This window comes from Ruegeria sp. G5 (assembly GCF_056533365.1).
Genome location: NZ_JBQFOK010000006.1, coordinates 1 through 54029 on the forward strand (window position 1 = coordinate 1; position 54029 = coordinate 54029).

59 protein-coding genes (1 of these 59 running past the window's edge) are annotated in these 54029 nt (G+C 57.3%); 38 read left to right on the plus strand and 21 right to left on the minus strand.

Annotated elements, in window-relative coordinates; translation table 11 throughout:
• On the plus strand, positions 1-503 hold a 503-nt coding region (locus tag ACR0BD_RS11845), incomplete at its 5' end, for a hypothetical protein (RefSeq protein ID WP_480830662.1).
• A gap of 72 nt (positions 504-575) precedes the next feature.
• On the opposite strand, the gene tyrS is transcribed toward ACR0BD_RS11845, so the two are convergent.
• On the minus strand, positions 576-1820 hold the full coding sequence (tyrS, locus tag ACR0BD_RS11850; RefSeq protein ID WP_480830664.1) for a tyrosine--tRNA ligase: 1245 nt from the start codon (positions 1818-1820) through the stop codon (positions 576-578).
• 183 nt (positions 1821-2003) lie between these two features.
• On the opposite strand from tyrS, the gene ACR0BD_RS11855 reads away from it, so the two are divergent.
• Genes ACR0BD_RS11855 through ACR0BD_RS11865 form a run of 3 tightly spaced genes read left to right on the plus strand, consistent with a single transcriptional unit; the run spans position 2004 to position 4552 of the window.
• Positions 2004-3116 (plus strand): anhydro-N-acetylmuramic acid kinase, encoded by a 1113-nt coding sequence (locus tag ACR0BD_RS11855; RefSeq protein WP_480830666.1) that lies wholly within the window; start codon positions 2004-2006, stop codon positions 3114-3116.
• Positions 3117-3156: 40 nt separating this feature from the next.
• The gene (locus ACR0BD_RS11860) at positions 3157-3924 is read left to right on the plus strand and encodes a hypothetical protein (protein ID WP_480830669.1); all 768 of its coding nucleotides are present in this window, start codon (positions 3157-3159) and stop codon (positions 3922-3924) included.
• Positions 3917-4552, plus strand: coding sequence for a hypothetical protein (locus ACR0BD_RS11865; RefSeq protein ID WP_480830671.1), 636 nt, complete (start codon positions 3917-3919; stop codon positions 4550-4552). The genes ACR0BD_RS11860 and ACR0BD_RS11865 overlap by 8 nt, the downstream gene beginning before the upstream one ends.
• 4 nt (positions 4553-4556) lie before the next feature.
• Here the strand turns inward: ACR0BD_RS11865 and ACR0BD_RS11870 are convergent, their stop codons facing one another.
• Positions 4557-5450 carry a fatty acid desaturase gene (locus ACR0BD_RS11870; protein ID WP_480830674.1) on the minus strand — a complete coding sequence of 298 codons (894 nt, stop codon included), beginning with the start codon at positions 5448-5450 and terminating at the stop codon, positions 4557-4559.
• A complete protein-coding gene (locus ACR0BD_RS11875; protein ID WP_480693864.1) occupies positions 5451-5870 on the minus strand; it encodes a cupin domain-containing protein in 420 nt (139 codons plus the stop codon).
• Positions 5871-5956: 86 nt separating this feature from the next.
• Between ACR0BD_RS11875 and ACR0BD_RS11880 the strand changes: the two genes are divergently transcribed.
• Complete coding sequence (locus ACR0BD_RS11880) at positions 5957-7375, plus strand: protein adenylyltransferase SelO (RefSeq protein WP_480830676.1); 1419 nt, start codon at positions 5957-5959, stop codon at positions 7373-7375.
• Between the two features lie 12 nt (positions 7376-7387).
• Here the strand turns inward: ACR0BD_RS11880 and ACR0BD_RS11885 are convergent, their stop codons facing one another.
• On the minus strand, positions 7388-8275 hold the full coding sequence (locus ACR0BD_RS11885) for a DMT family transporter (RefSeq protein ID WP_480830678.1): 888 nt from the start codon (positions 8273-8275) through the stop codon (positions 7388-7390).
• A 215-nt stretch (positions 8276-8490) separates the two neighbouring features.
• Here ACR0BD_RS11885 and ACR0BD_RS11890 point away from each other — a divergent pair, with 215 nt between their 5' ends.
• The 5 genes from ACR0BD_RS11890 (at position 8491) to ACR0BD_RS11910 (ending at position 12599) form a co-directional block, all read left to right on the plus strand.
• Positions 8491-9189, plus strand: a complete 699-nt coding sequence (locus ACR0BD_RS11890; protein ID WP_480830680.1) for an endonuclease/exonuclease/phosphatase family protein — start codon at positions 8491-8493, stop codon at positions 9187-9189.
• 73 nt (positions 9190-9262) lie between these two features.
• On the plus strand, positions 9263-9676 hold the full coding sequence (locus tag ACR0BD_RS11895) for a Fur family transcriptional regulator (RefSeq protein WP_480830682.1): 414 nt from the start codon (positions 9263-9265) through the stop codon (positions 9674-9676).
• Between the two features lie 142 nt (positions 9677-9818).
• Positions 9819-10700: a DMT family transporter gene (locus tag ACR0BD_RS11900; protein WP_480830684.1), complete on the plus strand. Its 882-nt coding sequence runs from the start codon at positions 9819-9821 to the stop codon at positions 10698-10700.
• Between the two features lie 124 nt (positions 10701-10824).
• Positions 10825-12102 (plus strand): phosphopyruvate hydratase, encoded by a 1278-nt coding sequence (gene eno, locus ACR0BD_RS11905; protein ID WP_480830686.1) that lies wholly within the window; start codon positions 10825-10827, stop codon positions 12100-12102.
• A gap of 329 nt (positions 12103-12431) precedes the next feature.
• The gene (locus ACR0BD_RS11910; RefSeq protein ID WP_480693852.1) at positions 12432-12599 is read left to right on the plus strand and encodes a hypothetical protein; all 168 of its coding nucleotides are present in this window, start codon (positions 12432-12434) and stop codon (positions 12597-12599) included.
• A gap of 36 nt (positions 12600-12635) precedes the next feature.
• Here ACR0BD_RS11910 and ACR0BD_RS11915 read toward each other — a convergent pair whose 3' ends face one another.
• The 3 genes from ACR0BD_RS11915 to mazG all read right to left on the minus strand — a co-directional run bounded on the left by ACR0BD_RS11915 (position 12636) and on the right by mazG (position 14944).
• A complete protein-coding gene (locus ACR0BD_RS11915; protein WP_480830688.1) occupies positions 12636-13085 on the minus strand; it encodes a GNAT family N-acetyltransferase in 450 nt (149 codons plus the stop codon).
• Positions 13082-14023: a nucleoside hydrolase gene (locus ACR0BD_RS11920; RefSeq protein WP_480830690.1), complete on the minus strand. Its 942-nt coding sequence runs from the start codon at positions 14021-14023 to the stop codon at positions 13082-13084. Before ACR0BD_RS11920 ends, ACR0BD_RS11915 begins: the two co-directional genes overlap by 4 nt.
• 63 nt (positions 14024-14086) lie before the next feature.
• Complete coding sequence (mazG, locus tag ACR0BD_RS11925) at positions 14087-14944, minus strand: nucleoside triphosphate pyrophosphohydrolase (RefSeq protein WP_480830692.1); 858 nt, start codon at positions 14942-14944, stop codon at positions 14087-14089.
• 66 nt (positions 14945-15010) lie between these two features.
• Between mazG and ACR0BD_RS11930 the strand changes: the two genes are divergently transcribed.
• The 4 genes from ACR0BD_RS11930 (at position 15011) to ACR0BD_RS11945 (ending at position 18631) form a co-directional block, all read left to right on the plus strand.
• Positions 15011-16174 (plus strand): M20 aminoacylase family protein, encoded by a 1164-nt coding sequence (locus ACR0BD_RS11930; RefSeq protein WP_480830695.1) that lies wholly within the window; start codon positions 15011-15013, stop codon positions 16172-16174.
• 12 nt (positions 16175-16186) lie between these two features.
• Positions 16187-17152, plus strand: coding sequence for an agmatinase (speB, locus tag ACR0BD_RS11935; protein WP_480693844.1), 966 nt, complete (start codon positions 16187-16189; stop codon positions 17150-17152).
• Between the two features lie 63 nt (positions 17153-17215).
• Positions 17216-18163 carry an agmatinase gene (gene speB / locus ACR0BD_RS11940; RefSeq protein WP_480830698.1) on the plus strand — a complete coding sequence of 316 codons (948 nt, stop codon included), beginning with the start codon at positions 17216-17218 and terminating at the stop codon, positions 18161-18163.
• Positions 18164-18229: 66 nt separating this feature from the next.
• Positions 18230-18631, plus strand: a complete 402-nt coding sequence (locus ACR0BD_RS11945; protein WP_480830699.1) for a DUF1499 domain-containing protein — start codon at positions 18230-18232, stop codon at positions 18629-18631.
• Here the strand turns inward: ACR0BD_RS11945 and ACR0BD_RS11950 are convergent.
• The gene (locus ACR0BD_RS11950; protein ID WP_480693838.1) at positions 18578-18865 is read right to left on the minus strand and encodes a hypothetical protein; all 288 of its coding nucleotides are present in this window, start codon (positions 18863-18865) and stop codon (positions 18578-18580) included. The genes ACR0BD_RS11945 and ACR0BD_RS11950 overlap by 54 nt on opposite strands.
• 63 nt (positions 18866-18928) lie before the next feature.
• Here ACR0BD_RS11950 and prfA point away from each other — a divergent pair, with 63 nt between their 5' ends.
• The 3 genes from prfA to ACR0BD_RS11965 all read left to right on the plus strand — a co-directional run bounded on the left by prfA (position 18929) and on the right by ACR0BD_RS11965 (position 21637).
• Positions 18929-19984, plus strand: coding sequence for a peptide chain release factor 1 (gene prfA / locus ACR0BD_RS11955; RefSeq protein WP_480830702.1), 1056 nt, complete (start codon positions 18929-18931; stop codon positions 19982-19984).
• Positions 19981-20826: a peptide chain release factor N(5)-glutamine methyltransferase gene (gene prmC / locus ACR0BD_RS11960; RefSeq protein WP_480830703.1), complete on the plus strand. Its 846-nt coding sequence runs from the start codon at positions 19981-19983 to the stop codon at positions 20824-20826. Before prfA ends, prmC begins: the two co-directional genes overlap by 4 nt.
• Before the next feature lie 238 nt (positions 20827-21064).
• The gene (locus ACR0BD_RS11965; protein ID WP_480830706.1) at positions 21065-21637 is read left to right on the plus strand and encodes a DUF4167 domain-containing protein; all 573 of its coding nucleotides are present in this window, start codon (positions 21065-21067) and stop codon (positions 21635-21637) included.
• A gap of 57 nt (positions 21638-21694) precedes the next feature.
• Here ACR0BD_RS11965 and rsmA read toward each other — a convergent pair whose 3' ends face one another.
• The 5 genes from rsmA to lptG all read right to left on the minus strand — a co-directional run bounded on the left by rsmA (position 21695) and on the right by lptG (position 28087).
• A complete protein-coding gene (rsmA, locus tag ACR0BD_RS11970; protein ID WP_480830708.1) occupies positions 21695-22537 on the minus strand; it encodes a 16S rRNA (adenine(1518)-N(6)/adenine(1519)-N(6))-dimethyltransferase RsmA in 843 nt (280 codons plus the stop codon).
• 84 nt (positions 22538-22621) lie between these two features.
• Positions 22622-23587: a 4-hydroxythreonine-4-phosphate dehydrogenase PdxA gene (gene pdxA / locus ACR0BD_RS11975; protein ID WP_480830710.1), complete on the minus strand. Its 966-nt coding sequence runs from the start codon at positions 23585-23587 to the stop codon at positions 22622-22624.
• On the minus strand, positions 23584-24834 hold the full coding sequence (locus tag ACR0BD_RS11980; protein ID WP_480830712.1) for a peptidylprolyl isomerase: 1251 nt from the start codon (positions 24832-24834) through the stop codon (positions 23584-23586). The genes pdxA and ACR0BD_RS11980 overlap by 4 nt, the downstream gene beginning before the upstream one ends.
• Positions 24825-26987: an LPS-assembly protein LptD gene (locus ACR0BD_RS11985; RefSeq protein WP_480830714.1), complete on the minus strand. Its 2163-nt coding sequence runs from the start codon at positions 26985-26987 to the stop codon at positions 24825-24827. The genes ACR0BD_RS11980 and ACR0BD_RS11985 overlap by 10 nt, the downstream gene beginning before the upstream one ends.
• Positions 26987-28087, minus strand: coding sequence for an LPS export ABC transporter permease LptG (lptG, locus tag ACR0BD_RS11990; protein WP_480830715.1), 1101 nt, complete (start codon positions 28085-28087; stop codon positions 26987-26989). The genes ACR0BD_RS11985 and lptG overlap by 1 nt, the downstream gene beginning before the upstream one ends.
• A gap of 239 nt (positions 28088-28326) precedes the next feature.
• Between lptG and ACR0BD_RS11995 the strand changes: the two genes are divergently transcribed.
• From ACR0BD_RS11995 to ACR0BD_RS12005, 3 genes are read left to right on the plus strand one after another with little or no spacing between them, the layout of a single operon-like run.
• On the plus strand, positions 28327-29793 hold the full coding sequence (locus ACR0BD_RS11995; protein ID WP_480830717.1) for a leucyl aminopeptidase: 1467 nt from the start codon (positions 28327-28329) through the stop codon (positions 29791-29793).
• 4 nt (positions 29794-29797) lie between these two features.
• Positions 29798-30256: a DNA polymerase III subunit chi gene (locus tag ACR0BD_RS12000; RefSeq protein WP_480830719.1), complete on the plus strand. Its 459-nt coding sequence runs from the start codon at positions 29798-29800 to the stop codon at positions 30254-30256.
• Positions 30257-30293: 37 nt separating this feature from the next.
• Complete coding sequence (locus ACR0BD_RS12005) at positions 30294-31340, plus strand: aldo/keto reductase (RefSeq protein ID WP_480830721.1); 1047 nt, start codon at positions 30294-30296, stop codon at positions 31338-31340.
• Positions 31341-31409: 69 nt separating this feature from the next.
• On the opposite strand, the gene ACR0BD_RS12010 is transcribed toward ACR0BD_RS12005, so the two are convergent.
• The gene (locus ACR0BD_RS12010) at positions 31410-32396 is read right to left on the minus strand and encodes a GlxA family transcriptional regulator (protein ID WP_480830723.1); all 987 of its coding nucleotides are present in this window, start codon (positions 32394-32396) and stop codon (positions 31410-31412) included.
• Positions 32397-32528: 132 nt separating this feature from the next.
• Between ACR0BD_RS12010 and bcoG the strand changes: the two genes are divergently transcribed.
• Genes bcoG through ACR0BD_RS12025 form a run of 3 tightly spaced genes read left to right on the plus strand, consistent with a single transcriptional unit; the run spans position 32529 to position 35731 of the window.
• Positions 32529-33446 carry a 3-dehydrocarnitine:acetyl-CoA trimethylamine transferase BcoG gene (bcoG, locus tag ACR0BD_RS12015; protein ID WP_480830725.1) on the plus strand — a complete coding sequence of 306 codons (918 nt, stop codon included), beginning with the start codon at positions 32529-32531 and terminating at the stop codon, positions 33444-33446.
• A 48-nt stretch (positions 33447-33494) separates the two neighbouring features.
• Positions 33495-34976: a carnitine 3-dehydrogenase gene (locus ACR0BD_RS12020; protein ID WP_480830727.1), complete on the plus strand. Its 1482-nt coding sequence runs from the start codon at positions 33495-33497 to the stop codon at positions 34974-34976.
• Positions 34973-35731 carry an SDR family oxidoreductase gene (locus ACR0BD_RS12025; protein ID WP_480830731.1) on the plus strand — a complete coding sequence of 253 codons (759 nt, stop codon included), beginning with the start codon at positions 34973-34975 and terminating at the stop codon, positions 35729-35731. The genes ACR0BD_RS12020 and ACR0BD_RS12025 overlap by 4 nt, the downstream gene beginning before the upstream one ends.
• Here the strand turns inward: ACR0BD_RS12025 and ACR0BD_RS12030 are convergent, their stop codons facing one another.
• Entirely contained in the window at positions 35732-35914 is a 183-nt protein-coding gene (locus tag ACR0BD_RS12030; protein WP_480693808.1) for a hypothetical protein, read from the minus strand. It abuts the gene before it with no gap.
• Between the two features lie 71 nt (positions 35915-35985).
• Complete coding sequence (locus ACR0BD_RS12035) at positions 35986-36846, minus strand: helix-turn-helix domain-containing protein (protein WP_480830733.1); 861 nt, start codon at positions 36844-36846, stop codon at positions 35986-35988.
• A gap of 107 nt (positions 36847-36953) precedes the next feature.
• Here ACR0BD_RS12035 and ACR0BD_RS12040 point away from each other — a divergent pair, with 107 nt between their 5' ends.
• The 3 genes from ACR0BD_RS12040 to ACR0BD_RS12050 are packed head-to-tail and all read left to right on the plus strand — an operon-like array spanning position 36954 to position 38952.
• A complete protein-coding gene (locus ACR0BD_RS12040; protein WP_480830736.1) occupies positions 36954-37157 on the plus strand; it encodes a DUF2061 domain-containing protein in 204 nt (67 codons plus the stop codon).
• Positions 37150-38028: a fatty acid desaturase gene (locus ACR0BD_RS12045; protein WP_480830737.1), complete on the plus strand. Its 879-nt coding sequence runs from the start codon at positions 37150-37152 to the stop codon at positions 38026-38028. The genes ACR0BD_RS12040 and ACR0BD_RS12045 overlap by 8 nt, the downstream gene beginning before the upstream one ends.
• A 21-nt stretch (positions 38029-38049) precedes the next feature.
• A complete protein-coding gene (locus ACR0BD_RS12050; protein WP_480693800.1) occupies positions 38050-38952 on the plus strand; it encodes an EamA family transporter in 903 nt (300 codons plus the stop codon).
• Here the strand turns inward: ACR0BD_RS12050 and ACR0BD_RS12055 are convergent.
• The 3 genes from ACR0BD_RS12055 to ACR0BD_RS12065 form a co-directional block, all read right to left on the minus strand.
• A complete protein-coding gene (locus ACR0BD_RS12055) occupies positions 38949-40307 on the minus strand; it encodes a DEAD/DEAH box helicase (RefSeq protein ID WP_480830740.1) in 1359 nt (452 codons plus the stop codon). The genes ACR0BD_RS12050 and ACR0BD_RS12055 overlap by 4 nt on opposite strands.
• Before the next feature lie 184 nt (positions 40308-40491).
• Positions 40492-41433 (minus strand): glycosyltransferase family 2 protein, encoded by a 942-nt coding sequence (locus ACR0BD_RS12060; protein WP_480830742.1) that lies wholly within the window; start codon positions 41431-41433, stop codon positions 40492-40494.
• An 18-nt stretch (positions 41434-41451) separates the two neighbouring features.
• Entirely contained in the window at positions 41452-43056 is a 1605-nt protein-coding gene (locus ACR0BD_RS12065) for a peptide chain release factor 3 (protein ID WP_480830745.1), read from the minus strand.
• A gap of 108 nt (positions 43057-43164) precedes the next feature.
• Here ACR0BD_RS12065 and ACR0BD_RS12070 point away from each other — a divergent pair, with 108 nt between their 5' ends.
• From ACR0BD_RS12070 to ACR0BD_RS12105, 8 genes are all read left to right on the plus strand, one after another.
• The gene (locus tag ACR0BD_RS12070) at positions 43165-43527 is read left to right on the plus strand and encodes a SnoaL-like domain-containing protein (protein WP_480693792.1); all 363 of its coding nucleotides are present in this window, start codon (positions 43165-43167) and stop codon (positions 43525-43527) included.
• A gap of 73 nt (positions 43528-43600) precedes the next feature.
• On the plus strand, positions 43601-44380 hold the full coding sequence (locus ACR0BD_RS12075) for an SDR family oxidoreductase (protein ID WP_480830994.1): 780 nt from the start codon (positions 43601-43603) through the stop codon (positions 44378-44380).
• Between the two features lie 3 nt (positions 44381-44383).
• Positions 44384-45496 carry a DNA alkylation repair protein gene (locus tag ACR0BD_RS12080; RefSeq protein ID WP_480693790.1) on the plus strand — a complete coding sequence of 371 codons (1113 nt, stop codon included), beginning with the start codon at positions 44384-44386 and terminating at the stop codon, positions 45494-45496.
• 91 nt (positions 45497-45587) lie between these two features.
• On the plus strand, positions 45588-46634 hold the full coding sequence (locus ACR0BD_RS12085) for a methyltransferase domain-containing protein (RefSeq protein WP_480830748.1): 1047 nt from the start codon (positions 45588-45590) through the stop codon (positions 46632-46634).
• Between the two features lie 122 nt (positions 46635-46756).
• Positions 46757-47800 carry an ABC transporter ATP-binding protein gene (locus ACR0BD_RS12090; protein WP_480693786.1) on the plus strand — a complete coding sequence of 348 codons (1044 nt, stop codon included), beginning with the start codon at positions 46757-46759 and terminating at the stop codon, positions 47798-47800.
• Positions 47801-47921: 121 nt separating this feature from the next.
• Positions 47922-48704, plus strand: a complete 783-nt coding sequence (gene surE / locus ACR0BD_RS12095; RefSeq protein WP_480830750.1) for a 5'/3'-nucleotidase SurE — start codon at positions 47922-47924, stop codon at positions 48702-48704.
• Complete coding sequence (locus ACR0BD_RS12100; protein ID WP_480693782.1) at positions 48701-49351, plus strand: protein-L-isoaspartate(D-aspartate) O-methyltransferase; 651 nt, start codon at positions 48701-48703, stop codon at positions 49349-49351. Before surE ends, ACR0BD_RS12100 begins: the two co-directional genes overlap by 4 nt.
• A 63-nt stretch (positions 49352-49414) precedes the next feature.
• Positions 49415-50578, plus strand: coding sequence for a peptidoglycan DD-metalloendopeptidase family protein (locus ACR0BD_RS12105; RefSeq protein ID WP_480830752.1), 1164 nt, complete (start codon positions 49415-49417; stop codon positions 50576-50578).
• Between the two features lie 63 nt (positions 50579-50641).
• Here ACR0BD_RS12105 and ACR0BD_RS12110 read toward each other — a convergent pair whose 3' ends face one another.
• Both ACR0BD_RS12110 and ACR0BD_RS12115 read right to left on the minus strand, forming a co-directional pair.
• Complete coding sequence (locus ACR0BD_RS12110; protein ID WP_480830753.1) at positions 50642-51313, minus strand: helix-turn-helix transcriptional regulator; 672 nt, start codon at positions 51311-51313, stop codon at positions 50642-50644.
• A 21-nt stretch (positions 51314-51334) separates the two neighbouring features.
• Positions 51335-51640: a hypothetical protein gene (locus ACR0BD_RS12115; RefSeq protein WP_480830755.1), complete on the minus strand. Its 306-nt coding sequence runs from the start codon at positions 51638-51640 to the stop codon at positions 51335-51337.
• Positions 51641-51859: 219 nt separating this feature from the next.
• On the opposite strand from ACR0BD_RS12115, the gene ACR0BD_RS12120 reads away from it, so the two are divergent.
• From ACR0BD_RS12120 to ACR0BD_RS12135, 4 genes are all read left to right on the plus strand, one after another.
• Positions 51860-52075 carry a twin-arginine translocase TatA/TatE family subunit gene (locus ACR0BD_RS12120; RefSeq protein ID WP_170354368.1) on the plus strand — a complete coding sequence of 72 codons (216 nt, stop codon included), beginning with the start codon at positions 51860-51862 and terminating at the stop codon, positions 52073-52075.
• Positions 52076-52081: 6 nt separating this feature from the next.
• Positions 52082-52540, plus strand: coding sequence for a Sec-independent protein translocase protein TatB (gene tatB / locus ACR0BD_RS12125; RefSeq protein WP_480693775.1), 459 nt, complete (start codon positions 52082-52084; stop codon positions 52538-52540).
• Positions 52537-53409 carry a twin-arginine translocase subunit TatC gene (tatC, locus tag ACR0BD_RS12130; protein ID WP_480830758.1) on the plus strand — a complete coding sequence of 291 codons (873 nt, stop codon included), beginning with the start codon at positions 52537-52539 and terminating at the stop codon, positions 53407-53409. The genes tatB and tatC overlap by 4 nt, the downstream gene beginning before the upstream one ends.
• Positions 53410-53526: 117 nt before the next feature.
• Positions 53527-54029, plus strand: the 5' portion of a protein-coding gene (locus ACR0BD_RS12135; protein WP_480830760.1) for an ATP-binding protein. It continues 340 nt past the right edge of the window; only the first 503 of its 843 coding nucleotides appear in the window; its start codon is at positions 53527-53529; its stop codon lies off the right edge, out of view.

The following is a 54029-nucleotide window of genomic DNA, read 5'->3' on the forward strand; positions in this document are numbered from 1 at the left end:
GCGGCAACGGTGGGAACGACGGTGGCGGCAACGGTGGGACCAACGGCGGGGGCAACGGTGGCAAAAACGGTGGCCCCGGAAACGGCAACGGGAACAATGGCAACCCCGGAAATGGCGGTGGCAACACCGGTGGTTCGGGTCCCGGAACCGGTAACGGTGGTGGAAACAACGGCCAAGGCGGCGGCGCTGGCAATGGCGGCGGCGGTTCCGGCAACGGCGGAAACAACGGCGGCGGCAACGGTGGGAACAACGGCGGCGGCAACGGCGGAAACAACGGCGGCGGCAACGGTGGAAACAACGGTGGCGGCAATGGCGGAAACAACGGTGGCCCCGGAAACGGCAACGGGAACAATGGCAACCCCGGAAATGGCGGTGGCAACACCGGTGGTTCGGGTCCTGGAACCGGCAACGGTGGCGGTAACAACGGCCAAGGCGGCGGTGCCGGCAATGGCGGTGGCGGAGCTGGCAATGGTGGCAGCAACGGCAACGGTCGCAGAGGCTAAGTTATCTCACCCCTGAAACGACAGCGGCCACCCATTTGGGTGGCCGTTTTTTTTGTTTGCGAAAGACCGGTGTTAACCCAGTTGTACCAGCGCGTGGCGCTTTTTCCCAGCACTCAGTTTTATTGGAGACGACAGCGCTCCGGCATCAATCATCATCCCTGCATCTGTCAAAGGGGCGTCGTCCAGTTTGGCCCCATTCTCGGCGATCAGGCGCTTGGCCTCTTTGCCTGACTTGGCCAGCCCGGATTTCACGATCAACTGAACGATCGAGGTAGGCAGATCATCCGCACCCAAAGTCAGCGTTGGAAGGTCATCGCCAACACCGCCTTTCTCGAACACTTCACGGGCGGTGGCTTCGGCGGTCGATGCGGCCTCGGCGCCGTGCAAAAGGGTAGTGACCTCATTTGCCAGGCGGATTTTGGCCTCGTTGATCTCCGACCCCTCCAGCGCGGCCAGACGGTCGCATTCATCCACCGGCAGTTCGGTAAAGATTTTCAGGAACCGCCCGACATCGGCGTCTGTCGTGTTGCGCCAGAACTGCCAGAATTCATAAGAGCTCAGCATATCGCCATTCAGCCAGACGGCCCCGCCTTGCGACTTACCCATCTTGCGGCCATCGCTGGTGGTCAGCAACGGAGTGGTCAGGCCATAGATTTCCTGATCCAGCACCCGGCGGGTCAGGTCAATCCCGTTGACGATATTGCCCCACTGGTCGCTGCCACCCATTTGCAGAACACAGCCATAGCGGCGGTTCAGCTCAAGGAAGTCATAGGCTTGCAGGATCATGTAGTTGAATTCGAGAAAGCTCAGCGATTGTTCGCGGTCCAGCCGCGATTTAACGGACTCGAAAGACAACATCCGGTTGACCGAGAAATGCCGCCCGATGTCGCGCAGGAAATCGAGGTAGTTCAGGCTGTCCAGCCACTCCGCATTGTTCAACATCAGCGCGCCGGTGTCGCTGTCGTCATAGGACAGGTACTTGGCGAAGACCTTTTGCATCCCGGCGATATTGGCGTCGATCTGTTCGGGGCCTAGCAGGGGGCGTTCATCTGAGCGGAACGAGGGGTCGCCCACCTTGGTGGTGCCGCCGCCCATCAGGGTGATCGGCTTGTGGCCGGTCTTTTGCAGCCAGCGCAGCACCATGATATTCATCAGGTGGCCCACATGCAGTGACTGCGCAGTGGCGTCATAGCCGATATAAGCCGTTTGCACCCCGCTGATCAGCGCCTCGTCAAGGCCCTGATAATCGGTGCAGTCGGCGAGAAAGCCGCGCTCGATCATCGTGGCGATGAAATCCGATTTGGGGTGGTAGGTCATATCCGTGCCCTTTGGGTTTATGTTGCGGGGCAGTGTATAGGCGGTGGGGGTGGCAAGGAAAAGGCACCTTTTGCACGAAATGCATGGGATGCGGTCGATCTGGCTTGCCTTGGGTTCGCGTTACCGTGCAGGTTGTGGCCAACACGCCAACGGAACGAGCGTGACGCATACACGAGGATAAGCATGGGCCGGGCGATCAGCAAAACAGGTACCGTTAGGGCATTGGGCGCAATGTCGGGAACGTCTCTGGATGGCGTAGACACTGCTGTGATTGAAACAGACGGCCTGCGCATTCACGGCTTTGGCCCCAGTGGGTATCGCGCGTATTCCCAGGGCGAACGCTCTGTTTTAAGGGCGGCTTTGGGCCAGTGGCACGGGCCCGATGTGGATGCTGCTGCGGAACTGGTGACAATTGCGCATGCCGAGGCACTGTCTGAATTTGACGAGATTGATTTGATCGGATTCCACGGTCAAACGCTGGCGCATGAGCCACGGGGACGAGGGACGCTGCAGGTCGGCGACGGCGACGGTTTGACCCAAGCTTTGGGTGTGCCGGTCGTGTGGGATTTTCGCAGCGACGACGTGGCTATGGGCGGCGAGGGTGCGCCGCTTGCGCCGTTTTTTCACTTTGCCTGCGCGAAATGGATCGGGGCGAGGGAGCCGCTTTGTTTTCTGAACCTAGGCGGGGTTGGCAACCTAACCTACGTGGACCCCAGTTTCGACACGCCCGAAGCGCCCGGCGCTTTGCTGGCCTTTGATACAGGTCCCGCCAATGCCCCTGTAGACGATCTGATGCAAACCCGCCTTGGCGTTCCGATGGATAAAGACGGTGCGCTCGCCCGTGAAGGAACCGTTGAGATGGGCGCGCTTGAGCTGTTCCTGGCCGAGCCGTTCTTTAGCAAGATGCCGCCGAAATCCTTGGACCGGAACGACTTTGCCGAGATGATCAGGCTGGTACAGGAACTGTCGGACGCCGACGCCGTGGCGACCCTGACCGGCATGTGCGCGGCAGGCGTCATGCAAGGGATGGAGCATTGCCCCAAACCCCCCGCGCGCGTGCTGGTTACGGGTGGCGGCCGTCGCAATCCGGTGTTGATGGAGATGTTGCGCGCAGGGCTGGACTGCCCGGTCGAACCGGTCGAGGCGGTGGGGCTGGACGGTGACATGCTGGAGGCTCAGGCCTTTGCCTATCTCGCCGTCCGTGTGGCCCGAGGGCTGCCGACTTCGTGCCCGGGGACAACCGGGGTCAAAGCACTTGTTGGTGGCGGTGTGGTGAGTAGTGTCGCCGCAGGCTGAATTGGTTGTATTTTGAAGTACAACCTATAAGTTAATTTATATGTTTTCGTTTTTGAGTTTTCGGTTTTTGAATGTGCCTGCATTGGCGTGTTTGTATGTTTTGGCGAATGCGAACTTGGCCGAAAGCGCGGATTTAGAGATCAGTCTAGGAAGCCCTTGGAGTGAGGCTGAGGCTACCCCGTTGCAGTACGAGACGGATTCCCAATGCGAGCAGCCCGAAGCCCTTGTTTCGATGCACTTTGAAAAGTGGCTAAGGGCAACCGGCTCCAACTTCTATCCATTTTTTCTGGAAAATAGCCTGCCCCAGAACTCGATTACCATAAGGAGATCGGGTGAAGTTGTTGAAGACGATGCTGGTCCAAGGCCGCGAAAAAGTGTGTCGAGTGCACGGTTTGCTGTCGCGGGTAACGCTAAACGTGGGTTTGGGAAAGCTAACGACCTGACCCTGAGCGGGAAACTCTATTTTTGTGAATACAGCGGTTCTCTGACTTTTGCGAACGCCGAATTTGACATGACGGGGGAAATTGGGAACTTCGTGGTTCAATCGCAATGGTCACTGGCTCCGACGACCGATCAGCTAAGAATTTTATACACGCATTCAAGGCTCTTATCCGAAGAAGGTGAAATCAAAGCTCCAGGTGCGCGTAGTTTCGGAGCACCCAGAAACCCTTATCTCGGACGCGCACAAGTGGAGTTTTTTGCAACGGATGTCGATTTCGACCAAAAGGATGGTGAAGGCACGATGCCTGTTGATGTTCGAGCGTCTTTCTACGTCGGTATAGAATACGCGAGAGAAATAAATGAATAGGTTTTGGGGCCTACTAATCGGCGCGGTATTCTTGGTTATTAGTCAAGGTGCCCATGCGCGCGAGTGGGAAGTTGTCTCTCCAAGAACACCTGACACCAACGTGTCCATGCAGGTGGCAGAGCATTCTTGCCCTGAACATTTTGACCCGGTTTCCTTGTCTGCGGAACTGAGTGGTTTTCAAAAAAAACCGATTGAGAATAAGAGGCCGGGCAACTTTTTCCCCGCAGAGTCTAGTCGGGCAAGGTCGGCAGGTGCACCAAATCTAGATACACGTGCACAGGTGACGGCCTGTATGTATCGGTCATATTTTCTTCCAATCCAGGCAAGTGTCACTTTCCTTGGTGACTGGGGAGAAGGACACACTGAGGCTCTTCAAGTAGAGTTTAGCTTTGAAGATCGAGATGACGAATTTTGGGTGGAGTATAGTAATTTTTTGCTGAACGGGCAGGACGCGTTGGACGGCCTGACTACGACGGAAAAAGAGGCGCTAGAAACCAATCTGGTAGGCTATCTTAGTTTCCGCTTCTGGTTCAGCACTGTGCGCTTGGCCGGTAAAAATCACGACGGCGATTTGGTTCATCTGAAATCCGCAAATTTCAGCTTCTTCGTACCCAACTTCACTGAATAGTCTGTTAACGCCCAACCGACCGCCCATAGTCCACCGCAAATGCGCCGTACCCGTCCGACGTCGATTTCAAATGCGCTTGGGTCCACCTATGTAAGGTCGGCAACTGATGGAACGGTACGTTCGGAAATGCATGGTGTTCCGCATGATAGGGCATGTTCCACCCAACAAAGCGGATCAGGCGGTTGGTGAAAGTGGTCCTTGAATTCTCAAGCATATTGGCGACCGGGGGGCACAGCCCGTGTTCAGCCAACAGGTAGAGCCGCAGAAACGGCTGGCCGAAAAGAACCGGCAGCAGCCAGAGCCAGAATACCAAAGGTGACACCAGTAGACTAACGGCCGCTATCGCGTAGACGCCCAGGAGCATCCGAGCCTCAACCCTCATAGCCTTGTGTTGGCGCAGCGGCAGGTAGGGCGCGTCGATCCGGCCAAAGGCGTTTTGCATAAGGACACGCGCCATCCCGTGCCAATAACGCCACCCACTGAGGTAGATCATAAGACTGGGCCAATTATCCGGGCGGGGTTTGCCGCCCAACTCGGGATCATTTTCAGGGTGATTGGTCCATTTGTGATGGGCCATATGAAAATAGCGGAACCACGTAAAGGGCAGAGCAATGGGAATTGAGACAAGATGCCCGACGACCTCGTTCAGCCAACCAGAGCGAAACGGTGTCTTGTGCGTGCATTCGTGGCTAAGGGTAAACAGGAACACCAGCAGCACGCCTTGCGGTAACACAAGAACCGGCCAAAAGGGCGTTTGGTAAACGATACCGGCGCTGGTTGCGGTCAAAGCCAGCAGGTAAACGCCCAGATGTTTCAGCCCTGCCATGTTGGACCGGCTTTGCAGGTGGTCTTTTTCTTCTGCGGTCAGAGAAGCGATGAGAGCACGGTGATCCATCATTCACCCGCGTGGGATGTCAAACCCGGCGGGGGCCAGTTCGAACCCATCGAACTCGAACCCCGGTGAAACCGTGCAACTGACCAATGTGAATGCTCCGGTCGTGCGCGCGGCCTGCCAGTGACCCTTTGGAACAATGATTTGCGGCGCACCGTGCGCAAGGTCGGGTGTCAGCAAATGATCGACCGCTGGCCCCTGTTCGGTGGCGCTGAGGGATAAGGTCAGCGGCGCGCCGGCGTGGTAGAGCCAGATTTCCGCCGCATCCACGCGGTGCCAATGGCTGCTTTCCCCCTCGGCCAACAAGAAATAGATGCATGTTCCCGTGGCCCGTCCCGGGTTGTCGGCGCGCCATGTCTCGCGGAACCAGCCACCCTCGGGGTGACGTTGCAGGTTAAGGTGGTCGATAATCTCTTGTGCGGTCATCGGGGCCTCATACGATTTGCGCCGATTATGCACGAGAGCACGCGATCCGCTATGGTATTCGCGCGGATCAGGAATATGTTTGCGCCATGACCCTTACGATCCCTTTTGACAACAGCTATGCGCGGCTTGCCAACAGCTTTTACGCACGTCAGGCTCCGGTGCCTGTACGCGCACCGCACCTGATCGCATTCAACGAGGCGTTGGCAAAAATTCTTGGCATCACACCGGGTGATGCGCAGGAAATGGCGCAGGTTTTTGCTGGCAACACTTTGCCCGAAGGGGCCGAGCCGATAGCGCAATTGTATTCCGGTCATCAATTTGGCAGCTACAACCCCCAGCTCGGCGATGGACGTGCTGTGTTGTTGGGGGAAACCGTTGGTCAGGATGGGATCCGCCGGGACATTCAACTCAAAGGGTCGGGCCCGACACCATTTAGCCGCCAAGGCGATGGTCGCGCTTGGCTGGGCCCGGTATTGCGCGAATACGTGGTGTCCGAGGCCATGCATGCGCTGGGCGTCCCTACGACGCGAGCGCTGGCCGCGGTTGAAACCGGCGAAATCGTTCTGCGCGAAGGACCGATGCCCGGCGCAGTACTGACCCGTGTTGCGCGCAGCCACCTTAGGGTGGGCACATTTCAGGTCTTTGCGGCACGTGGCCAACTGGACAGTCTGCGCAGCCTGACAGAATACGCGATCCAGCGACACTATCCTCAGGCCCAAGGCCCCATGGGACTGTTGCGTGCAGTGGTTGAGGCCCAATCACAGTTGATTGCCGCGTGGATGAGCGTCGGGTTCATTCACGGTGTCATGAACACCGACAATTGCTCGATCGCAGGAGAGACCATCGACTACGGTCCGTGCGCCTTTATGGACAGCTATCACCCGAACACTGTCTACAGTTCGATCGACCGTATGGGGCGCTATGCCTATTCCAACCAGCCCGATATTGCCGTTTGGAATGCAGCTCAACTGGCGACATCTTTGATCCAGCAGATGGATGACAAAGATGCGGCCGTAGAGGAAGCGACCGAGATTGTGCATGCCATGCCGGACATGCTTCAGGAACACTGGCTGACACGGTTCCGGGCCAAGTTGGGGCTATTGAGCACAGACGCAGGTGACCAGCAGATGATATCGGATTTGTTGGCCCGTATGGCGCAAAATCAGGCCGATTTCACCAATACGTTCCGCGCCTTGAGCGACGGCAAAGCGCGGGATCAGTTCACCGACCCGCAAGCATTTGATCAGTGGTCGGAAGGTTGGCAACAGCGAATACAACGTGAAGCGTTGCCAACAGATACAATGCGCGCGGCCAATCCGGCGTATATCCCGCGCAACCACCGGGTCGAGCAGATGATCACGGCCGCAGTAAATGGGGATTACGAGCCGTTCCACCGGTTTAATACCGTGTTGTCGAACCCGTATTCAGACCAACCCGATGCAGCGGACCTTAAGAACCCGCCAACAGAACAAGAGGTCGTTCACGCGACATTTTGCGGAACGTAGCGACGTCCCATATTACTTTCGTAGAATTTCTAACACGGCCGCGCTGACGATCAAAATGGCCCCCAAAAGTTCACGAAGTCCAAAGGGCTCTCCGGCGAATGCGGCGGCTGAAGCAAGGCCAACGACGACCTCGCTCATCAACAACAGACCCACACGCCCGGGTGATAGCTTGGTGGCGGGCCAGATGGTCATGAAAACCATTGGCAAGGTGTAGAATGAGGACAGCAGCACAAGCTGCAGAACCCAGAGATAGTCGCCTTTTTCAACGGACGGTAAGACCGGCCCATCCAGAAACAACAGGCTGATCAGCGACAGGATTAACGCGCCGAGTACAAAAGCAAAGATTTGCCCCGAGACCGACACGCTGGCAGTTCGGTATAAACCCAGCGTTCCCAAAGCCCAGCAAAAGCCCGACGCAAGCGCCATCCAATCGCCCAAGTTGCTTGGCCAGGGAATAAAACCTGAATCCCCCAGAACGACCAGTAAGCCGCCAACGCCGCAAATCAGCCCAGCGAAGCGTTGCCAGCTCAGGCGCTCGCCCAGAAAGAACAGGCCCAGCAATGTTCCCCAGATTGGTGTCAGGTAGAACAACAGGATCGAGCGGACGACCTCGGTATAAACAAGGCTGATGGAATAAAGACTGAACGCTGCTCCGGTGAACATGCCGCTTAGCACGAGGTCTCGCCATTGAAGCGCCAGTTGGCGACGCTCAGACCAAACAAGCGGGACCAGAACCAAAAGTGCGGCGCTGTACATTGCGAGACCCGGCCATGGTCCGGTTAACCCCAGATCATAGAAAAACCGCACCGGAATCCAGTAAATACCCCACAGCATACCGCCCATGACAAGGACGATGCTGGCCTTGGTCGAGTTGCTTGCTTGGGCCTCGTTTGAAACCATGTTGGCGCTCGTCTTTTCGAAAGATAGGGCCTTGGGTAACGCTTGTGTGATACCGGGCTTCAGCTGAAATCGCACAAAATGCGGCAAGCGTCCATCGGTCGGGTTTTGCACAAGAACCGTTCAAATAATGAATACGGCACAGAAACAGGGGGCACAGGGCCTTGCGTCCGTGGATCTACGTGGCACTTTGAGGGCAGCCACACGATAGGACCCATATGCCGCCAACACTGCGTATTGCCAGTTACAACATTCAGAAATGCGTTGGTTTGGATTTTCGCCGTCAACCACAGCGGACGATGCAGGTTATCGACAGTATGAAAGCGGACATTGTTGTCTTGCAGGAGGCGGACAAACGCCTGCCTCCACGCCCTGCGGCGCTTCCGCATTTCATGCTGGACGAGGCGGGGTGGCAGATCGTCGATCTTGGGGGTGCGGGCAGCCTAGGGTGGCACGGAAATGCAGTGATATGGCGCGGCGACAAAATCTCGGTTCGGCAAACCGGTCATCACGATCTGCCGGGACTTGAGCCACGGGGCGCTGTGCGTGTGGAATTCGACACTCCGATTGGCCCTCTGCGTGTCATGGGAATGCACTTGGGTTTGTTACCTGCGTCGCGCCGGCAGCAGATCACGCATATCAGGCGCTTTGACGAGGATCTGGACAAGATGCCCACCGTTTGGGCAGGGGATTTCAACGAATGGTCACGCCAACCGATTCTGGATCATCTCGCGCCAGCCATGCGGTTTCTGCCACCAGTGCCCAGTTTTCCCGCCCCGCAGCCCCTTGGCGCATTGGACCGGATAGCGCTGGGCGCAGGTCTTGAGGCTGTGTTGCACGGGGTTCACGACGCACGTCCTGCGCATATCGCATCGGACCATTTGCCGGTTTGGGCTGATCTGCGACGGGCTGCGTGAGAGGTAAATCTGCTGTGGCGCCGACCGCGCAGACGTACTAAGACAGAGAACCGAAGAAACCCCGAGGGTCACTATGTCCGATACGATCATCGCCCGCTGCGAAGCCAAGGGCCTGCGCATGACAGGCCAGCGCCGTACTATTGCGCAAGTGCTGCAGCAAAGCGAGGATCATCCGGATGTCGAGGAGCTGTACGCGCGTGCTTCCGAAGTCGATTCTGGGATTTCCATTGCAACTGTCTATCGAACGGTAAAGCTGTTCGAAGAGGCCGGTATTCTAGAGCGGTTGGAATTCGGCGACGGGCGGGCACGCTACGAAGATGCCGAACGGGACCATCACGACCATCTGATCGACATGCAATCGGGGCAGGTCATTGAATTCGTCGACCCCGAGATCGAGGCTTTGCAGGAAAAAATCGCGGCCAAGCTTGGGTACAAGCTAAAAGGGCATCGCTTGGAATTGTACGGCGTTCCGCTGGAACAGGACTGATCCATCACAAAACCGAAACAGTCATCGCACGGGAATTCATAATTGCCCAAGCGGATAGTGCTTGCTTGGGTGCCAGGGTTGAGATTTCAGTGACATAGCGCGCCTCTTAGACTGGCCTGCGCCTTGTTTGACGGAAAAGATCATGAACAACGTGAACGGCATATTGCTGGTTGTCGGCGCGATGGCAGCCTTTGCGCTTGAGGACATGTTTATCAAAATCCTGTCGGTATCCGTGCCGACCGGTCAGATCATGATTATTCTGGGCTTGATCTGTGGTCTGATCTTTGCCGGGATGGCGATCGTCACCCGCAAGCGCATTATATACGCCGCTGCGTGGCAGCCTTTGCCGGTTATGCGTGCCGTTAGTGAGGGGATCGGCGCAATCGCGTTCATAACCGCTCTGGCGTTGGTTGATCTGTCCACGGTTGCGGCAGTTTTTCAAGCCTTGCCATTGGCGGTGACGATGGGGGCCGCACTTTTTCTGGGTGAACAAGTCGGTTGGCGGCGGTGGAGCGCGGTGTTCGTCGGCTTCATTGGCGTTTTGCTGATCATCCGGCCGGGCCTGTCCGGTTTCCAGCCTGAGACGCTGCTGGTTGTCATCAGTGTGGTTGCGATCGCCGCGCGCGATCTGATCACTCGGAAGCTGCACGCAGACATCGCATCAGCCGTGGTGGCTATGCAGGCCTACCTTGCCGCTATCCTCGGAGGGGCGATACTGATGATCGCGCAGGGGCAGCCTTTGGTTCACCTCGGGTCAGAGCAGTACTGGCCCCTCGTCGGTGCCGTCACGGTCAGCGTGCTGGGATACTATGGCATCGTGACGGCTATGCGGGTCGGCGATGCCTCGGCCCTGACCCCATTTCGATACACACGGCTCGTGTTTTCAATCGCGGCGGGAATGATAATGTTTGGCGAACGCCCGGACACCCTGACCATTGCCGGAGCATTGCTGATCTTATCGTCCGGCCTTTATACATTCCTACGCGAACGCCGTCTGGCACGCGACATTTCGGCGATGGCCTGACGCATCGACGCAGGTTTGCGCAAACAGGCCTTTTCCACGTCATTCTCCGCGGGACAGTTGGTTTACTTTTGGCCGCTTGCTGGTATGAGGCTTGCAACCAGAGACAGCCATAGGAACGGGCCTCATGAGCACGATCATCGACATACACGCGCGGGAGATACTTGATAGTCGGGGCAATCCGACGGTTGAGGTTGACGTTGTACTGGAGGACGGCACGATGGGCCGTGCTGCGGTGCCTTCTGGTGCGTCAACGGGCGCGTATGAGGCGGTTGAAAAGCGCGACGGCGACACCGCGCGCTACATGGGTAAGGGCGTGCTCGAGGCCGTTGCCGCCGTGAACGGTGAGATCGCCGAGGAGCTGGTGGGCTTTGACGCGACCGAGCAGGTGGCTATCGACCAGGCGATGATCGAACTGGACGGGACCGAGAACAAGGGCCGTCTGGGCGCAAACGCCATTCTGGGTGTCTCTCTGGCCACCGCCAAGGCGGCGGCGGATTTCACCACGCAGCCTCTGTACCGCTATGTGGGTGGCACTTCGGCCCGCGTTCTGCCAGTGCCGATGATGAACATCATCAATGGTGGTGAGCATGCCGACAACCCCATCGACATTCAGGAATTCATGATCATGCCGACCTCGGCCAGAAATATCCGCGAGGCGGTGCGCATGGGGTCCGAGGTGTTCCACACCCTGAAGAAAGAGCTGTCGGCCGCCGGTCTGGCCACCGGTGTCGGTGACGAGGGCGGCTTTGCCCCGAACATCGCCAGCACCCGTGAGGCGCTGGATTTCATCCTCAAGTCCATCGAAAAGGCGGGCTACAAACCGGGCGAGGAAATCCACCTCGCGCTGGATTGCGCCGCAACCGAATATTACAAGGACGGCAAATACGTTCTGGCGGGCGAGGGCACGACCCTGACCTCCGAGGAAAACGCGGCTTATCTGGCGGCGCTGGTGAACGACTATCCGATCATTTCCATCGAAGACGGCATGTCCGAAGACGACTGGGACGGCTGGAAAGCCCTGACCGACGCCATCGGCGACAAGGTGCAGTTGGTGGGCGACGACCTGTTCGTGACCAACCCCGAACGGCTGGCTGAAGGAATCGAACGTGGCTGCGCGAACTCGATGCTGGTCAAGGTGAACCAGATCGGCTCGCTGACTGAAACGCTGCGCGCCGTCGATATGGCCCACCGTGCGCGGTACACCAACGTGATGTCGCACCGCTCGGGCGAGACCGAGGACGCCACGATTGCCGATCTGGCCGTGGCGACGAACTGTGGTCAGATCAAAACCGGCTCATTGGCGCGGTCGGACCGGTTGGCCAAGTACAACCAACTGATCCGCATCGAAGAGACCCTGGGCGAAGTCGCCGAATACGCAGGCGCGTCGATCTTAAAGCGATAACAGTGCCAGCAGATCTAGCCAAAGCCCGGCTTTCTCAAAGAAAGCCGGGTCTTTTTTCGTACTTAGGTTCGATTCCGAAGGGAATCAGCTATGCACGTGATTGGATGTGTACCCCTTTGTGGGGTTTAAAAATTTCTTAAACTCACCTTAAAATTGTGAAAAGGTGACGTTAGGTAAAGATTACTCAATTAATTTAAATTATTTTTTGCTGCGATTGCAAACAGTTGACAGGATTGTGGCAACATAATGGCAATTTTGTGTGAACTTTTCCCTATTTGAGCGCGTGCCAACGCTCGTAGCATGATCACATTATTGACAAGGAGAACGCCATGACTGGTTCGAAATTCCTTATCGTTGCTTCTGTGATCAGCACCGTTTTTCTGGGAGCCTGCTCGGCACCTGGTTTTTATCCGGTAAGTGGTCAGTCGGTTTCAGCGTCGGACCCAGTAAAACACATGGATTCGCCCACCTACATGTACAGCGGCGAGATGCGCTAACGCGTATTCGCTGGGGGGCTGAATACCAGACTGCTATCAGAGCTTTTTGCTCATCAACATATACCGATCGCGCGGCTTGAAGCCGGTGCGCAGATACAGTTTCTGCGCGGTTTCATTGGTTCGGTCGACCTCAAGGTGCAGGGCGGTTAGCCCGGCACCAGCGAGGGCTTTTGGCAACGCCAACATGACTTCGGAGGCGATCCCACGACCTCGGACGGCTGGACGAATGTAAATTTCGTCCACAAAACCGTCCATGCCGCCGAACTCGACAGACCAGCCGAAGGTCATAATGATGTATCCAAGCGGCGCACGACCGGGACCGATCAGGTAGATGCATCCGTGCGGGATGCCTTCAAGCAGAGGCATTAGCGCGTTTCGGGTTTGATCCGTGTCCTGAGCGATGCCTGCCTCGGTGTGGAATGCGGTGACAAGGGTCATCAAGCGCTCCAGATCTTCTGGGCGTGCCAATCGGAGTGCGGCGCTCATAGTCGGGCCAGCCTTTCCGTAAGAAGGGCAAAAAAACCATCGGCATCAAGGTCACCCACGAACAGCGCATTAGGCTTGCGGTCTGTGACACCCCACCAGTCGGCCACCGTCATACCCATCGTCAGTTCGGATTGTGTTTCGATCTCGACATTCACATGCCGGCCGGAAAACAACTCAGGCTGGATGAGGTAAGCGGTCACACAAGGATCGTGCAGGGGGGCGCCTTCGCTGCCGTATTTCGCTTTGTCGAATCGTTCAAAGAAATCGGTCATCTCAGCGACGGCTATTCCGGGTTTGTTGCCGATCGCACGGAATGCATCATTCCGGGGCTTGGTGACCAACGCCTTGTGTGTCACGTCCAATGACATAACAACGATTGGGCGTCCGGATTTAAAAACGATATCAGCAGCTTCGGGGTCGACGTGAATGTTGAACTCTGCCGTCGGAGTAATGTTGCCGACCTCGAAATACGCACCGCCCATCAGAACGATTTCCTGCACGCGTTCGACAACGTCCGGCGCTTTTTCAAACGCGGTTGCGATGTTGGTCAAAGGCCCCAAAGGACAGAGCGTTACGGTACCCGGTTCATGGGCGCGCAGGGTCTCAATGATAAAATCTACTGCGTGGCCGTCCGACAGTTGCATCTTCGGATCCGGCAGGTTCGGTCCATCCAGACCTGTTTTTCCGTGTACGTGCTCCGCGGTCACCAATTGCCGTTTCAGTGGGCGGTCACACCCGGCGTAGACAGATACTTCTGTATGACCCGCCAGCTCGCACACGATCCGGGCGTTCTTGGACGTTAGCGCCAGAGGGACGTTTCCGGCGACAGTGGTTATGCCTAAAACCTCAATCTCTTGCGGGCTGGCGAGGGCCAACAGGATGGCGACGGCATCATCCTGTCCGGGATCGGTGTCGATGATGATCTTGCGAGGGGGCATGGCTGTCTCCGGGCATCGTGAAGGTCGGACACTCGCAAGTGCGCGCGGGGTTGTCTACCCGTATTACGAGTCGCTCACCGCTTTCACCGGCGGGAGTTTGCCATTGGCGCGGTGTTCCTCGGTTTTCACCTCATTCCAAAGGGCGTCCATTTCAGCCAGATCGCTTTGAACGGGCGTTTTGCCCCGGGCGGCAAGGCGCGCCTCGACCTGCTCAAAGCGTCGGGTGAACTTGGCGTTTGTACGACGCAGAGCGGCCTCGGGTTCTATGCCAAGGTGGCGACCCAAGTTGACTATTACGAAAAGCAAATCTCCGAATTCATCCTCGAGCGCATCGGGGTCCATGCTGTCGCGGGCTTCCTCCAATTCGGCGGCTTCTTCGGTGATCTTGGCCAGCACATGGCTTGCGTCGGGCCAGTCGAAGCCGACACGGGCGGCTCGTTTTTGCAATTTGTGGGCGCGTAGAAGGGCAGGCAAGTTGGCTGCGACGCCGTCCAGAGCACCTTTTTGTTCCTTACCTGCGCGTTCTGCTGCTTTGATGGTTTCCCAGTCCCGCGTTTGTTGCGCGGCGGACTTATCGCGGGATTCGTCACCGAATACGTGGGGGTGGCGAGTAACCATTTTGTCCGACATGGTACGCACCACGTCCTGAAAGGTGAAATGACCCGCTTCTTCGGCCATTTGCGCGTGGAAGACGGATTGAAACAGCAGGTCACCCAACTCGCCCTTTAATTCGTCATAGGCTTCACGCTCGATGGCGTCGGCGACCTCATAAGCCTCTTCGATTGTGTAGGGGGCGATAGTGGCGAAATCCTGTTCGATATCCCACGGACAGCCGGATTCGGGGTCCCGCAAACGACGCATGATTTCCAAAAGACGTTCTATACCCGCGTCGCTGTCGTGGATCAGGGGATTTTCAGCCATTGCGAACCCTTTCGTTCCCGTGTCAGATGCATCCATTCCGCAGTCAGGATCAGGAGTCCACCCCAGATGCCCGTCGTCAACCGAATTGCCGATTTCTCAGCCGATATGACCGCGTGGCGCCGGCACCTACATTCCATTCCCGAACTGGAGTTCGAATGCTTTGAGACCGCCGCCTTTGTCGCCGATCGCCTGCGTGAATTCGGGGTGGATGAACTGCATGAGGGGATCGCCAAAACCGGCATCGTTGCGATCATCAACGGGCAGGCGGATGGGCCCACGATTGGCCTGCGCGCCGATATGGACGCGCTGCCGATCCCCGAAGAGACGGGCGTGGACTATGCCTCGACCAATCCGGGCAAGATGCATGCGTGTGGTCATGACGGGCATACGACCATGCTGCTGGGGGCGGCGCGCTATCTGGCCGAGACGCGAAATTTTGCGGGCCGCGTGGCGCTGATCTTTCAGCCCGCCGAGGAAGAGGGCGGCGGCGCGGGCGTGATGGTCGAAGGCGGCATCATGGACCGGTTCGACATCTCGCAGGTCTATGCCCTGCACAACGCGCCTGGCATCCCCGAGGGGGCGTTTTACACCACGCCGGGCGCGATCATGGCGGCGGTGGATACGTTCCACGTCCATATTCAGGGCGTTGGCGGCCACGGGGCCATGCCGCATGAGACCCGCGATCCGGTCATGGCCGCCTGTGGCATCGCGCAGGCGCTGCAAACCATCGTCAGCCGCAATCACCATGCGCTGGACGATCTGGTGGTCTCGGTCACGCAGATCCACACCGGGACGGTCAACAACGTGATCCCCGACACCGCCTATATCAACGGCACTGTGCGCACCTTTGACCCGTCGGTCCAGAAAATGGTGATGGAGCGGATGGAACAGATCGTACAGGGGCAGGCGGCCTCTTACGGGGTTGAGGCGCGGCTGGATTATGAGGTGAATTATCCCGCCACCATCAACGATGCGGCCAAGGCCGGGTTCGCGGCGGATGTGGCCCGCGAAATCTCGGGCGCAGATAACGTGGTCGACAACATGACCCGCAACATGGGGGCCGAGGATTTCTCTTACATGCTGAACGCGCGACCGGGGGCCTATCTGAACCTTGGGCAGGGCGACAGCGCCGGGCTGCACCATCCAAAATACAACTTCAACGACGATGTCGCGCCAGTTGGGGCATCCTTCTTTGCGCGCATCGTCGAAAAGGCGCAGCCATTGGGCTGAACGGGGATAGAAATGGCACTGGAAGACGCAAAAAATCAGGTGGACGAGGCGTTCACCAATGATGAACTCAAGGGCTTGTCCTTCGAAAACACTTTCGGCGGCGCGACCTCGTTCCTGCGGCGGTTGTACACCAAAGAGTTAAAAGGCGCGGATATTGCCGTAACCGGCGTGCCTTTTGATCAGGCGGTGACCAACCGACCCGGAACCCGACTGGGGCCCCGCGCGATCCGGGAAGCCAGTGCGCTGCAGTCGCCGGATGCGCCCTACGGTTGGCCGTTTGACGCCCTGAGCGAATTGGCGATCATCGACTACGGTGACATGGCTTATGACTATGCCAATATTCCGGCGTTTCCTGATACCTTGACTGATCATATTCGCACCATTCTGACCGCAGATGTCGCCTCGGTCGCATTGGGGGGCGACCACTATATCAGTTTCCCGATCCTGAAAGCCTATGCTGAAAAATATGGGCCGATGTCTCTGTTGCAATTTGATGCTCATACGGACACCTGGGCGGATGATGACATGTCTCGGGTCGATCACGGGACAATGTTCTACAAGGCGGTGAAATCGGGGATCGTTGATCCAAAGCGTTCGGTTCAGGTTGGAATTCGCACAACGAACGAGGACACGCTGGGCGTAAACATCATTGACGCCCGCGAGGTTTACGAGGCCGGGCCCGCCGCAGTGGCTCAAAAGATCAAAGGAATTCTGGGTGATAGCCCGGTATATCTGAGCTTTGACATTGATGGTCTGGATCCCGCCTTTGCGCCGGGCACGGGTACGCCCGTTTGGGGCGGGCTGAGCTCGATTCAGGCGCAGATCATCCTGCGTGATATTGCCGGGATCAACATCAAGGGCGGCGACGTCGTCGAAGTTTCACCGCCTTACGACACGTCCGGCGCAACGGCGATCGCAGGGGCTCATGTCGCCACACAAATCATTTGTCTTTTGGGGTGGAACAAGCTGCAGCCTTAACCTTTGGTTAGCCATCTTTCCGGTATCGGTGAGCCAACAACACCGGACAAGGGGCATAGCAAGATGGCAGAGTTCAACCAACCGATCAGCGGCAATGATCTGGCGCGGTTTTCGGGGCCGAATACGTTTATGCGATTACCGCAGGCCGAGTCGCTGGCGGGTTTGGATGTTGCCGTTCTGGGGGTTCCTTTGGATATAGGCACCTCGTGGCGGTCTGGTGCACGGTTCGGGCCCAAGCAAATCCGCAGCGAAAGCGCGATGATCCGACCCTACAACATGGCGACGTTTGCTGCGCCGTTTGACAGCCTTCAGATTGCCGATATCGGTGATCTCGCCATCAATACATTTTCCTTGGCTGATAGCCTCAAGATCACCCGGGAAAGCTATGACGCCATTCTGGCGCAGGATGTCACGCCGGTCGCGATGGGCGGAGATCACGCAATTACCCTGCCAATCCTACGCGCGATTGCTGCCAAACATGGGCCCGTGGCGGTGGTACATGTCGATGCCCATGCCGGTGTGAATAACGAGATGTTTGGTGAAAAAGAGACCCACGGCACAGTTTTCCGCCGCGCATATGAGGAAGGTTTGATTGTCCCTGACAAGACGTTCCAAATAGGTCTTCGCGGTTCGGGCTATTCCGCATCGGATTTGACCGAGGCCAAAGGTTGGGGTTTCAAGCAGTTTCCAGCGTGGGAGTTGTGGCAACAGAATCTGACAGTGATTGGTGCGCAAATCCGCAAAGATATTGGCGAGCACCCCGTTTACATCTCATACGACATCGACAGCTTGGACCCGTCTTTTGCCCCCGGAACGGGCACACCCGAAATTGCCGGGCTGACAACGCCGCAAGCATTGCAACTCATCCAGGCGTTAAGAGGCCTTAGCGTGGTCGGTTGCGACCTGGTCGAAGTTTCCCCGCCTTATGACGCTTCGGGCAACACAGCGCTGACGGCGGCCAACCTTCTTTTCGAATTGCTGTGTATTCTGCCGGGTGTGACGTCGCGGTAGGCCAATTCGTCCCATCTTGCCGGATGATGTAAACGGCATATGGTCTGCTGAAAGAAAGAGGTCGGGATGAAGAGAATGTTGCTTTGGCTGGGGGTCGCGTTGGTTGTATTGGCCTTGGGCTATGTACGGTTCGCGCCCTCTGATCCGGCTGATTGGCATGTTGCACCAATCGGTGATGCGGATGAGAATTTGCGCGGCGGTGTCATTCGGCTTGTTGAAACCGGGCCCGAAGGGTTAGCGAAATTTGACGCGGTTGCCAGAACCGCACCGCGTACTTCGGTTCTGGCGGGTTCGGTTAACGACGGCATGATCACCTATGTCACCCGCACAAAAGGGATCGGCTTTCCCGACTACACCACCGCGCAGCAGGACGGTGATACACTGCGAATATACGGTCGATTGCGCTTTGGCCGTTCAGATTTTGGGGTAAACCGTCACCGAGTTGATGGGTGGCTTGCTGCTCTGTAGCCCTGACGACAAGCATCCCTCTTGCACCTCGCGCCACATCGGCACGTTCAGCGACATCTGGCACTGGGCCATGAACATTCGACCATCGACCTGTAGGCAGATCATCTCGCCCAGTTCCACGCGCGAACCTGACTTGTCGGTGCAATAACAGTCGCGCACTTTCCCGTCCGGCCCGACGTAATCCGCCATGGCAGGTACTGCGACCAGCGATAAAATGAAAACCAACCCCTTCATACGGGATAGCCTAACACAAGCTCGGCCCTTGACCAAAGCCCCGGTTTGATAGACACCGCCGGGATGATCCCCGAAGAACGCCTTGCACAGATAACTCAGCGATTCCAATACCTCGAAGCGGCCATGGCCGATGGTGCGTCGGGCGGGGATATTGCGGCTTTGGCCAAAGAATACTCAGATCTTAAGCCTGTGGTTGATCAGATCATGGGATGGCGACAACTGGTGGCGGACCTTGCCGAGGCGCAAGCCATGCTGTCCGACCCCGACATGAAAGAACTGGCCGAAGAAGAAATTCCCGATCTGCAGGCCCGGATCCCCGATGCAGAACGCGCACTACAACTGGCGCTTTTGCCACGTGATGAGGCGGATGCGCGCCCGGCCATGCTGGAAATTCGCCCCGGTACAGGCGGGGACGAGGCCGCATTATTCGCAGGTGATTTGCTTCGTATGTACCAACGCTATTCTGAGGCGCGCGGTTGGCGATTTGAAATCATCGAAGAACAGGCCTCGGATCTGGGTGGGATCAAAGAAGTCGTTGCTCATATCAAGGGCGATAACGTTTTTGCCCGGATGAAGTACGAATCCGGCGTGCACCGGGTACAGCGCGTGCCCGAAACCGAAAGTGGTGGGCGTATCCACACCTCAGCGGCCACAGTGGCGGTTTTACCCGAGGCGGAAGACGTGGACATCCAGATTGATGCCAATGACCTTCGCATCGACACGATGCGCAGCTCCGGGGCAGGTGGGCAGCACGTCAATACCACCGATTCGGCCGTCAGGATTACGCACTTGCCCACTGGGTTAGTGGTGACCAGTTCCGAAAAATCGCAACATCGCAACCGTGAGATCGCGATGCAGGTGTTAAAGACCCGCCTCTATGATTTGGAACGTCAGCGGATCGACAGCGAGCGTTCGGCCGACAGGGCCAGTCAAGTTGGATCGGGGGACCGGTCCGAACGCATTCGCACCTATAACTTCCCGCAAGGGCGCATGACGGATCACAGGATTAACCTGACACTGTATAAGCTGGATCAGGTCATGCAGGGTGATTTGGATGAAATCATTGACGCCCTGACCGCAGATGATCAGGCTCGTCTTTTGGCGGAGATGGCGCAATGATTTCGGCGTTAACAGCCGCCCAGGCGATGGTCGCGGCAACGGCGCGGCTGCGAGCGGCAGGAGTCGACGACCCGGCGCGCGATGCGCGGGTTCTGCTTGCACATGCCGCACGGATTGAAGCCAGCCGCGTCACGCTCATCGCACCCGAAGAACTTTCGCCCGAAATTGCAGAACGTTATGAGCAATTGATTGCGCTGCGCGCTATCCGCATTCCGGTGTCTCATTTGTTGGGCGAGCGAGAGTTCTACGGTCGTCGCTTCAGGGTCAGCAGTGATGTGCTGGACCCGCGGCCAGAGACAGAGATATTGGTCGAGGCAGCCTTGAGCGAGCCTTTTGATCGTGTGCTTGATCTCGGGGTCGGTTCCGGCTGTATTTTGGTGACCTTGCTGGCCGAACGAACCAGTGCCACGGGTTTAGGCGTGGATCTGAGCGAGGCTGCTTGCCTTCAGGCCAGCGCGAACGCCGTTCAGCACAAGGTTCAAGGTAGAATTGAAATCACACGTTCGGATTGGTTTGAAAACATTGAGGGTCGTTTTGATCTAATTGTTTCTAATCCCCCTTATATTTCGCTGTCTGAGATGAACGCCTTGTCGCCTGAAGTGCGTGAGCATGAGCCGAGAATGGCATTGACCGATGAGGGCGATGGGTTGGGTGCATACCGCCAGATCGCAGCCGGGGCACCAGATTTCCTTTTGCCGGGCGGGCGGTTGCTGGTTGAGATCGGGCCAACTCAGGGCCACAGCGTTGCAGCCTTATTCCAAGCGGCTGGCCTTGCGGAAACACGCATTATTCCCGATCTGGACGGCCGAGATCGCGTTGTGTTCGCAAGAATGCCGGGGTAACCGGCGTTAATGAGGCTGAAAAGCGCCGATTGACGTAAAAAAGCTGCGAAAATTTGGACAAACCCCTTGTCTGATCGCGTAGGACGTGTTTACTCAGGATCAGTCGGAGAGGTTGACGCTGTTGCAGCGGGCCCCTGACGCCAAGCCCAAAAAAGTCGACATCGCGTTCCGGCTAAAGCCATTGAGCAGTGCGAGACGCGACGTAATCGGCAGTGAATGACAAGGCTGACTAAAGTAGATGAGATCTTCCAAATCCCGCTCACGGGCCAAGAATAACCGCAATCGTCCTTCTGGCGGCAACGTTGTAAACCGGGTTTTCGACAGCTCGGGCCCAGAGGGCAAAGTGCGCGGCACGCCCCAGCAGATTATTGACAAATACAATCAGCTTGCACGCGATGCGCAGCTGTCCAATGACCGTGTTGCCGCTGAAAACTTTCAGCAACACGCAGAGCATTATCTGCGCTTGCTGAGCGAAGCGCAGCGCGAAATGGAAGCCCGCCGCGAAGAGCAAGAACGCCAGAACCGTGAGCGTCAGGCAGAACGCGATCGCGAACGCGCAGAACGCCAGGAGCGCGAAGCTGCCCGGCAAGCCGACCCAGCAGAGGCACCGCAGCCTGACGTCATGGATTTCTCTGCCCAAGAAGCCTCACCGGAATCGGGTTTGGTTGAAACGCCTGAGGCGAAAGAGGCGGAAGCACCCGAGAAAAAGGAAAAGCCTGCCCGTAAACCACGCGCACGCAAGCCTAAGCCTGCACCGGCTGCCGAAGAGGCACCTTCTGACAAGGGCGACGCACCGGAAGCGGCTGAATAAACGTATTCTGTATTCCCATCCAAAGCTCCGGCCTGAAAACGCCGGGGCTTTTTTGTTTTAAACGGGCTTGATTTCGCGGGCCAGGGCGCAAAACGCTTCGAGCGGCACCTGTTCGGCCCGTTCTGTCGGCTGGATGCCAGCATTCATAAGGCGGTCTTCGATATCAGGTGCAATACCTTTCAGCGATGCCCTTAGCATTTTTCGACGCTGATTGAAGGCGGCGGCCACGACGCGGGATAAGGTCGCTGCGTCGGCAGGATAACGCGGCTGAGGCAAGGCCGTCAGATGGACCACAGCGCTGGATACTTTTGGTGGTGGTGTGAACGCGCCGGGCGGCAATGACATCGCAATGCGGGCGTCGGCGCGCCATTGGGCAAGAATTGCCAGACGGCCATATGCTTTGCTGCCCGGTTGCGCGACGATCCGTTCAGCGACTTCGCGTTGAAACATCAAAGTCAGGCTCTGCCAGAACGGCGGCCATTCCGCGGGCGTCAGCCAGCGAACAAGTAATTCTGTGCCGACGTTATAAGGCAGGTTGGCAGCCACGCGTATCGGTGGCGTCAGGTGGGCCAATGGGTCGATTTCAAGTGCGTCACCGTTGATGACGTCGAGGCGGCCGGGATACGCAGCAGCAATGTCATGCAAGGCTGCGATGCAGCGCGTGTCTTTTTCAACCGCCACGACTTTACGTGCGCCCTCAGATAAAAGGCCACGCGTCAGGCCGCCAGGCCCGGGCCCGATTTCGAGAACGTCACATTGGCTCAGGTCACCTGCCTGGCGCGCTATTTTGGCGGTTAGGTTGAGGTCCAGAAGAAAGTTCTGCCCCAACGATTTGCGCGCTGAAAGCTGGTGCTCTGCGATGACGGCCCGTAACGGGGGTAGGTTGTCTATGGCGCTCATGATCCGGTTACCGTGGCGCGGATTGGGACAGTTGCGCCAGAATTTTTTTGCCTCCGGCGGGGATATTTTCAGCCAGGTGAAGGATCAAGGGCTTTTTGCCATACGTTGGGCCAACTTCAGGGCCTCAATCAGGCTTGTCGGGTTGGCTACGCCTTTGCCAGCGATGTCCAGTGCCGTTCCGTGGTCGGGCGATGTTCGGATGAACGGAAGGCCCAGTGTGACGTTTACACCTCTGTCGAAATCCAGTGTTTTGATCGGGATCAGTGCCTGATCGTGATACATCGCAATCGCTGCATCGTACCGAGCGCGCGCGGCTGCATGAAAAAGTGTGTCTGCAGGATGAGGGCCGGTAACAGAGTAGGTTTCGGTTGGCAGGCTTGAGATGAGTGGGCCAATCCAGTCCAATTCTTCATGACCCATTTTACCGCCTTCGCCAGCATGTGGGTTCAAGCCCGCAACAGCGATACGGGGATGCGCAATTCCAAACTGCGCGCGCAAGCCTTCGGCGGTAATAGAGATCGTTTCGCGAAGAAGGTCAGGGGTTAGCTCGGCCGTTACCCGGGATAGCGGGATATGGATTGTGGTAGGCACGACGCGCAATTGGTCACTGGCCAGCATCATTACGACACGGCTACGCCCCGCCAGCGCCGCCAAAAACTCGGTATGTCCGGGATAGGCAAAGCCTGCGCCGTCAATTAGCGCCTTTTTGTGAATAGGTGCTGTGCAAATGGCCGATGCTTGGTCTGCTTTGACCAGCGCCACTGCCCGTTCGATCGACTCGATCACGTAGGGAGCGTTTGTCGGGGAAGGCTCACCCGGCGTGTTTTCTACGGGGAAATCCAGTTGGAGAACCGGCAAGGCTTCGGAGGAAACCTGAACGGCTTGCTCCGGGTCGTGGATCTTTTGGTATGGCGTGCCTGATGGCAGATGACGTGCGTCACCGATGTAGAAAAACGGGCAGCTCGACTGCAGATTTGCCCATGCTTTCGCGGCTATCTCAGGGCCAATTCCAGCCGGGTCGCCACAGCTGAGCGCGATTGGGGTTGTCATTGCTCGATAATTATCGCGTCCGCGCGCAGCTGTTCCAAAAGGCTGTCCGCAAACGCTTGCAAGCGCTGTTGCGTCAGGGCGTTGGCTACGTCCACGCGCGATGTTTCTTCGCCGCGGTCCAAAGTGCGGGTGCACAGCATCAGGAACCGCAGGGTCTGACCATTGTTTCCTGTCAGGTTGGTCGAAACTTCGTTCAGGTCCAGTTTCGCCAATTCCAGCGCAACGTCGCGGGGGATTTCTGCCGGTGCCGCCTCAATCCGCTGCAAAACTTCTTCGGGTTGGTCTTTGGCGAGGCCATACAGGTCATCGCAATTGTCGATTTCTTCGCGCAGCTTGGCTGCTCGGGCGAGGGTTTCAGCGCTGCGACCGCCGGGCAAGTTGTAGATTGCATAGTCGATCTTGGAATAGGTTGGTGTGCCAGATGCGATTTCGCGCAGGCCCCTAAGCTGGAACAAGGCCACAGCGTTAGGGAGCGTGATCGGTTGTGTCACGTCACCATTTTTAAGGCCGAGAATCACGGGCTGCAGAGCGGGGGGCAAGTCGGTGATGTTCAGCCAATCCAACCGCCCGCCGTTGTTTCTGGTTCCAGCCGCAGAATACTGGGTCGCGGCAGCGGAAAAAGCATCAAATCCTTCGACCTGTGAAATCTCTTCGGCCAGCTGGTTTACTTGCGCTACAGTCTGCGGATTGACCGGTATGATGACTTCGGACAAAAGCACTTGAAGACCGCCGCCGCCTGCCTGACCGAGGGCTCGGTTAACCTCATCCTCAGACGGGCGAGCCTGAGACAGGAAACGTGCCGAAATAAAATCACGCCAAGACAATTGGTCGGCGACAAAATCGCGGACAGTCTCACGCGAAACGCCTGCCTCGGCCAGCAAATTCAGAAACTCCTCCGTTTCTAAGCGGCCGCGCGACGCGAATTCATCAATGCCTAGCTGAATGTTTTCGGGGCTGATCGAAATTCCAGCCTCTCGCATGACTTGCTTGCGCAGGCGGTCATCAATCAGGGCTTGCCGAACTTCTTCATCGGATGAGCCGGGCGCGCCCAATACGCTGAGGAACTGCTGGCGTTGTTCCAGCTCGTACCAGGTGACGATGTCCTGATTAACCTTGATAGCTGGCGAAAAGAGGCCCTGCGCATCTGCAGGAATTGCACCAAGGCTCAGCGCCATGGCCAACACGGGTGCTGCCGCTTTGCACAGGCAGGAACGAGCGAGACTGGAGAAACCTGAAATCAACTGCATCTTCTCTTGAACTGTTGGCCGCCACCTTCAACGGAGTAACCCGTCAGAGCTACGGTAAACCCGAATTCTGTCGAAGGCTCAATAGTAGTCGACGAAGTAAAGCGTCTGCTGACGGTCATGTTAACCTGTACACATTCGTTTTGATATGTCACGCCAAGCCCGTAACGGATGGGTTCGGATTCGCTCAGATCATATCGTGCAAGGGCGCGGGTCATCCAGTTTTGATCTACACGGTATCGCCCGTCCAGCCGAATTTCCGAAATCTCATCATCGGCATTTTCGTCCGGATCAGGTTCCTGCCAGATATAGCTGCCTGCGACACCGGCTGAACTTTGTTGCCACGCGGCCCGCATTTCGGCCTTGGCAAAACTGAAATCTCCGTTCACTAACCCGCGTCCTGCCAGTGACCAGCCGTTTGCTGTTTGTAATTGTCCCGCCAGCAGCAGATCAGACGTCGTACCCTGCAAGCCAGATGTTAGGTTGAATTCGGGGTCGGCATCGGCTCGAAACACCTGTCCGACAGTTGCCAGTGCCCTCCAACCATTAGCACCGTAGCGCGCCCAGTTGACGCCGATGACACCTGTGGCGCCGTCCTCACGGCGATCCGGTGCCGGGAAACGGGACAATGACAGCAGGTTCCCTTGGTCGAACTCCTGAAAGGTACTTTCGTCGATAGGAACGTCATTCGTGGACACCTGGGTCCAACCGACCTGTGCTATTGGTTCCAGAACTTGCGTCGCACCAGACTGTTCACGCCGCGTCATGGGATACCGCAACGTTAGAGCGGCGCGAGGTGTTGTTCGGGTGACCTGATCCGCAAAGTTGCTATCGTGCCGAATATTGAACGTATCAACAGCGGCCCCTAATCGAGCGTCAGCGCGTACCCCTGACGTAAAGATCCAACTGCGCAGCCATTCGGCATCAAATGTTGCGCGAGCCACGTCGCGACCTAAGACATCTTCGTCCGAGGTTCTTTCATGCGCGTGCGTCACAAATCCAAGCCGAACTTCGCCGCCGACAGATGTGGGGAAAAGCCGTTTTTGATAGTTGAGGTCAAAAACACGGGACGGAATCTCATCCTGTTCTTCGCTGTCCCTAAGGGTTTTATAGTGGATAAAACTGGTTCGAAATGCAGTGTCGCGCTGTATCCTTTCCAAGGCGACTTCGCTCCGCAGACGGTCGAAATCCGGCAGGCCATAATCTGCAAGATAAGCATCATCAGATGTTGTCTTGATGTCGAAGGTGAACCGGTAGCCGTCGTTTAGGTTGAAGAAGCCATCCGCAAAGAAATATCCACGATCCTCTCCGGGTTGCAAATCGTCCCGCGTGTGTGCGCCCAGCAACTGGATGCGGCCACGTTTGAACGCTTGGCGATACCGGTAGCCCAGAGTTTTCGTCCTGGACGAAACATAAGGTGTCAGCGTCAGATCTCGGTGGTCGCCGAGTTTGAAGAAGTAGGGAACCTGAAGGCCGGTTCCCAATTGCGACGTCGTGCGTAGAGAAGGGACAAGGAATCCGGTCGCCCTGTCCAGTGTGGGGTCGGGCAGGCGCAGGTACGGGAAATAGAAAACCGGTAGATCCAAAATCCGAAATTGCGCACCTTCAAAGTACAATTGCCGTTCCAACTGGTCGTGTGTGACCTTGCGGGCCCGGATTTGCCAAAGAGGGGGCTTGCCATTCGCGCAGACGTGGCAGGATGTGGCGGAAACTTTGTTGAACTGGGTGTAGCGGCCCCCGGCACGTTTGGCCTGAACCGAGGCGACCTGCACCTGCTGTTCGAACACCATTCTGGCTCCGATCAGCAGCCCGTTCTGAAGCCCGCTGTCCAGCTCTGCGGAATCTGCCAGTAGGGTGGTCGCGCCACCCTGATCAAGGCGGACTGGCCCATCCAGCGTCAGCTGCCCGGAATCTCGGTCATAGGTTATGCGGTCTGCCGTTATTTTAACGTCGCCCTGAAAGGCTTCGACGTTACCTTCGGCAACCAAAACGCGTTCAGGGGTAATGAAAATTTTGTCGGCGACAAGCAGGGCCGGCTGTTCTTCTTGCGCGGTGTCTTGGGTTGAGTCCAATCCTGGTTGGGATTGCGCCGACGTTGCCATTGGCAAGCCCAGACCCACAGCCGCAGATAGAAACAGGCTTGAAAGCAAACGCATCAGCCGTCCTCCGCGTGCAACAACAGACCCAATGACAAAAGGATGGCGGCAAAAGGAGGCGCCCAGGCCGCGACGAAGATAGGCAATTGTCCGTTTTCTCCCAGGATTTGGGCAAAGTTGCGTACAAAGTAGATGGCAAAGCCAAGCAAAACGGCCGACAAAACCGCAATCCCGGTGCCTCCGAAACGAACGTGGCGCATGGTGAAGGCCGCGCCAATCAGAACCATCGAGGCAAGGAAGAACGGTCGCGCCAATTGCACCTGAAGCCACACTTCGTACTGCTTAGTCGAAAACCCGGCATCTCTCAAATCACGTATTAACTCGGGCAGATCATAGACCGACACTGATCCCTGCTGCCCCAGCGTGTCCAGAATACGTTGACGGGTCAAAGAGGTTGGGACCTCAAGCACGTCATGTTCGGCTGCACTGCTTTCGGGGTTCGTGTCGGCGGCCAGTGACCAGACCTTGGCGTTTGTTAAAACCCATTTCCCGGGGGCCAGTTCCGCGTTGTCAGCAAGGACTTGTTGTACGGGGTTGCCAGCCTGCGCAAAGGTTGTGATTGTTACCTGATTAAGTTTCAGCGCTTCGCCATTTGTCGTGCCGCGCGCATGAATCACCGACTGGCCGTTCTCGGAGGCCTGACGTAGCCAGAGCCCTTCGCTGCTGATCGAAAAGGCTGACCTGCCGTTGTTGCGGTAAGAATCCGACAACCGACTGTATACCTCGGAGGTCGCCGCGGCGATTGGGTTCAGGATTGCAACCGCTGCGGCCCCAATCAGCAAAGCCAAAGCTACCGGTGCCAGCAAGGCCCGAATGCCTGATCGACCTATGGCCCGTGTCACCACCAGCTCTGAACTGCGGGCCAGTCCCACGAACAAGGCTATGGTCGACAAGATCACCAGCAGAGGCAGCATCTCACTGATCGCGGCGGGCGTGTTCAGTAGCGTGAGGTGTAGAAGCCGACCAAAGGATAGATTCTCATCATCAAACCTGCGGACTTGCTCAATCAGGTCGATCAGAATCAGAAGGGTCAGAAAAATACTGCCGATCAGTAGAAAACTTTGGATGAACCGTCGGGCAAAATAGCGATCCAGGATCACAGCTTTTCCCCCGTTACGGCTTGAAATGTTGAGAACCAAGATGGGCCCGACGTAGAGTCGTAAACCGCGCTCGCTCGCGACGGCTTATGCCTGCCCTGTCTTGCCACTTCTTTTTCTCCCCCGAACCTGCCGGAATTTTTTCTGAACTGTACTGCAATTGGCGGTCGGGGAAAACTGCTATCTGGTCAAGCCGCCCGACGCGGGCTAGGTCTTGGGGAACAGTTTTTGAGGAGTTCGCAATGAGCAGTCTTATCCCTATCCAGTTTCAGCCTTTTGACGCAGACCAGATGGCGCAGGCTGAAGGCCACGTAGTGGTCATCATCCCCGATGACGGCAAAATGGGACCGGCTGCCCGGCGCGCTAACCGACTGACACGTGGGGCCGTCGCGCGGCTGGTTGAAAGCGAAAGGTTCGCCAAAGCCAAAACAGGTGATGTGATTTCTCTGGCATGGCCTGCGGGAATGGCTGCGGTCGCATTGAATATCCTCGTCCTGCCGCGCCGTCCAGCCGAGGATGAGGCGCGTAAGGCCGGTGTCGCACTTGCCAAAGTTGCCGGAGGTAAGCCGCTGTTGGTCATGGCTGCCAATCAAGCCAAGTCCGAACATCTGGCGATGGGGATTGCACTGCGCAGTTATGATTTCGACGTTCACAAAACCAAAGACTCAGAAGATGCGGCGCCGGTGACAATCGCGCATCAGAAACCCGACGAGGTCGAAGCGGCCTTTGCGCCGCTATATGCGATCGCTGACGGTGTTCGGATGACGCGCGACCTGACCAATGAACCGGCCAATGTTTTGACGACCACCGAGTTTGCCGACCGCCTGTCCGAGATGCAGTCACTGGGGCTTGAGGTCGAAGTACTGGAAGAAGACCAGTTGGCCGAACTGGGTATGCGCACATTGCTAAGCGTTGGTCAGGGCTCGGTCAGCCCATCCAAGGTCGTGGTTATGCAGTGGAAGGGCGGTGACAAGGACGATGCGCCGCTGGCGTTGATTGGCAAAGGTGTCGTGTTTGATACCGGGGGTATTTCGCTCAAACCAGCCGGTGGCATGGAAGACATGACAATGGACATGGGCGGCGCTGGCGTCGTTGCAGGCACCATGCGAGCACTGGCCAAACGCGAAGCCAAGGCCAATGTTGTCGGATTGGTCGGTCTGGTCGAGAACATGCCCTCGGGCAATGCCACCCGTCCGGGGGATGTGGTCAAGTCGATGAAGGGCGATACGGTCGAGATTATCAACACGGATGCCGAAGGGCGTTTGGTTCTGTGTGATGTCCTGTGGTACGCGCAGGAACGGTTCAAACCCGTGGGCATGATTGATCTGGCGACACTGACCGGCGCGATCATTATCGGGCTGGGGCATGAGAATGCCGGTGTGTTTTCGAACAATGACACGTTCTGCAACGCGTTCCTCAAGGCGGCCGCAGCCGAAGATGAGGGTGCGTGGCGGATGCCCCTGGGCAAAGCCTATGATGATCTGTTGAAATCGCGCATTGCAGACATGAAGAATGTCGGTGGCCGCCCGGCGGGTTCGATAACTGCCGCACAGTTTCTGCAACGTTTCGTGAAAGAAGACACCCCCTGGATCCACCTGGACATTGCCGGGGTGGCTTCGGTCGCGTCTGAGACGACCTATGCGCCCAAGGGGGCCACGGGTTGGGGTGTCCGCGCGCTGAGCCGGTTGGTGCAGGACAACTTCGAGTAATCGCATGGGCGCCGTCTATTTCTATCACCTGACGCGTCAGCCGCTGGAGCGCACATTGCCTGTGCTGCTGGAAAAGGCGCGGCAAGCAGGGTGGAAGATTGCCGTGCGTGGTACTGATCCTGCACGGATGGATTGGCTGGATGAAAAACTGTGGTTGGGACCCGACGAAGGGTTCCTGCCGCACGGACGTGCCGGTGGTACCCATGACCGGGCCCAGCCGATCTTGCTAACGACCGGACCAGAGGCCACCAACGACCCGGCCTGCGTCATGGCCGTAGACGGAGCCGCCGTCGCAGCCGAAGAGGTCACGGCTCTTGAACGGGTCTGTATCTTGTTCGACGGCAATGATGAGCAAGCAGTTCAACACGCGCGCGGGCAGTGGAAAGACCTGACGTCCGCGGGTTGCTCGGCGCAGTACTGGTCCGAGGAATCGGGCCGGTGGGAAAAGAAGGCCGAGGCTTGAGGTCTGGCATCAAAAGAAATTCTCAGGAGATCGACAGATGGAATTGAAGCCCTTGGGCCGCACCGGCATGATGGTGACGGATCTGTGTCTTGGCACCATGACTTTTGGGTCGCAAACCTCTGAGGCAGACGCGCATCGGCAAATGGACATGGCGTTGGATGCGGGGATCAACTTTGTTGATGCGGCCGAGATGTACCCCGTAAACCCAATCGCGAAGGAGACGATCGGACGGACCGAGGCGTATCTGGGCAATTGGAATGCCGCAAACCCGGCGCGTCGATCGGGGTATATTCTTGCGACCAAACATTCGGGTGCGGGCATGTCGCATGTTCGAGATGGTGCCCCGATTACGGCCGCTTCAATTCCCGGGGCAATCGAAGGTTCGCTGCGGCGGTTGCAAACGGACTGCATTGATCTGTACCAGTTCCACTGGCCAAATCGCGGAAGTTACATGTTTCGCCAGAACTGGAGCTATGCGCCCAGCGGGCACAACACTGCTGAGGTGCTGGAGAACATGTCGGAATGCCTTGCGGTTCTTCAAGTCCAGGTCGAAAAGGGCAATATCCGATCCTTTGGTCTGTCAAACGAAAGTGCCTGGGGTACCGCGCAGTGGTTACGCATCGCCGAGGAACAGGGTGCGCCTAGGGTCGCGTCGATCCAGAATGAATACTCGCTGATGTGTCGCCACTTTGATACGGATATGGCCGAGCTAAGCGTTCATGAGGATGTGGGCCTGTTGGCCTTTTCCCCCTTGGCGGCTGGGTTTTTGACCGGAAAGTATCAAGGCGGGGCGGTGCCCGAAGGCTCGCGTATGTCCCTGGTTCCCGACGTTGGTGGGCGTCGGGGCGAACGCGCGTTCGAAGCCGTTGCAGCCTACCTCGCGATTGCTGAGCGGCACGGATTGGACCCTGTACACATGGCGCTTGCCTGGTGCCGGACGCGGCCTTTCATGACCAGCGCGATTTTTGGGGCCACTAAAGTGGAGCAACTTGAGCGGATCTTGGATGGCAAGGATGTCCAGCTGTCTTCTGAGGTGCTGTCCGATATTTCCGAGGCGCACCGCGCGCATCCGCTGCCGTTTTAGGGGGCGCTGCCCCCGCCGCGCTGCGCGCGACTCCCCCGGGATATTTAGGGCCAGATGAAGCGGATCCCGTCAGTGATGGGTGGGGAAGGTCCGCTCTTGCCTGAGGTCGCGGGCAGACAGGCCGTGAGCCGTACGAAAGGCGCGCGCAAAACTGGATTGCGAGGCAAAGCCCGTGGCAAGGGCTATATCCATCAGCGGCATCTCAGTGTCGGTGACCAGTCGGCGCGCTTCGGCCAGTCTGAGCTGCAGGTAATGATCCTGAGGCGTCGTGTTCAACCGCAGTCGGAATTGTTGCTGCAGAGTGCGAGGGCTTGTGTGCAGCGTCGCCGCGATGTCCGCCAAGGGCAGGGGGTCGTCCAAAGAGGCTTGCATCAGTGCATTTGCCTTTGCAGTCAATGCGGTATGGCGGTGCGGTGCGCCGGTGCGGCTTTGTGGTTTTGTGGGCTCCGGCGCCCCGTCGTACAAAAACAAACCGGACACACGTGCGGCAAAGCCGGCACCGTGGCGAGCCGCTATTATGTGCAACATCATCTCGACCGCGGGGATCGCTCCGCCGGATGTCAGCCGGTTGTGTGAGACAGTAAAGCGGTCGGGGCGCACGTCTACATCCGGGAACCGCGAGGCGAAACTGTCGAGGTCTTCCCAATGCGTGGTTGCCGCATGACCATCCAGAAGCCCTGCTTCGGCCAAGAGCCAGGGGCCGCCGTCGATACCTGCCAGAGCGGCACCGGTACCTGCAATGCGACGCAGCCCGGCCAGCAAACTTGGTGTCGCATGGCGTGCCAACTGGAAACCCGCGACGACAATCAGAAGGTCGCAGGATTGCAGTCGCGCAAGCGGTATACCGGGTACCTGCAAGGCGCTAGTCAGCGTTGCAGGTTCCGGCGTTGCCGTAACATAGTCCCAGTCAAAAGCGGGGCGGTCGGCCAGACGGTTTGCCGCGCGCATCGGGTCAACGGCCGACGCAAAGCTGAGCGTGTTGCATTCGTCCAGCACCAGCACTGCCGTTTTCAGGGCGCGATGTTCTGGTTGCAGTATGTTTTTTGCGGATTGCATCAAGTTCGATTCGCATTCTGACAAGTGTTTCTACAAGGCTGCGTCAGAGTCGGGTTGGAACGCAAATCGGAATCCTGGGACAAGCCTGGGGAAAACTCTGGTTAAATCACGGTATATCTTGGGGAGAACGCTATGCCGCTGGAAATGAACCGCGAAGTCTTTATCACCTGTGCCGTCACGGGCTCGGGGGGAACACAAGATCGCAGCCCGCACGTGCCGCGATCGCCGCAGCAGATTGCAGACAGTGCGATCGCGGCCGCCAAGGCTGGTGCCGCCGTTGTTCATTGTCATGTGCGCGATCCCGAAACCGGTGCGCCAAGCCGTCGTCTGGATTTGTACCGCGAGGTGACCGATCGCATTCGGGATGCAGACGTGGATGTGGTGCTGAACCTGACCGCTGGGATGGGCGGAGACATCGTGTTCGGCGGTGTGGAAAGCCCGTTTCCGGTCAATGAGGCCGCGACCGATATGATCGGCGCGTCCGAGCGCGTTGCGCATATTGCCGAATGTCTGCCCGAGATCTGCACCCTGGACTGCGGCACCATGAACTTTGCCGAAGCTGACTATGTGATGACCAATACCCCCGGTGCGCTGCGGGCGATGGGGCAGATGATGACGGATATGGGTGTGAAGCCCGAGATTGAAGCTTTTGATACCGGTCATCTGTGGTTTGCCAAGCAACTGGTGAAAGAGGGGATTCTTGAGCCGAACGCTTTGGTTCAGCTATGTATGGGGGTTCCGTGGGGTGCACCAGATGATCTGAATACGTTCATAGCAATGGTGAACAACGTGCCCGAGGATTGGACGTTTAGCGCGTTTTCCTTGGGACGAAACCAGATGGCCTATGTGGCGGCCACTGTGCTTGCGGGCGGCAACGTGCGTGTAGGGTTGGAGGACAATCTGTGGCTGGACAAGGGTGTTCTGGCCGAGAACTGGCAGTTGGTCGAGCGTGCGGGAACCATCATTGAAAATATGGGCGCGAAGGTAATTGGGCCTGCTGAGGTGCGTAAGAAGCTTGGTTTGACCAAACGCGCGCCGGTGGCGAAATAAGTTCAGATTGGGGGCCAGCCCCCAAACCCCCGGGATATTTTTAGCCAGATGAAGAGGCGGATCGACGTGAAAACAGCGGCAATCATTGGTGGTGGTGTGATCGGCGGCGGTTGGGCCGCGCGGTTTTTGCTGAACGGGTGGGACGTTCGGGTTTTTGACCCTGATCCTGAAGCTGAGCGCAAGATTGGGGAGGTTCTGGACAATGCGCGGCGGTCGCTGCCGGGGCTGAGTGATGTGCCGTTGCCACCCGAGGGTTCTCTGAGTTTCCATGAAGATATGGCCGAGGCTGTGCAGGGCGCGGAGTGGATTCAGGAAAGTGTGCCCGAGCGGTTGGATCTGAAGTTGAAGGTTTACAAGGGGTTGCAGGAGGCGTGTGATCCGGGCGCGATTATTGGCTCGTCGACCAGCGGGTTCAAACCGTCGGAACTGCAAGACGGCGCGTTGCGACCCGAACAGATCGTGGTGACGCATCCGTTCAACCCGGTTTACCTGCTGCCTCTGATCGAATTGGTACCGACCGATAAGAACCCGCCGGAAATGGTCGAACGTGCGCAAGAGCTGTTGAAATCCGTCGGTTTCTTTCCACTGCACATCAAAAAAGAGATCGACGCACATATTGCGGACCGCTTTCTTGAGGCCGTCTGGCGCGAGGCGCTTTGGCTGGTCAAGGACGGCATCGCCACCACCGAAGAGGTTGATGAGGCCATTCGCATGGGCTTTGGTATCCGCTGGGCGCAGATGGGGTTGTTCGAAACCTACCGCGTGGCCGGGGGCGAAGCTGGGATGCGACATTTCATGGCGCAGTTTGGTCCGGCACTGAAATGGCCGTGGACCAAGCTGATGGATGTGCCCGAATTTACCGATGAACTGGTCGATCTGATCGCGGATCAGTCCGATGCGCAGTCAGGCATGCATTCGATCCGCGAACTGGAGCGTATCCGCGACAACAATCTTGTTGGCATGATGCGGGCGCTAAAGGCGCAGAACTATGGCGCAGGTGCGGTATTGAACCAACACGATGCGCTCTTGAAGCCGGGTGCGCTGCCTACGTTGGATCAGGCAGACTTGACACAACCGATCCTCACTTTGTCGCGTGCCGTGCCGCTGGACTGGACCGACTATAACGGCCACATGAACGAGGCGCGTTATCTGGAAGCCTTTGCCGCCGCCACTGACCGGTTCATGGAAATCATCGGCTGTGACGCGGATTACATTGCCTCGGGTGGCAGCTATTTCACCGCAGAAAACCATATCCGTTACGTGGATGAGGTTCACGCCGGTGCAAAGATCCAAGTACGTACGCAGATGTTGTTGGGGCAGGGTAAAAAACTACATGTGTTCCACAGCATGTATGAGGGTGACAAACTGCTGGCCACGGGCGAGAGCTTTTTGCTGCATGTCAGCCTGGAATCCCGTCGTCCCAGCGCGCCTTCGCCCGAGATCGAAGCCGCAATGGCCCGGATCGCGCAAGCGCAGGCAGGATTGCCCTATCCAGAAGGCGCAGGCGCTGCGATCCGCAAACCCACATGAAGAAACGTGCCCTGATTACGGCTGGCGCATCGGGTGTTGGGCTGGCAATGGCGCAGGCTTTTGATGCCGCCGGTTATGCAATTGTCGTGACGGATATTGACGAAAGTGCGCTGGCTGAATTGCCTGCGCATTGGACAAGCCACCTGGCCGATGTGGCTGACGAAAAAGACATGATCGCCGTTTTCCAAGACGTTAAGGAGAAGGGCGGCATTGACGTGCTGTGTGCAAATGCGGGTATTGCAGGCCCAACAAGCGCCATTGAAGACATGGATTTAGCGGCTTGGCGGTCCTGTGTCGCAGTCAACCTTGACGGGGCTTTCCTTGCCGCCAAGCACGCTGTTCCAATGATGAAAGCTGCGGGCTCTGGCAGCATCGTTCTTACATCTTCAACCGCTGGGCAGTATGGCTATCCGTACCGCGCGCCCTACGCTGCGGCGAAATGGGCCGTGATCGGCCTGATGAAAACCTTGGCCATGGAGCTTGGGCCGCATGGAATTCGGGCCAACGCAATTTGTCCTGGTGCGGTAGAGGGCCCAAGGATGGATGGCGTCTTACAACGTGAAGCCGATGCCAAAGGCATGACTCGCGATCAGGTCTATGCCGGCTACGCGTCCGGCACGTCTATGGGTCGCTTCGTCGAGGCGCATGACATCGCCAATATGGCCGTTTTTCTGGCCTCGGACTCGGCGCGTTTGGTCTCGGGGCAGGTGATCGCCGTGGACGGCCATACCGTGAACCCCGATCCGAAGCTCTGACTAGCCCTGATTTGGCCCGCGCATCTGCCGGATGCTTTGGCGGACCGCCTGCCAATCCTGCGCTTGTTGTACGTTTCCCGCGGCCTCGCATTCGCGCATCTTCTGCGCCGCTTCGGCCTCGGCCCGGTCGCCATGTGCCGAATACAAAGCGCGTGCATATTGAGCTGTTTGTAATGCGTCCATTCCTGTGCTCCTCCGTCTTTGGTCGGAATGCCCGAAAGTTCGCGCCAATTGACGATAGCACAGGATCAGAGTCAGCGCATCTTTTCCTGCAATCGTCTGAGGTAGCTTGAAAAATCCCGCGCCGCGACATCCGCCTCGCGCACCAAAGCGTCAAAATGCCGGGTAAAGGTTTCAACGCGGTCACGATCTCGGAACGCCATATAGTGGCTGCCTGCATAGAACACGCATAACAACGATCCAAATATCGTGACGGGGGCGGAATAGAGGCGTTTCGCGTCGAAAAGATAAATGCGCAATCGCGGGTATAGTTGATCGCACAGTGTAGTCAGATGGTTGATTTGGTCGTGTCGCGTATCGACATCCAACCCCTGATAGTAGCCGGTTGCATTGGCAAAGCTGTCGATTTCATAAAGCGGCATCGCGATCTCGTAGTCGGATTGGGCGCTACGCATCCATGTCAGCCGATCCTCTGAGGCGCCGATCGCCTGATCTGCAGTACGCCCCAGATGAGGAGCGTATTCCCACTCCAGCACCGCCCGGGTCTTTAGCATGTCCGGCAAAGTAGCTGGAACATAACGGATTTTGTAGCCGGCGGCCTCTTTGTGCCATTGAAAGATACGTTCGTCGACCAATGCGCGTGGGGCCTCTGTGATCGACATGGAACTTGCCAACAGTTCGGCGGCGCTTTCGGGTCGATCAGACAAGGACAACAACCAGTCTGCAGATACCCCCAAGGCGGCGGCGCAACTGCCAACAACATGCGCATTGGGCAATCTTGCACCTTCGTCAGTCAGCAGTTGAGACACGGTTGACCTGTCGACCCCGATATCGCGCGCTAACGCGCTTTGGCTTATGTGTTTGTCTTCCATCGCTCGGGCAAGACGTCGTCGAAACTGGGCCGCGCGATCTCGTTTGTCGATTTTTTCCGTCATGTGTTTTAATTTATCACATATGATGAATTTTGTTAATCATATTCAGAATTTTCAAACCAATCGCTGGTCCGTAATTCTTAAATCATAACAATAATATGGATAACGGAATGGAAACGCGACGCAGATCAGTCGTGAAAGCGGTGATGTGGAACGCCATGGGGCTTGCGGTGATGACCTTGGTCGGCCTGATAGCCACTGGCTCCGCCGCAATCGGTGGAACTCTGGCGGTTGTGAATACGGCCATCGGGCTAACCATGTACGTCATTTACGAACGTGTCTGGGCCCGGATTTCCTGGGGTCGCAATGTCTGAGCGTGTTGGACCCGAGTGGCGTACCTTCGCCCTGATATTGGCCTGCTACGCGGCGTGGGGTGTCGCGATCTTCTTATTGCCGGTTTGGATGTCGATCCCTTTCATGGGGATGGTCGCGGCATTGCACTCTTCCTTGACGCACGAAGCGTTGCATGGGCACCCGTTTCGGCAAAGATGGCTGAATGAGGCATTGATGGCTTTGCCTCTGACGTTGTTTATCCCTTACCAGCGGTTTCGCGATATGCATCTGGCCCACCATCGCGACGAAACCCTGACCGATCCCTATGACGACCCTGAGTCAAACTACATGGATCCAAAGGTCTGGGCCGGATTGCGAACCTGTCAAAAACGGATTTTGTCCGCCAATAACACCCTGCTTGGACGGATTGTTTTAGGGCCTGCGATCGGCCAGATCGCATTTATGCGTTCGGATGCGCGGCGACTGAAGGATCTGAGCGTTTTGCGCGCGTGGATGTTGCACATACTCGGCGTGATCGTTGTTTTGTGGATCGTATCCCTGTCGAGCATGCCCCTTTGGGCCTATATCTTGTCCGCTTACATCGGTCTGGGGCTAGTTAAAATTCGAACCTTCCTTGAACATCGTGCGCATTATGACCCACAGGCGCGCACTGTGATCATTGAAGACCAAAGTGTTCTGGCCTTTTTGTTCCTTAACAACAACTTGCACGTCGTCCATCACACGCATCCATCCGCGCCGTGGTACAGATTACCCGCGCTATATCGGTCTGGAAAAGAAGGCTATCTCAGCCAAAACGACGCTTACGTTTACCGCTCCTATGCCGATATTTTTCGGGCGTATTTCTGGCGTGCCAAGGATCCTGTATCGCACCCGCTCTGGCCAAGAGGTTGATTTGCGGTCACAAGGGTCCGCATGAGCCTTTGGATTCCCGTCACCATCGCCGCTGCGTCCTTTCAGACTGTGCGCTTCATGCTGCAAAAATCGCTGAGCAGCGTGAAGCTATCCGCAGCGGGGGCCACATTCGCGCGCTTTGCATATTCAATGCCGTTGGCGGTTTTGGCTCTGATCGTCGCTTTGACGACCAGTGGATACAGTTTACCGAGTTTTACAGCTTGGTTCTGGGTCTTCGCGGCCATCGGTGGCACATCTCAAATACTGGCCACAATCTGTGTGGTCGCACTTTTCAAACAACGTAATTTCGCGGTCGGCATTACGTTCAAGAAAACCGAAGTCATTCAAACTGCGGTCCTTGGGTTCATAGTGCTAGGCGATCAGGTCTCAGCTGGGGCACTTGCGGCGATCCTTCTTGGGCTAACGGCGGTATTGCTGCTGTCGAAAACACCCGGCGGCGACGGGCGTTGGTGGCAGCACCTGACGAACCGCGCATCGCGCCTTGGGTTGGGGTCTGGCGTGTTGTTCGCGTTTTCCTCGGTCAGCTATCGCGGTGCTTCGCTGGAACTGGGTGATATCGACGCGTGGTTTCGGGCGCTTGTGACGTTGGCGGTCGTTGTGACCTTTCAGTTCGTCAGCATGGGGCTGTGGCTGCTCTGGCGCGACCGGGCCGAGCTGCGCGCGGTTTGGGATACACGCCGAACTGCAGTTTTTGTGGGGCTGACCAGTCTGTGCGGATCGTTTTGCTGGTTTCTGGCGTTCACCTTGCAGAACGCCGCCTATGTCAAAGCGCTGGGGCAGGTGGAGTTGATCCTGAGCCTTGTCGCTTCGATCTTGTTTTTCCGAGAAACTATCACCCGGCGTGAGATCGCCGGGATGACACTTTTGGGAGTATCAATACTGGCCCTTGTGCTGGCGATTTAGCCTGCGCGGCGCTCATCAAAGCTAAGGGCAATAAAGCTGGGCAGGTGGTCACCCATTCCGACAACGGTTGGGCCCTTGTCGTCGCGACGACCGCGTCCCTTGCTGTCTTTGTCCTTTTTGCGGTCGCCCTTCTTGTTTTCGCCTTTCGGAGCGTCCGACGTTTTGGTCTTCGTCTCGGGCTTAGGCGCATCCGCCTTAGGTTCTTCTTTAACCGGGTTGTCCAGACGCGGAATTTCCTTCTGGATCAGCTTTTCGATTGCATCCAACGCTTTTTCATCGCGACCTGAGCAGATGGTCACAGCTTTGCCTTCGCGTCCGGCGCGGCCGGTTCGGCCGATGCGGTGAACATAGTCCTCAGCATGGCCGGGAACATCGAAGTTGAAAACGTGGCTGACAGAGGGGATGTCCAAACCACGCGCGGCCACATCTGATGCCACCAACAGGCGCAATGACCCGTCGCGGAAACCGTCCAGTGTCTTCATCCGTTGCGACTGATCCAGGTCGCCGTGAATTGCAGCGGCGTTATAGCCGTATTTCTTCAACGACTTGGCGCAGATATCTACATCCGTCTTACGGTTGCAGAAAATGATCGCATTGGTGCATCCGTCACCCTCGGCGTCGATCAACGCGCGCAGAACCTTGCGCTTGGCGCTGGCCTCACGGTCGCGGCGACCGCCTTTGAACATGATCACGCCCTGTTCGATTGTCTCGGATGCGGTGGCCTGACGGGCAACCTCGATCCGCGCAGGGGCGGAAAGGAAAGTGTCGGTGATCCGCTCAATCTCGGACGCCATAGTGGCCGAGAAGAACAGCGTCTGGCGCGTGAATGGCGTCAGCGAGAAGATGCGCTCGATATCGGGGATAAAGCCCATATCCAGCATACGGTCGGCCTCATCCACCACCATGATCTGAACGCCGGTCAGCAGCAGCTTACCGCGCTCAAAGTGGTCCAGCAGACGGCCCGGAGTGGCAATCAGAACGTCGACGCCCCGGTCGATCAGAGCCTCTTGTTCCTTGAAACTGACGCCACCGATCAACAGTGCCTTGGTCAGTTTCAGGTGTTTGGTATAGGTGTCGAAGTTTTCCGCCACCTGCGCCGCCAGTTCCCGCGTCGGGCACAACACCAGCGAACGCGGCATCCGCGCACGGGCGCGGCCACGGGCCAGAAGGGTGATCATCGGCAGCGTGAAGCTGGCGGTTTTGCCCGTTCCGGTCTGGGCGATCCCCAAAACGTCTTTACCCTCAAGCGCAGGCGGAATGGCACCTTCCTGGATCGGGGTAGGGGTTTCGTATCCAGCTTCCTCAATGGCTTTGAGGACCTTCGGGTTCAAGTTCAGTTCGTTAAACTTTGTCATGTATGTCCGGTATATGCGGACACTAGACCTGGCCCGCGCGTCGAAAATGTGCCGGGCCCGGATGGCCAAGCGCTGTCTGGCGCTTTTCGGCTAGGGCGGGGCATAACAAAAACGTAGGGCGGGGTCAAATTAAGTCACTTCAACTATTTTCTCGGTGTCTCGCGTGGAGATTTCTTGCAACAATTCAGGTGCTTCCGGGAAAGTGTTTCGCGATCTTTCGATCCAGATCCAGCGGGCAGTGGCGGATCAACTCCTGTTTCTGCAGTCGCGAAAACGTCTTTGGGTCTGCGCCGCTCATCTCGTCAAAAAAGGTGCGCAGCCCCTCCTGACCGCCTTCGCGTTCGATCCAACTGAGCAGCTCGTTCTTGTTTAGACCACCTTGTTCTCTGGGCACGTTAGGGGACATTCCCGGTTGATAAGAGCCGCGTTCCAACCGAAATTCATAGTGCCGAACAAAATGGTCCCAGTCCGGGGCGTGTCGGTGGCAAAGGTCAAGTTGTGGGATCTCATGCTTGCAAGGTATCAGCTCGCCGTTTTGAAAAAGGTTGTGAATCCGAAAGCTGATTTTAGGCAGGCCGGTCCGGACGAAGAGCTTACCCTGAACATGGCTGAGAAACCCACCGAGGACAAACGCGCCGTAGTTTGGATACACCGCCTGAACTATGCTTTCGCGGTCCGGGCCGTTGGGGATATGGGCCTTGTACAGATCTGTGCCGGCCGCCAACGCCTCCATCGGGCGCATGCGGATGCCGGGGGCGTCATTGGGGACATCCGCCAGCAAGTCGCGGATTGGTGCAGACGCCCATAAGAATTCATCCACATCAATATGCGCCAACCAGTCCTCTGGCGCTTTGCGGTAGGTGAACGTCGCGTTGGCGGTCTGGCGCGTTTGGTGTTTCGGCGGCTTTTCGCGTTGTCTGTTGGCCCAGAACCCAGCATCGCAATTGCGCACCTCGATTTTCGGGTGTTTGTTCAGCGTGTTGAAGGTTTTTGGATTGGGCTCGTCCAGATACAGGTACATCCGGTCGACCCCCAGATCGAGGTGATAGGCCACAAACCCGAGGATATCCGCAGTCGTCCCGCGGATGGTCGATACGATTCCCCAGATGGGCGGCCTAGCGACCATCGCGTTCCCGCGAACGGATCACGTCATCATTTCCTTGGTGGCCGTCAGGTTAAGCTGAGGATAGTCCCGAACAACGCGGTCGATATCCCATTGCAAGCGTGTCAGATAGACAATGTCGCCGTCATGATCATGCGCTATGTGCTGCTTGTTGGTGTTGACGAATTTCTCAACCTCAGCCTTTTCGCCGCTCACCCAGCGGGCCGAAGTGAACTGAGACGCCTCGAACCGCACGGGCAGGCCGTATTCCATCTCAATCCGGCTGGCGAGTACCTCGAATTGAAGTGCGCCCACGACTCCCACGATAAAGCCCGAGCCGATCGAGGGTTTGAACACTTTGGCTGCGCCTTCTTCGGCGAACTGCATCAGGGCCTTTTCCAGATGCTTGGCCTTCATCGGATCGCCCGCACGGACGGTTTGCAGAAGCTCCGGCGCAAAGGACGGAATGCCGGTGACGCGCAGCGCCTCACCCTCGGTCAGCGTGTCACCGATGCGGAGCTGGCCATGGTTGGGGATGCCGATGATGTCACCGGCCCAGGCTTCTTCGGCCAGTTCGCGGTCGGATGCCAGAAACAGCACCGGGTTCGAGATTGCCATCGGCTTTTTCGACCGCACATGGGTCAGCTTCATGCCACGTTTGAAATGCCCCGAGGCCATCCGCACAAAGGCCACCCGGTCGCGGTGCTTGGGGTCCATATTGGCCTGCACCTTGAAGACAAAGCCTGCAACCTTCTTTTCATCCGGCGCGATCTGGCGGGGTTCGGCGGACTGAACCTGTGGCTGCGGGCCATAAGCGCCGATACCCTCCATCAGTTCTTTCACACCAAAGGAATTGATCGCCGAGCCGAACCAGATCGGGGTCATGTGACCTTCCAAAACGGCCTGCGGGTCCAGCGCGGGCAGCAACTCACGCGCCATCTCGACCTCTTCCAACAGTTTTTCAAGCAGGTGTTCAGGCACGTGTTCGGCCAGTTTGGGGTCGTCCAACCCGTCGATCTGAATGCTTTCGGCCACCTTGTTGCGGTCGGCGCGGTCCATCAGTTCCAGCCGGTCGCGCAGCATGTCATAGCAGCCGATGAAGTCACGCCCCACGCCAATCGGCCACGCGGCAGGTGTGACGTCGATGGCCAGCATTTCCTGAATTTCGTCGATGATCTCGAACGTATCGCGGCTTTCGCGGTCCATCTTGTTACAGAAGGTCAGGATCGGCAGATCGCGCAGGCGGCAAACCTCGAAAAGTTTCTGCGTCTGGCTTTCCACGCCCTTGGCTCCGTCGATCACCATAACTGCGGCGTCCACGGCGGTCAGAGTGCGATAGGTGTCTTCCGAGAAATCGCTGTGGCCGGGCGTGTCCACCAGATTGAACCGAAAATTCCCATAGTCGAACGACATCGCCGAGGCGGAAACCGAGATACCGCGATCTTTCTCCATCTGCATAAAGTCCGAGCGTGTGCGCCGCGCCTCGCCCTTGGCACGCACCTGACCAGCCATCTGGATCGCGCCCCCGTACAGCAGGAACTTTTCCGTCAGCGTCGTCTTGCCCGCATCGGGGTGCGAGATGATGGCGAATGTCCGGCGCCGGGCGATCTCGGGTGGCAGGGAGGGTTGGTTCGAGGTATCAAGCATGACGCGCGTATAGGCGGGGAAACCCGCTGAAGCAAGACAAAGGGGGTGGTTCGAATCGTGTCCTTATGGCAATAAGAACATATAGTGAACAAATAATGGAGAGTATCAATGAATTTGAAAGAAATCGCAGACGAACTGGTCGCAGGCTGCCGTGAAGATCGCGCTAAAGAGAATTTGGATAAACTGTATGCCGAGGATGCTGTTTCGGTTGAAGCGCAGGATTTCATGGATATGGGCCGCGAAACCCACGGCCGCGACGCTATCCGTGGCAAACATGAATGGTGGGAAGGGGCGCATGAGGTGTTCGGCGCGTCGGTCAGTGACCCGTTCCCGCATGGGGAGGACCGGTTTGCCGTGATCTTTGAAGTGCAAGGCAAGGTTAAAGAAACCGGCGAAACCTTTGATATGAAAGAAGTCGGTGTCTACCACGTAGCAAACGGTAAGATCGTGCGTGAAGAGTTCTTTTACTGATCAAACTTGAAATCTGGTCTTCCTCGTCTGGCCGGTGCTAGACATGCGGATAACAACAGATGGGGAGGAGCGGATGGATCTGGGTATCAAAGGTAAACGCGCGCTGGTCAGTGCCAGCAGCAAGGGTTTGGGTCTCGGTTGTGCTGAGGCTTTGGCCGCGGCTGGCGTCGATCTGGTAATGAACGCGCGCGGGGCTGAGGCGCTTGAGGCTGAAGCTGCGCGGTTACGGTCGGAACACGGCGTGGACGTGCAGACGGTTGCGTGCGATGTGACGTCGGCAGAGGGTCAGGAACAGGTGATAAGTGCGGCGCAGGGTGTTGATATCCTTGTGACAAACGCCGGCGGGCCACCTCCGGGTCTGTGGTCGGATTGGGATCGTGAGGATTTCATCAACGCGCTGGACGCCAATATGCTGACTCCAATTGCTTTCATGAAGGCTTTGTTGCCCGGCATGATGGACAAAGGCTGGGGCCGGGTTGTGAACATTACCTCGCAGTCCGTCAGGGCACCGATCCCTGTGCTGGGTTTGTCCAATGCTGCGCGGACCGGATTGACTGGGTATGTGGCCGGCACATCTCGGCAGGTTGCGCCGCATGGCGTGACGATCAACAACCTGTTGCCCGGCATTCACGCGACGGACCGTGCAGATTCGCTGGACAGCAATGTCTCACTGCAGAAAAACATCTCGATTGAGGACGCAAGGGCTGAGCGCGCCGCGACGATCCCAGCCCGCCGTTACGGAACTCGGCAGGAATTCGGGGCTGCCTGTGCCTTCCTGTGTTCTCAGCATGCGGGCTTTATCGTTGGTCAGAACATCCTGTTGGATGGTGGCGCAACCAACCTGACGATGTAGGCTATGGCGCAGGGTTTTTCACTGAAGGATCAGCTTTTCAACGCAGAGAAAACACGTTTCCTCAGCGGTTTAATGGCCGCGGCTGATCCGGCATTTGATGCTTTGGCGTTTGAGCAACAGGTTCTCTCGCGCCTGCCTGAGCTTGAACTGAAAGAGCGGATGGCGTGGATTGCAGCATGCCTGCAAAAGGCGGTGCCCGGTGATTTACCCAAAGTCGCGCCGGTAATCCTGCGCGCCTTGCCACCACCGTTGGATCCCACAAAATCGGATGATGATTTTGGCGACTTCATCTTCGCTCCTTTAGGCGATTGGGTGGTCGAGATTGGCCTCGATCACCCGGATCTGTCCTTGGACGTGCTTGAAGAACTGACGCAAAGGTTTTCGATGGAATGGGCCATTCGCCCGTTTCTAAACCGATATCCCGAAAAAGTGCTGGCGCGAATGGAGGCTTGGTGTGACCACGACAGCTACCATGTGCGCAGGTTGGTTTCTGAAGGAACGCGCCCACGGTTGCCTTGGGGCCAGGCCGTTGGGTTGGAACTGTCGGACCCTTTACCACTTTTGGATAAACTGTATGCCGACAGAACGCGCTATGTGACGCGGTCTGTAGCAAACCACCTTAACGATATCAGTAAGAAAGACCCCGAACTTGTTCTGGATCGTCTAAAACTTTGGCACAAAACCGGGGATCAGAATGCAGATGAGCTGGACTGGATGACAACTCATACATTGCGGGGTTTGGTGAAATCTGGCCATCCGGGTGCGATGCTTATGCTGGGGTATGATCCCAAAGCCGATGTGTCGGTTGATGTTCAACTGCATGGTGAGGCGGAAATTGGCGGTGCATTGACCTTTGAAGTCACGCTAAACGGACCAGAAAACCAGCCTGTTTTGGTTGACTATATTATTCATTTCCAAAGGCCTGGCGGGAAAATCTCGCCTAAGGTACACAAGTTGAAACAAGCGGTGCTGCGCGGCGGGGCCCTTGAGTTGCGCAAAACCCACAAGCTGAAGGGCGACGCGACCACCTTCAAGTTGGTTCCGGGAATACACCGGCTTGAAATTCAGGTGAACGGACAAGTGCGCGGTGGTGTGGATTTCGAGTTGCTGGGTTAGCTCACGCTTTCGTCAAAAAGACCAGCTGCGGATTGCGCTTGGGGCACTGCTGCATTAGCTGACCCATAGCCAGACAAAGGGGATACCTTCGATGAAGCATGAATCGGTGCAGAACTACTACGGCGATGTTCTTCAAAGCAGTGCGGATTTGCAGACCAACGCGTGCTGCACGCCGGACGATATGCCGGATCATGTAAAGAAAATCCTTTCGAAAATTCATGACGATGTGCTGACACGTTACTATGGTTGCGGCCTGATCGCCCCACTGGATCTTGAGGGGATGAGCATCCTTGATCTTGGGTGCGGTGCTGGGCGTGATGTTTATGCGTTGTCTGCCATGGTGGGTGACAAGGGGCGCGTTGTTGGCGTCGACATGACACCGGAACAGTTGGATGTTGCGCGCGCGCATCAGGACTATCATACGCAAGCCTTTGGTCATTCAGCCAGTAATGTCGAATTCCACCACGGTTTTATCGAAAAACTGGATGAACTGGATCTTGAGCCGGGTTCTTTCGATATCATCGTATCGAACTGCGTCATTAACCTTGCGACGGATAAAGAGGCCGTTCTGCGTGGTGCGCATCGTTTGCTGAAAGACGGCGGAGAGATGTATTTCTCTGACGTCTACGCCGATCGCCGCGTTCCGCAGGCTATGGCCGAGGACGAGGTTCTGTATGGCGAGTGCTTGTCGGGTGCCCTCTACTGGAATGATTTCCTGTCGATGTCGCGCAAAGCCGGATTCGGCGATCCGCGCCGGGTGACGCATCGTCCGCTGACCATCGAAAACCCGGTTCTGGAAGAACGTGTCGCGCCTTTGAATTTCCTCTCGGCCACATACCGCCTGTTCAAACTGCCCGAGTTGGAACCTGCGTGTGAAGACTATGGCCAAGCGGTTGTCTACAAAGGCACGATCCCCAATGCGCCGCATTTGTTCGAGTTGGACGATCACCACGCCATTGAAACCGGCAAGGTCTTTCCGGTCTGTGGCAATACTTGGATGATGCTAAAGGACACACGTTTTGCACGTCATTTCGAGTTCTTTGGCGACTTTTCAACCCATTACGGCATCTTCGAAGGTTGCGGCGGCGAAAGCCCGTTTGAGGCAACCGGCGAGGTCGCATCCGGCGGCTGCTGCTGATCTCTTGCGCCTGAGAGGCGGGGTTGCTATCCCCGCCTAAGCCCGATTGAAATTATCGGGTAAGGCAACGGGGCCCGTCGGTGACAGTGAACTCAACTCCTCCACGTTTGGAAATCCGAAACATGGTCGCTCGTTATGAGGGGCGTGTTGTTGTGGATAACGTCTCGCTCACGGTGCAGGCCGGGCAGGTGACCTGCCTGTTAGGCCCCTCAGGCTGCGGCAAGTCCACAACATTGCGAATGATCGCCGGCGTCGAGATGCAGGAGTCGGGCCAGATTTACGTCGACGGCAAACTGATCTGTGACACGGTTTTCCGGGTGCCACCCGAACGGCGCGAAATTGGCCTGATGTTTCAGGATTTTGCGCTTTTCCCGCATCTGAGCGTTTCGGACAACGTGGCCTTCGGTCTGAAAGGCACCAAAGAAGAAAAACGCGCGCGGGTCGAGGAACTGCTGACCAAAGTCGATCTCATGCGCTTTGTCGACAGTTATCCGCACCATCTGTCCGGGGGTGAACAGCAGCGCGTCGCACTGGCCCGTGCCTTGGCTCCGCGGCCTCGGATCATGCTGATGGACGAGCCGTTCTCGGGTCTGGATAACCGTCTAAGAGACGGTATTCGTGATGAAACTCTGGCCATCCTCAAAGAGGAAGATGCGGCCGTGGTACTGGTCACCCACGAACCCGAAGAGGCGATGCGCATGGCGGACGAGATTGCCCTGATGCGCCGCGGGAAGATCGTACAACAAGGTGCGCCGTATAACGTTTATACACGTCCCGCCGACAAGGCCGCTGTCGCATTTTTCAGTGATGTCAACGTTTTGCGGGCGCAAGTTAATGGGGCGCTCGCAGAAACGCCGTTTGGTCAGTTCCTTGCGCCCGGGGTTCCGGACGGTACGGATGTCGAGATTGTATTCCGGCCCCAGCACGTAAGGCTTGATTTTGACCGCAACGGCAAGGGCCCCTTGCCAACGCCGACCGATGGCGTCGCCGCGCGCGGGGTCGTTGAGCGCGCTCGCTTTTTGGGCAACGAGAGCCTTGTTGAATTCCGCATGGACTATGACGGCTCAATCCTGAAGGCCACGGTTCCCAATGTATTCGTGCCGCAACAAGGGCGGGTCATGTGGCTGACCATTCGCCGCGACCGGTGCTTTGTTTTCCCCGAATAACCAATGATACCGCAGTTTAAGCCTGAGTGGTGCGCGAAAGCCGCAGATTGCACGTGCCGGTCGCTTGCCGCCGCGCGGGGGCGGGTCTATCAAGGGAAAAACGCAGGGATGGATGGGGCATATGCGTATTCTTCTGACCAATGATGACGGCATCAATGCGCCGGGCCTTATCGCGTTAGAGGCGATTGCAGCCGAACTTGCAGGACCTGATGGCGAAGTTTGGGTGGTCGCTCCGGCGTTTGAGCAATCCGGCGTTGGTCATTGTATCAGCTACACACACCCGATGATGGTCGCCAAGCTGGCCGAGCGCCGCTATGCCGCCGAAGGCTCACCTGCCGACTGCGTTCTGGCGGGTCTGCATGATGTGATGAAGGAGGCACCGCCTGATCTGGTATTGTCCGGGGTGAACAGGGGCAACAACTCGGCTGAGAATACGTTGTACTCGGGTACCGTCGGTGGCGCGATGGAGGCCGCGTTGCAAGGGGTGCCGTCGATTGCGCTGTCGCAGTATTTCGGGCCGCGCAACCTGGGTCTGGAGGATCCGTTTGAAGCCGCCACCCGTTTTGGTGCTGATCTGGTGCGCAAAATACTGGACGCCACGCCCAAGCAGCAGGGCGATTACCGCTTGTTCTACAACGTGAACTTCCCGCCTGTTCCTGCGGACGAAGTGTTAGGAACCCGCGTCGCGCCACAAGGGTACCGCAGGGATACGCATTTCTCGGTTGAGCCGCACAGCTCACCTTCGGGGCGGCGTTTCTTGTGGATCAAGGGCGGGTATCAGCACAATCCGACGGCCCCGGGAACGGATGCGGCCGTCAATCTGGCAGGCTACATCTCGGTTACGCCGATGCGGGCGGATTTAACGGCCCACGACACGCTGGAGGCGTTGAAGGCAATCGAATGAGCGGACTTGACCCTGAAACCACGATGCAGTTCCTGTTCGCTTTGCGGTCGCGCGGGGTAAGGGACAAGCGTGTTCTGGCAGCAATGGAACAGATTGATCGCGGACAGTTTGTCAAAGGTCTGTTTGCGGAACGCGCTTATGAAGACACGCCATTGCCGATTGCCTGTGGCCAAACGATCAGCCAGCCTTCGGTTGTGGGTTTGATGACGCAAGCGCTAGAGGTCAGCCCGCGCGATACTGTCTTGGAGATTGGAACCGGGTCCGGGTATCAGGCCGCGGTTTTGTCCAAGCTGGCGCGGCGGGTTTACACGGTGGAACGCCACAAGCGTCTGGTGCGGGAAACCGGCGACCTGTTTCGCGAACTTGGTTTGACGAATGTTACTGCGATGTTGACCGATGGCTCGCATGGGCTGCCGGAACAAGCGCCCTTTGATCGTATTATTGTGACCGCCGCTGCCGAGGACCCGCCGGGGCCGCTCTTGGCGCAGCTCAAAATCGGCGGTATCATGGTTTTGCCGGTGGGGCAGTCGGATGCGGTTCAAACTCTGATCCGGGTCAGGCGTACAGAAACCGGTCTGGACTATGACGAATTGTTGCCCGTCCGTTTTGTGCCCTTGTTGGAAGGGCTGGGAAAAGACGAGGCGTAAAGGGTTATTCTGAAAAATGCGCCGGAACCCCGGACAAAAGGGGCAGGTGTTGAGGACGGTAAGATGAGAGCAGTTTCCAAATCAGCGATGCTCCGGTGTGCGACTGGAGTGGCAGCGTTGGCGATTCTGGCTGGGTGTGAAGGCCCGCTGGATTATGATCTGCGTGGCCAGATCGGTGGATTTTCGACGACCGACGCGGCGCAATCCGTGACCACCAACAGACCCGCCCCGGACGCACGCGGGGTAATCACCTATCCGACCTATCAGGTTGCGATCGCACGTCGCGGCGACAAGGTCAGCGATGTTGCCGCCCGTGTAGGCCTGCCCGAGGCAGAGTTAGCAACGTTCAATGGACTTAAACCGACGGACACTTTGCGGGATGGCGAGGTGGTTGCATTGCCGCGTGCCGTGAACACAGCCAGCAATGTCGATATCGCCTCGATCGCCGGGACCGCCATTGATGAGGCTCCGACGGATGGCTCTGTTCAGACATCGACACTGGCACCTGCTCAGCCTGTTGCCGCGCCTGCACCGGCCCCGATTCCTGCGGGCCCCGAACCTATCCGGCATAAGGTTAAGCGGGGGGAAACCGCGTTTACGATTTCGCGTTTGTATGACGTGCCGGTGGACTCGCTGGCGGATTGGAACGGCCTGGATTCAGACTTCACCGTGCGGGAAGGGCAATTCCTTCTGATTCCGATTAAGACGCAACCGGTGCCACGACAAACTGCGGAACCTGAAACGAACGTGACGCAGCCCGGGCAGGGTTCGCCGACGCCCACACCGCCGAGCGCAACGCAGCCCTTGCCGGACGAAGAGATCGTGGCGGCGCCACCTGCGCCAGATGTGACAGCAGAGGCGCCGACCAACCAAAGCAATTCCGCGCTGGCCCTGCCGGTGACCGGTACGATCATTCGTACTTACGAGAAGGGTAGCAACGAAGGGATCGACATTGCAGCCGCGCCAGGTACCGCTGTGAAAGCGGCGGAAGCGGGGACCGTGGCGGCCATTACAGCGGATGCAGATCAGGTGCCGATCATAGTTGTGAAACACAACAATGACCTTCTGACTGTGTATGCGAATGTCGAAAACATAACGGTTGAAAAAGGTGACCGGGTGCGCCGCGGTGAAAAGATCGCTGCACTGCGTGGCGGTGATAACGCGTATGTCCATTTCGAAGTGCGCCAGGGGTTCGAAGCCGTTGATCCTGAACCGTTTCTGAAGTGACGGAAATGGCCCGTTCCGGGCCATGCCTCCGGCGGGGATATTTTTAGCCAGATGAAGAGCGGATCATCCCTGCGGCTCAAAGTCGCTTAGGCGTTTGCCCGGTTCGTCCGCGAAAACCTCGGGCAGGGGGCGCACAGCTTCAATCAGGTCAATGCGGAAGACGCGAAAACCTGAGCGCAGTTCACACCATGCAGTCAGTGTCCAAACGCGCCCCCAATATTCCATGTGCAGGGGGCGGATTGTGCGCTCTGTCAGCGCGCCATCGATCCGTCGGTAGTTTAGGTGTAGTTTTTGTCGCGATTTTATTGCAGCGCGTATTGGAGCCATGTGAGCCAACCCGCGCGCGACGTCGGCGAACGGATAGACGGCGAACTTCCAAGCATCCGCCTCGGATATGACTTGGGTGGGCAGAACTGCGTCAATCTTGTCGGCCAGCGTTTCCGCCGCGCTCTTTAACTCGGGGTCTGCGGCTTGGGCAACGATGGCCATGCCGAGGTTCAGCGCCTCAAGCTCGGCAGGCGTCAGGTTGAGTGGGGGCAGGGTGATCTGTTCGCGCACCATGTAACCCACGCCACGTTCTCCTTCGACAGGAACACCGGACGCGACAAGAGTGTCCATATCGCGATAGATCGTGCGGACCGACACCTCGAGCCGATCCGCTATATCCTGCGCGCGGTGTAATTTGCCGTCGCGCAGGATTTGGATGATATCGAACAGACGGTCAGTGCGGCGCATTGAGAGCCGTACTGATCGTCGTTATGCGGTTATGTTCCATAGCACAGCCTCGTGGCGCATCTGCACGCTGTTTGGGTCGATGGCCGCCATCATTGCCGCCGCGCAATCCTGTTGCGGAAACTGAGCGGCGGCATCTTTTGCGGCCTTAATGTCCGTCCAAACCACGTAGTCGGTCCAGCGGCCGTCCTCACCTTGACTTAACTGCCGATGGGCAAAACCCGGGGCGCTTCGGACGAAAGTCTCCGACGCTTGGCTGAGTTTGACGAACTCATCGGGCGTGGTTCCCTTGGCGAGGCTGAAGGTGACGATTTCTGCAACATGGGTCATTTGAATCTCCGTTGATCAGGTTTCGATGCTCACTACCTAATCAGTCACAACTGACATAAACCTGTCAGTTGATAGAATCCAGACCTCAAAAAATGCGTGAAGCTGCGGAAATGACGTTTGGAATTAAGCTGCGTGGCTTTTTTCGCTGTAGTTCCGGGCGTAGACACAAACGCAGATCATATTCCCGGCGCTTGTCGCCGACGTAAAAGGAGAAACGACATGCTTAACAATATCGGCCTTCCCGGTCTGCTGCTGATCGCCGTTGTGGTGCTGGTTCTGTTCGGGCGCGGTAAAATCAGCTCGCTCATGGGCGAAGTTGGCAAGGGCATCACCTCGTTCAAGAAGGGCGTGAAAGAAGGCGCGGATGAGCTGGAGCAGGACGCGTCTGAGATGGCCAAGGACGTCACCCCCGAGACCGACAAAGACAAGGCCTAAGCGCAGATGTTTGATCTGGGCTGGACCGAGCTTCTGGTTATCGGCGTTGTTGCCCTGATCGTTGTGGGGCCAAAGGACCTGCCGGTGCTGTTCCGCAATGTCGGGCGCTTTGTCGGCAAGGCCCGTGGCATGGCACGCGAGTTTTCCAGCGCCATGAACGAGGCCGCCGATCAGGCTGGCGTGAACGAGATCAAGAAGGGTCTGAACGCGGCCACCAACCCTGTCGGCAGCGCTATGGACGGCGTGAAAGAGGCCGCGCAGGAAATGGCAAAAAGCATCGATCCGACCAAGTTCGACCCTGACAGCGAAACCGGTAAACTGGCGGCAGAGCGGGCAGAGCAGGCCAAAAAGATTCAGGCCTCAACCGCACGCGCCGCGGCCGAGCGCAAGGCCAAAGAAGCGGCCGAAGCGCTTGCCAAAGCCGAAGAGGCCGAGGCCGCGTTGAAAACCGAAAGCAAGACATGACGAACACCGACGAGATCGAAGACAGCTCGGCCCCATTGATCGAGCATCTGGCCGAATTGCGCACGCGGTTGATTCACTGCGTTGTGGCATTTTTGATCGGCATGATCATCTGCTTCACCGTGGCGACGCCGATCTTCAACTTTCTGAGCCAGCCGCTGTGCGATGTTCTGTCTGAGCGTGGGCAGGATTGCGATCTGATCTTTATCTCACCGCAAGAAGGTTTCTTTGTCGCAATCAAGGTCTCGCTGCTGGGCGGGTTCATATTGGCCTTTCCTTATATCGGAATGCAGATGTGGCGGTTTGTGGCCCCAGGTTTGTACAAATCGGAAAAAAACGCGTTTTTGCCATTCATGCTGGCATCCCCGTTCATGTTCTTGTTGGGTGCAAGCTTTGCGTTCTATGTGGTCACACCGTTGGCCTATGATTTCTTTCTTGGGTTCCAGCAATTCGGCTCCGAAGGTGAGGCCGTAACCGACAATGCGACCGCCGCACCGCTGAGCGTTGTGTTCCAAGGTTCGGCGCAGGAGTATCTGAACCTGACCATCAAATTCATCGTCGCCTTTGGCCTGTGTTTCCAGTTGCCGGTTCTGCTGACGCTGATGGGCAAAGCCGGATTGGTTACAGCAGAAGGGTTGGGCAGCGTGCGCAAATACGCGGTGGTCGCTATCCTGGTGCTTGCCGCCCTGGTGACGCCGCCAGATGTGATCACACAGGTTATTTTGTTTGTCGTTGTCTACGGGTTGTACGAGATTTCAATTTTCCTCGTGGCCCGGGTCGAGAAAAAGCGCGAAGAACAATTGCGCGCCGACGGCTACTACGATGACGAAGAAGAGGCGGATGCCGACATAGTTGAGGAAGAAAGCAAGTAACTCTTGCCTCTGACAGATCAAAGGCGCGCCATGATCGGCGCGCCTTTTTCATGCGACGGCCTTGTTGTGGAGGCCGGAACATGGTTTGAAACCGTCACGACAAGACCGGAGGTCCCGATGGAAGACCAAGCACTGAACCGTATTGCTGATGCGTTGGAACGGATGGCACCAGCCCCTCTGGCGGCACCTGACTTCACGTCGGCGGCGGCGTTCGTTTGGCATGTGGAACCCGACCGGCTTGAACCCGTCGCAAAGGTCAACCGGGTCGATCTGGACCTGCTGGTAGGCATAAACCGGTCCCGCGACGCCCTGTTGGATAATACCCGACGCTTTGCCGCCGGGTTCAAGGCCAACAATGCGCTTTTGTGGGGCGCACGCGGGATGGGAAAATCCAGCCTTGTCAAAGCGGTCCACGGAAGCCTGCAAGACGACTATCCCGACCTCAAACTGGTCGAGTTGCAACGCGAAGATATGGGCTCGGTCGCCCGGCTTTTGAATCACCTGCGCGCAGCACCTCATCGCTTCATTCTATTCTGCGATGACCTGTCCTTTAGCCACGATGATCAGCACTACAAGTCACTTAAGGCCGTACTGGATGGCGGCATCGAAGGTCGACCAGA

Bases quoted from the DNA above. Each gene is read 5' to 3' on its own strand.
- ACR0BD_RS12060 (WP_480830742.1), bottom strand. From the start codon at position 41,433: ATGGTCGCTAGGCCGCCCATCTGGGGAATCGTATCGACCATCCGCGGG.
- ACR0BD_RS11885 (WP_480830678.1), bottom strand. From the start codon at position 8,275: ATGGTTTCAAACGAGGCCCAAGCAAGCAACTCGACCAAGGCCAGCATC.
- mazG (WP_480830692.1), bottom strand. From the start codon at position 14,944: ATGGCTGAAAATCCCCTGATCCACGACAGCGACGCGGGTATAGAACGT.
- bcoG (WP_480830725.1), top strand. From the start codon at position 32,529: ATGCCGCTGGAAATGAACCGCGAAGTCTTTATCACCTGTGCCGTCACG.
- ACR0BD_RS12115 (WP_480830755.1), bottom strand. From the start codon at position 51,640: ATGACCCATGTTGCAGAAATCGTCACCTTCAGCCTCGCCAAGGGAACC.
- tyrS (WP_480830664.1), bottom strand. From the start codon at position 1,820: ATGACCTACCACCCCAAATCGGATTTCATCGCCACGATGATCGAGCGC.
- ACR0BD_RS11910 (WP_480693852.1), top strand. From the start codon at position 12,432: ATGACTGGTTCGAAATTCCTTATCGTTGCTTCTGTGATCAGCACCGTT.
- ACR0BD_RS12065 (WP_480830745.1), bottom strand. From the start codon at position 43,056: ATGCTTGATACCTCGAACCAACCCTCCCTGCCACCCGAGATCGCCCGG.
- speB (WP_480830698.1), top strand. From the start codon at position 17,216: ATGGCAGAGTTCAACCAACCGATCAGCGGCAATGATCTGGCGCGGTTT.
- ACR0BD_RS11995 (WP_480830717.1), top strand. From the start codon at position 28,327: ATGAGCAGTCTTATCCCTATCCAGTTTCAGCCTTTTGACGCAGACCAG.
- ACR0BD_RS12080 (WP_480693790.1), top strand. From the start codon at position 44,384: ATGGCGCAGGGTTTTTCACTGAAGGATCAGCTTTTCAACGCAGAGAAA.
- ACR0BD_RS11980 (WP_480830712.1), bottom strand. From the start codon at position 24,834: ATGCAGTTGATTTCAGGTTTCTCCAGTCTCGCTCGTTCCTGCCTGTGC.
- ACR0BD_RS12055 (WP_480830740.1), bottom strand. From the start codon at position 40,307: ATGACAAAGTTTAACGAACTGAACTTGAACCCGAAGGTCCTCAAAGCC.
- ACR0BD_RS12075 (WP_480830994.1), top strand. From the start codon at position 43,601: ATGGATCTGGGTATCAAAGGTAAACGCGCGCTGGTCAGTGCCAGCAGC.
- ACR0BD_RS12035 (WP_480830733.1), bottom strand. From the start codon at position 36,846: ATGACGGAAAAAATCGACAAACGAGATCGCGCGGCCCAGTTTCGACGA.
- ACR0BD_RS11870 (WP_480830674.1), bottom strand. From the start codon at position 5,450: ATGATGGATCACCGTGCTCTCATCGCTTCTCTGACCGCAGAAGAAAAA.
- ACR0BD_RS11965 (WP_480830706.1), top strand. From the start codon at position 21,065: ATGAGATCTTCCAAATCCCGCTCACGGGCCAAGAATAACCGCAATCGT.
- ACR0BD_RS12085 (WP_480830748.1), top strand. From the start codon at position 45,588: ATGAAGCATGAATCGGTGCAGAACTACTACGGCGATGTTCTTCAAAGC.
- eno (WP_480830686.1), top strand. From the start codon at position 10,825: ATGAGCACGATCATCGACATACACGCGCGGGAGATACTTGATAGTCGG.
- ACR0BD_RS11855 (WP_480830666.1), top strand. From the start codon at position 2,004: ATGGGCCGGGCGATCAGCAAAACAGGTACCGTTAGGGCATTGGGCGCA.
- tatB (WP_480693775.1), top strand. From the start codon at position 52,082: ATGTTTGATCTGGGCTGGACCGAGCTTCTGGTTATCGGCGTTGTTGCC.
- ACR0BD_RS11860 (WP_480830669.1), top strand. From the start codon at position 3,157: ATGTTTTCGTTTTTGAGTTTTCGGTTTTTGAATGTGCCTGCATTGGCG.
- speB (WP_480693844.1), top strand. From the start codon at position 16,187: ATGGCACTGGAAGACGCAAAAAATCAGGTGGACGAGGCGTTCACCAAT.
- ACR0BD_RS12000 (WP_480830719.1), top strand. From the start codon at position 29,798: ATGGGCGCCGTCTATTTCTATCACCTGACGCGTCAGCCGCTGGAGCGC.
- ACR0BD_RS12010 (WP_480830723.1), bottom strand. From the start codon at position 32,396: ATGCAATCCGCAAAAAACATACTGCAACCAGAACATCGCGCCCTGAAA.
- rsmA (WP_480830708.1), bottom strand. From the start codon at position 22,537: ATGAGCGCCATAGACAACCTACCCCCGTTACGGGCCGTCATCGCAGAG.
- ACR0BD_RS12100 (WP_480693782.1), top strand. From the start codon at position 48,701: ATGAGCGGACTTGACCCTGAAACCACGATGCAGTTCCTGTTCGCTTTG.
- ACR0BD_RS12110 (WP_480830753.1), bottom strand. From the start codon at position 51,313: ATGCGCCGCACTGACCGTCTGTTCGATATCATCCAAATCCTGCGCGAC.
- ACR0BD_RS11890 (WP_480830680.1), top strand. From the start codon at position 8,491: ATGCCGCCAACACTGCGTATTGCCAGTTACAACATTCAGAAATGCGTT.
- ACR0BD_RS12105 (WP_480830752.1), top strand. From the start codon at position 49,415: ATGAGAGCAGTTTCCAAATCAGCGATGCTCCGGTGTGCGACTGGAGTG.
- ACR0BD_RS12070 (WP_480693792.1), top strand. From the start codon at position 43,165: ATGAATTTGAAAGAAATCGCAGACGAACTGGTCGCAGGCTGCCGTGAA.
- ACR0BD_RS11875 (WP_480693864.1), bottom strand. From the start codon at position 5,870: ATGACCGCACAAGAGATTATCGACCACCTTAACCTGCAACGTCACCCC.
- ACR0BD_RS11920 (WP_480830690.1), bottom strand. From the start codon at position 14,023: ATGCCCCCTCGCAAGATCATCATCGACACCGATCCCGGACAGGATGAT.
- ACR0BD_RS11865 (WP_480830671.1), top strand. From the start codon at position 3,917: ATGAATAGGTTTTGGGGCCTACTAATCGGCGCGGTATTCTTGGTTATT.
- ACR0BD_RS11880 (WP_480830676.1), top strand. From the start codon at position 5,957: ATGACCCTTACGATCCCTTTTGACAACAGCTATGCGCGGCTTGCCAAC.
- ACR0BD_RS12090 (WP_480693786.1), top strand. From the start codon at position 46,757: ATGGTCGCTCGTTATGAGGGGCGTGTTGTTGTGGATAACGTCTCGCTC.
- ACR0BD_RS12005 (WP_480830721.1), top strand. From the start codon at position 30,294: ATGGAATTGAAGCCCTTGGGCCGCACCGGCATGATGGTGACGGATCTG.
- ACR0BD_RS12025 (WP_480830731.1), top strand. From the start codon at position 34,973: ATGAAGAAACGTGCCCTGATTACGGCTGGCGCATCGGGTGTTGGGCTG.
- ACR0BD_RS11895 (WP_480830682.1), top strand. From the start codon at position 9,263: ATGTCCGATACGATCATCGCCCGCTGCGAAGCCAAGGGCCTGCGCATG.
- ACR0BD_RS11930 (WP_480830695.1), top strand. From the start codon at position 15,011: ATGCCCGTCGTCAACCGAATTGCCGATTTCTCAGCCGATATGACCGCG.
- ACR0BD_RS12120 (WP_170354368.1), top strand. From the start codon at position 51,860: ATGCTTAACAATATCGGCCTTCCCGGTCTGCTGCTGATCGCCGTTGTG.
- ACR0BD_RS11950 (WP_480693838.1), bottom strand. From the start codon at position 18,865: ATGAAGGGGTTGGTTTTCATTTTATCGCTGGTCGCAGTACCTGCCATG.
- ACR0BD_RS12030 (WP_480693808.1), bottom strand. From the start codon at position 35,914: ATGGACGCATTACAAACAGCTCAATATGCACGCGCTTTGTATTCGGCA.
- prmC (WP_480830703.1), top strand. From the start codon at position 19,981: ATGATTTCGGCGTTAACAGCCGCCCAGGCGATGGTCGCGGCAACGGCG.
- ACR0BD_RS12050 (WP_480693800.1), top strand. From the start codon at position 38,050: ATGAGCCTTTGGATTCCCGTCACCATCGCCGCTGCGTCCTTTCAGACT.
- ACR0BD_RS12020 (WP_480830727.1), top strand. From the start codon at position 33,495: ATGAAGAGGCGGATCGACGTGAAAACAGCGGCAATCATTGGTGGTGGT.
- prfA (WP_480830702.1), top strand. From the start codon at position 18,929: ATGATCCCCGAAGAACGCCTTGCACAGATAACTCAGCGATTCCAATAC.
- ACR0BD_RS11945 (WP_480830699.1), top strand. From the start codon at position 18,230: ATGAAGAGAATGTTGCTTTGGCTGGGGGTCGCGTTGGTTGTATTGGCC.
- tatC (WP_480830758.1), top strand. From the start codon at position 52,537: ATGACGAACACCGACGAGATCGAAGACAGCTCGGCCCCATTGATCGAG.
- ACR0BD_RS12045 (WP_480830737.1), top strand. From the start codon at position 37,150: ATGTCTGAGCGTGTTGGACCCGAGTGGCGTACCTTCGCCCTGATATTG.
- surE (WP_480830750.1), top strand. From the start codon at position 47,922: ATGCGTATTCTTCTGACCAATGATGACGGCATCAATGCGCCGGGCCTT.
- ACR0BD_RS12040 (WP_480830736.1), top strand. From the start codon at position 36,954: ATGGAAACGCGACGCAGATCAGTCGTGAAAGCGGTGATGTGGAACGCC.
- ACR0BD_RS11900 (WP_480830684.1), top strand. From the start codon at position 9,819: ATGAACAACGTGAACGGCATATTGCTGGTTGTCGGCGCGATGGCAGCC.
- pdxA (WP_480830710.1), bottom strand. From the start codon at position 23,587: ATGACAACCCCAATCGCGCTCAGCTGTGGCGACCCGGCTGGAATTGGC.
- ACR0BD_RS11985 (WP_480830714.1), bottom strand. From the start codon at position 26,987: ATGCGTTTGCTTTCAAGCCTGTTTCTATCTGCGGCTGTGGGTCTGGGC.
- ACR0BD_RS11915 (WP_480830688.1), bottom strand. From the start codon at position 13,085: ATGAGCGCCGCACTCCGATTGGCACGCCCAGAAGATCTGGAGCGCTTG.